Source organism: Nesterenkonia aethiopica (genome assembly GCF_039534665.1).
GTDB lineage: Bacteria > Actinomycetota > Actinomycetes > Actinomycetales > Micrococcaceae > Nesterenkonia > Nesterenkonia aethiopica.
Map to the genome: position 1 here is coordinate 1 of NZ_BAAAVT010000021.1, position 47915 is coordinate 47915.

At 68.9% G+C, this 47915-nt stretch carries 31 protein-coding genes; 19 read left to right on the forward strand and 12 right to left on the reverse strand.

Features of this window, described 5'->3' with window-relative positions; translation table 11 throughout:
• Positions 1 to 278: 278 nt before the first annotated feature.
• Entirely contained in the window at positions 279 to 761 is a 483-nt protein-coding gene (locus tag ABD658_RS13690) for a hypothetical protein (RefSeq protein ID WP_344744806.1), read from the forward strand.
• Between the two features lie 255 nt (positions 762 to 1016).
• Here ABD658_RS13690 and ABD658_RS15360 read toward each other — a convergent pair whose 3' ends face one another.
• A complete protein-coding gene (locus tag ABD658_RS15360; protein WP_425574513.1) occupies positions 1017 to 2588 on the reverse strand; it encodes an asparagine synthase-related protein in 1572 nt (523 codons plus the stop codon).
• 758 nt (positions 2589 to 3346) lie between these two features.
• Between ABD658_RS15360 and ABD658_RS13695 the strand changes: the two genes are divergently transcribed.
• The 4 genes from ABD658_RS13695 (at position 3347) to ABD658_RS13710 (ending at position 7422) form a co-directional block, all read left to right on the forward strand.
• On the forward strand, positions 3347 to 4924 hold the full coding sequence (locus ABD658_RS13695; protein ID WP_344683272.1) for a hypothetical protein: 1578 nt from the start codon (positions 3347 to 3349) through the stop codon (positions 4922 to 4924).
• Positions 4902 to 5417 (forward strand): ATP-binding protein, encoded by a 516-nt coding sequence (locus ABD658_RS13700; protein WP_344683270.1) that lies wholly within the window; start codon positions 4902 to 4904, stop codon positions 5415 to 5417. Before ABD658_RS13695 ends, ABD658_RS13700 begins: the two co-directional genes overlap by 23 nt.
• 18 nt (positions 5418 to 5435) lie before the next feature.
• Entirely contained in the window at positions 5436 to 6386 is a 951-nt protein-coding gene (locus tag ABD658_RS13705) for a hypothetical protein (RefSeq protein ID WP_344683268.1), read from the forward strand.
• Between the two features lie 100 nt (positions 6387 to 6486).
• Entirely contained in the window at positions 6487 to 7422 is a 936-nt protein-coding gene (locus ABD658_RS13710) for an alpha/beta fold hydrolase (protein WP_344683266.1), read from the forward strand.
• On the opposite strand, the gene ABD658_RS13715 is transcribed toward ABD658_RS13710, so the two are convergent.
• From ABD658_RS13715 to ABD658_RS13755, 9 genes are all read right to left on the reverse strand, one after another.
• Entirely contained in the window at positions 7423 to 8478 is a 1056-nt protein-coding gene (locus tag ABD658_RS13715) for a hypothetical protein (RefSeq protein ID WP_344683264.1), read from the reverse strand.
• Positions 8479 to 8542: 64 nt separating this feature from the next.
• Positions 8543 to 11296, reverse strand: coding sequence for a glycosyltransferase (locus ABD658_RS13720; protein WP_344683262.1), 2754 nt, complete (start codon positions 11294 to 11296; stop codon positions 8543 to 8545).
• The gene (locus tag ABD658_RS13725; RefSeq protein WP_344683260.1) at positions 11293 to 13998 is read right to left on the reverse strand and encodes a glycosyltransferase; all 2706 of its coding nucleotides are present in this window, start codon (positions 13996 to 13998) and stop codon (positions 11293 to 11295) included. The genes ABD658_RS13720 and ABD658_RS13725 overlap by 4 nt, the downstream gene beginning before the upstream one ends.
• Before the next feature lie 38 nt (positions 13999 to 14036).
• Positions 14037 to 14660 carry a hypothetical protein gene (locus ABD658_RS13730; protein ID WP_344683258.1) on the reverse strand — a complete coding sequence of 208 codons (624 nt, stop codon included), beginning with the start codon at positions 14658 to 14660 and terminating at the stop codon, positions 14037 to 14039.
• Positions 14661 to 14832: 172 nt separating this feature from the next.
• Positions 14833 to 15933 carry an ATP-grasp domain-containing protein gene (locus tag ABD658_RS13735; RefSeq protein WP_344683256.1) on the reverse strand — a complete coding sequence of 367 codons (1101 nt, stop codon included), beginning with the start codon at positions 15931 to 15933 and terminating at the stop codon, positions 14833 to 14835.
• A complete protein-coding gene (locus tag ABD658_RS13740) occupies positions 15930 to 18716 on the reverse strand; it encodes a glycosyltransferase (RefSeq protein ID WP_344683254.1) in 2787 nt (928 codons plus the stop codon). The genes ABD658_RS13735 and ABD658_RS13740 overlap by 4 nt, the downstream gene beginning before the upstream one ends.
• Complete coding sequence (locus ABD658_RS13745; RefSeq protein WP_344744811.1) at positions 18713 to 21622, reverse strand: glycosyltransferase; 2910 nt, start codon at positions 21620 to 21622, stop codon at positions 18713 to 18715. Before ABD658_RS13745 ends, ABD658_RS13740 begins: the two co-directional genes overlap by 4 nt.
• Entirely contained in the window at positions 21619 to 22098 is a 480-nt protein-coding gene (locus tag ABD658_RS13750; RefSeq protein WP_344683248.1) for a hypothetical protein, read from the reverse strand. Before ABD658_RS13750 ends, ABD658_RS13745 begins: the two co-directional genes overlap by 4 nt.
• A 275-nt stretch (positions 22099 to 22373) precedes the next feature.
• On the reverse strand, positions 22374 to 24830 hold the full coding sequence (locus ABD658_RS13755) for an ATP-binding protein (RefSeq protein ID WP_344683245.1): 2457 nt from the start codon (positions 24828 to 24830) through the stop codon (positions 22374 to 22376).
• Between the two features lie 200 nt (positions 24831 to 25030).
• On the opposite strand from ABD658_RS13755, the gene ABD658_RS13760 reads away from it, so the two are divergent.
• Genes ABD658_RS13760 through ABD658_RS13770 form a run of 3 tightly spaced genes read left to right on the forward strand, consistent with a single transcriptional unit; the run spans position 25031 to position 28298 of the window.
• Complete coding sequence (locus tag ABD658_RS13760; RefSeq protein WP_344683243.1) at positions 25031 to 25486, forward strand: hypothetical protein; 456 nt, start codon at positions 25031 to 25033, stop codon at positions 25484 to 25486.
• 8 nt (positions 25487 to 25494) lie between these two features.
• On the forward strand, positions 25495 to 27129 hold the full coding sequence (locus ABD658_RS13765; protein WP_344744814.1) for a glycosyltransferase: 1635 nt from the start codon (positions 25495 to 25497) through the stop codon (positions 27127 to 27129).
• The gene (locus ABD658_RS13770) at positions 27129 to 28298 is read left to right on the forward strand and encodes a hypothetical protein (protein ID WP_344744816.1); all 1170 of its coding nucleotides are present in this window, start codon (positions 27129 to 27131) and stop codon (positions 28296 to 28298) included. Before ABD658_RS13765 ends, ABD658_RS13770 begins: the two co-directional genes overlap by 1 nt.
• Positions 28299 to 28310: 12 nt before the next feature.
• Here ABD658_RS13770 and ABD658_RS13775 read toward each other — a convergent pair whose 3' ends face one another.
• Entirely contained in the window at positions 28311 to 29573 is a 1263-nt protein-coding gene (locus tag ABD658_RS13775) for a sugar-transfer associated ATP-grasp domain-containing protein (protein ID WP_344683235.1), read from the reverse strand.
• A gap of 111 nt (positions 29574 to 29684) precedes the next feature.
• Between ABD658_RS13775 and ABD658_RS13780 the strand changes: the two genes are divergently transcribed.
• The 7 genes from ABD658_RS13780 (at position 29685) to ABD658_RS13810 (ending at position 41643) form a co-directional block, all read left to right on the forward strand.
• Positions 29685 to 31376, forward strand: a complete 1692-nt coding sequence (locus tag ABD658_RS13780; RefSeq protein ID WP_344744818.1) for an asparagine synthase-related protein — start codon at positions 29685 to 29687, stop codon at positions 31374 to 31376.
• 9 nt (positions 31377 to 31385) lie between these two features.
• A complete protein-coding gene (locus ABD658_RS13785) occupies positions 31386 to 31832 on the forward strand; it encodes a hypothetical protein (protein WP_344683232.1) in 447 nt (148 codons plus the stop codon).
• Between the two features lie 138 nt (positions 31833 to 31970).
• A complete protein-coding gene (locus ABD658_RS13790; protein ID WP_344744821.1) occupies positions 31971 to 35279 on the forward strand; it encodes an acylphosphatase in 3309 nt (1102 codons plus the stop codon).
• Complete coding sequence (locus tag ABD658_RS13795; protein ID WP_344683226.1) at positions 35276 to 36529, forward strand: hypothetical protein; 1254 nt, start codon at positions 35276 to 35278, stop codon at positions 36527 to 36529. Before ABD658_RS13790 ends, ABD658_RS13795 begins: the two co-directional genes overlap by 4 nt.
• Positions 36530 to 36660: 131 nt before the next feature.
• Positions 36661 to 39003, forward strand: coding sequence for a hypothetical protein (locus ABD658_RS13800; protein ID WP_344683225.1), 2343 nt, complete (start codon positions 36661 to 36663; stop codon positions 39001 to 39003).
• Positions 39004 to 39216: 213 nt separating this feature from the next.
• The gene (locus tag ABD658_RS13805) at positions 39217 to 40473 is read left to right on the forward strand and encodes a nucleotide sugar dehydrogenase (protein ID WP_344683276.1); all 1257 of its coding nucleotides are present in this window, start codon (positions 39217 to 39219) and stop codon (positions 40471 to 40473) included.
• A gap of 42 nt (positions 40474 to 40515) precedes the next feature.
• A complete protein-coding gene (locus ABD658_RS13810; RefSeq protein WP_344683224.1) occupies positions 40516 to 41643 on the forward strand; it encodes a hypothetical protein in 1128 nt (375 codons plus the stop codon).
• Positions 41644 to 41762: 119 nt separating this feature from the next.
• On the opposite strand, the gene ABD658_RS13815 is transcribed toward ABD658_RS13810, so the two are convergent.
• A complete protein-coding gene (locus tag ABD658_RS13815; protein WP_344683223.1) occupies positions 41763 to 42407 on the reverse strand; it encodes a VOC family protein in 645 nt (214 codons plus the stop codon).
• A 148-nt stretch (positions 42408 to 42555) separates the two neighbouring features.
• Between ABD658_RS13815 and ABD658_RS13820 the strand changes: the two genes are divergently transcribed.
• The 4 genes from ABD658_RS13820 (at position 42556) to ABD658_RS13835 (ending at position 47836) form a co-directional block, all read left to right on the forward strand.
• Positions 42556 to 43446 (forward strand): SURF1 family protein, encoded by an 891-nt coding sequence (locus ABD658_RS13820; RefSeq protein WP_344683222.1) that lies wholly within the window; start codon positions 42556 to 42558, stop codon positions 43444 to 43446.
• Positions 43446 to 43949 carry a DUF3817 domain-containing protein gene (locus tag ABD658_RS13825; protein WP_311026121.1) on the forward strand — a complete coding sequence of 168 codons (504 nt, stop codon included), beginning with the start codon at positions 43446 to 43448 and terminating at the stop codon, positions 43947 to 43949. The genes ABD658_RS13820 and ABD658_RS13825 overlap by 1 nt, the downstream gene beginning before the upstream one ends.
• A 381-nt stretch (positions 43950 to 44330) precedes the next feature.
• The gene (locus tag ABD658_RS13830) at positions 44331 to 46040 is read left to right on the forward strand and encodes an ABC transporter substrate-binding protein (protein ID WP_344683218.1); all 1710 of its coding nucleotides are present in this window, start codon (positions 44331 to 44333) and stop codon (positions 46038 to 46040) included.
• Between the two features lie 53 nt (positions 46041 to 46093).
• Entirely contained in the window at positions 46094 to 47836 is a 1743-nt protein-coding gene (locus ABD658_RS13835; protein WP_344683216.1) for an ABC transporter substrate-binding protein, read from the forward strand.
• The last annotated feature ends 79 nt before the right edge of the window (positions 47837 to 47915 follow it).

The following is a 47915-nucleotide window of genomic DNA, read 5'->3' on the forward strand; positions in this document are numbered from 1 at the left end:
AACTCAGCGGGATATCCTCTTCGTCCCATGTGGCACTCCAATGCTCGGGACACCAGAATCCACGAAATCCAAACTCCTCGGAACTCAGGACGGACCACCTCCATCAAACCCAGGGCGCTTCAGTTCGGCGATGTCGGTGACCCACGGGTGGTTCGGGCCATTGCGCGTAAAGTCGCGTTCGATGAGGTAGCAGGCGATGTTGTCGGGCTTGATCCGTCTCCATTTTCAGCAGCCATGACCCCCTGCACCTCCGCGCGCTGCATGGGCAGGTGGACCTGGTGAAAACCGACCTTGACCCCGCGGCCCAGTGTGAGCTCGGCGTGGACCCGTTCGATGCCGTAGGTCCCGTTAGACTCGGCGTGGGTCTGGGTGATGAGGTTGGTGAGCACTGCGTGTCGGATCGCACGCTCTGGCTGTGGCCAACGCTGTTGCTTATAGAAGCCGGATTCGGAGCCCCCGAGGAGCCGGCAGGCGCCCTGGACGGGGAGGTTGTCCGAGGTGATCACCTCGACCGCCGCGGGCTTTCTTTTGGGGTGGTCTCCTCCTTCAGAGCATCAGACCGCCCTCTGAGTGACCGCGAGCTCGGTCTCACGGTCGCGGAGCCGCTTCTTCGCCGCAGTCGGCTCGGCGTGCTCGGCGGTGGTCAGCCCGGACTGTTCGCCGTGGTCGGATCAGTTCTGGCGGCGCCAGTTGCAGATCGCCTGGTTGCTGATGTCGAGATCGTGCGCGACGCTGGCCGCGATGGGGTCCGCGGCGAGTAGTTAGAGTGCCTTGCGTCTGAACTCAGCTGGATAGCCCGGTCGTCCCATCGGAGCCTCCTGATGTGGGGGCACCAGAATCCTAAAACTTAGACGCCGTAGAACCCGGGGCAGACCAGAGTCTCCATCAACCCAAGGGAGCTTCACCTAGGCGCGGCGCCGATCGTCGTGTACGGTTGCGCATTCTCGAACCGGGCAGGACGAGCTTCAGCTTCGACTCCCAACGGGTGGGTGGGAGGAATCAGATTGCGCGGTGTATTACAGGGCAGGTCGTTGACCGAGGGCAAATTCGACAAGCAGCGCATGCGAGAGGTCCAAGGTGGCACGGTGGTGCGAGCCCAGCGGACGTTCGGCGCGTGCTACTTGAGTCAAGGCCTCGTCGCAACGAATCGAGGCGTCTGGACCGAGGAACTCGCGAACGTCTGCGTTGGTGGTCGCGCGCCCAGCAGCCTCCAGCCATGCAGCGTAGGGGCTGGATTGTGCATGGTGAGACGTCACCTGGTGACCCGGTGAGGTGCCATAGATCCTCCCCGGAGCGAGATCGGCTACCTCAGCCCGCGTTATGGAGCGCCTTACGTCGTCGTCCGGAGATTTCTCCGGGCTGTCGTACGGCAGGTCCTTGAGTCCTGGACTTAGGGACTCCATGGTGTCGAAGTAGAACTGTCGTGCGCTCACCCCCGTTGGGCCATCTGTCAGCTGGTCGGTCATGCTTGAGTTCAAGGGAGTCAGCATTGCCCGTCGATGGGGGTTGTGGCCAAAATGGAAACGATTCCTGAACTCCCTATAATGCAGCACCATTATTGGAGTCAATGGCCTCCATCTTTGGAGGGTCTCCATGTCGCTTAGAGTGGTGTCAAGCCAGCGCGAATGTTCATCCGAGTCAATGCGTCGCTTGTATCTATTTATTCTATCTTCAATGCTCGAGTCTTTGAAGTGGGGGCGAAAATTTCCTCCCCCAGCGCCGTGTGCCTGAAATTGAAATGCGTTGAAGGTCTGGTTGTTGAGATAGAGTGGTAAATATACTCCCAGAGAATTTCGTTCCCAGTGCCCCATGCTCCCGGCGTCATCACGAGGGGAGCCCGCTGTCGCCTGGTGACCGTTCAGTTCTAGTCCGTAATGGTCCGCAATGGTAGAGGCTGCGCGGAGGTCGTCCTGCTTGTCTCTCGATGAGGCGAGGCGGAATCGTTTGCGTCTCGTGTCGAATTCTCCCGTGGAGAGGAGGAAGGCCAGTACGGTGCGAGAGTCCAAGCCGCCGCTTAGATCAGCAGAGACTGAGACTCGTTCGTCATCAAGGAGCGTCATGACGCGCGATCGCCATGTTGATAGGTAGTGGGACAAAGCTGACTCGTATGACTCAGCTAAGGGCTGTTCTGCGTGATGGAGCTCTGGACCGTCCGCGCTGAGGGAGATCCTGCTGAAGGACGGCACCAGGCGTATGCCTGAGATGTAAGTTTCAGACGTTGTGATCTGGGAAGTAAATGCTCCGCGTTCGCCGAATGGCCTCAATAGTTCCGGGCGAGTGGAGAGGATGACGCCGTGGCTTCTCAAATGCTCCACCAGCTCGGTCAGCGAGGATGACACGGCCCATCTGTTTCCCGCTTCATAGAGGAACAGGCGTGCTAGTCCACGGGAGTCGGTGCCTACCGTCCATCCTCTCGCTCTCCGTTTCACGAGCACGTAACAGCCGTCGTTGTCGAATGTGACTTCCCGCTGTCGGATACGGCGATACTCTTCCGCTCCTTCGGGGCCGACGATCAAGTCTGTCCCTTGCCAGCAGTATCCCTCGAATTCCACACTAGGTTCTGGTTGGAACGATGAGATTAAGAACATCGATTAGTCTCCGAGATTGAGAAGGAATCGAATCTGCGGTCTGTTGGGGTCCGGCGGCACGGGGCTCTGACGGGTGGGTCGATCCTGAGGTCTACCCTACCTTGCAGAATGGTCGCGGGGCCTTCTCCGCTTCTCAGCGTCGTTTACCACAGAAATCGTGCAGCAGACCATGCTGGAGGTGCGCCCAGGCGATCGATCAACGATCAGAAGTGGCGTGCGTCCCTTTGGGACCTGCTACTTAGGTGAGGAAGCCCCGCAACGGATAGGAGCGCTCAGTAGTCTGTGCGGGTACTGCGCGACGTGCTTTCGAGAGGGTTCCTGAATCGCGTTCGGATCGTGTGGTCTACGGTGAACTTCAACGTTGCGGGTACGAGGAGCTGTGCTGCGCCTTCGGCGCGTCAGCGAAAGTCGTAGAAGCTGGAGTCACCCGAACCGGAGAGGGAGGATTGTGGCATCTGGGGCATAGCGTGCACGCGAGAGGAGCTGATGGACTGGAGGGGTGCCGACGTCATCGATGGATCAGAACTTCGCAGTTCAGAAGCGATAGAGTGTGCTAGGTGGACTTTGACCTTGTCTATAGCTCGATCGTGGCTGCAGACGTTCAGGATCGAAAAGTGGTGGCTAGATTGAAGGAATCTGCTGGGGCTCCCGTGGCAGACGTCGAAGTGCAGACTCGGCAGGCGGCTCCGGGACCGACTGTGGGGGACTACAGCCATCTTCGCTTCAGCCGAGGTTACGTCTATAGCGCCGATCGAGTTGTGTTTCCTTGGGCTGCCCATTGGCGGCGTATTGCCTTCGGCGGGGGCATCTTCCATTGGGACCCGCGGTCCGCGCTTGCCGTCGCTCGCCAGGGCGACTCCGAGGTCCTGGTCTGCGGGCATGTGCTCCACACTGGCTGGCGCACGACGGACATCGCCGAGGTGGCTCGACGCCTGCTGGCATCCTTGACGCAGAGCCGACAGAGTTTCTTGGACGACCTCGAGGACATGTTCGGCCAGTATGTGGTGCTGGACCTCCAGGGCAGCACTATGAGAGCCCAGACCGACGGCTCGGGGGCTCGGGCCATGTTCCACGATGATGAGGCTCGTCTGCTCGGATCGCACATCAATTTGGTCGGAATGGTTGCAGCGGCCCCGCCCAGCCGAATCGCGAAGTGGATCGGGGACACCCAGTCCTTCGACATGCCCGGCCGGTCCACCGAATACGAGGGCATCTGGTTCCTCATGCCGAACACGGAGGTCACCGTCGGCACCGGGGAGATCACTCGGATCGGGCCGCGGCCGTATGACCCGCTCACCGTGGACCAGGCGGTGGACGCGATGCTGCCGCACCTGGAGATCCAGCGGGACCTGCTGCTGGCCGAGGACCGGCAGATCCTGCTGTCCATGAGTGCCGGGGTGGACACCCGCACGTCGCTGGCGGCGTTCCACGGGCACTACGACGCACTGAAGACCTTCACCTATTCGAAGGAGAAGCTGAAGGGCGACGCCACCTCCCGCATGCTGTCCCGGGACGGGCAGCTGGCCGCCCGCATCGCTGAGCGGTTCGACCTCGATCACACGGTCTTCCACCTCGACGAGGAGGAGCCCGCCCCGGAAGCGTTCCGCGCCGTCTTGGAGGAGGCCAGCCCCCGGGCGCATATGCGAAAGCTCGCCTGGGTGTACCACCGCAAGCTCCCGCATGACGCCATCCACATCCGCTCCCAGGTCAACGGCATCGGCAAGTGGCACTACGGGCACCTGATGCACCACGCGGAGGACCACAACTTCAGCGCCGAGCGGATGGCGACACTGACCAAGCACGGCCGCGCACTGCGCCGGACCAAGAAGCCCCGATCGGCCTTCCGCCCCGGCATCGAGGCCTTCCAGGAGTACATCGACTCCACCCAGCTGCGCAGCGTGCCCAACGGCTATCTGCTCAGCGACATCTTCCAGTGGGAGCACCGCACCGCCTACTGGGGCCTGGCGCACCTGGTCGAGTCCGACTTCACCTTCGACACCTACTCCATGTACGGCTCCCGCCGGATGATCCAGCTCATGCTGCACGTGCCGGAGGCCGTCCGCGCGCAGAAGGGGCTCTTCCGCGCCATCATCGAACGCAGCGAACCTCGCCTGGCGCGCTACTACGTCAACGGCAAGAAGTGGCGGGCACCGGATCTGAGCATCCCGGTGGCCGAGTTCCAGCGCGGCGAGAAGACCTACAGCCACAAGAAGGAGCTGCAGAAGGAGAACGCCTCCCTTAAGAAGCAGCTGGAGCAGGCCCAGGCCGAGCTCGCCGAGCTGCGGGCGGCGGGCGGAGCCCAGGACGGCGGCGATGACGACGGCACCGCACAGTGACAACGGCCCCCAGGTCCAGACCGACCGGGAAGGAGAGGCCGCCGAGATTCCGCACCCGCGGCACTTCTCCCCGGAAGTGATGCGCGAGGCAGCAGGCTTCAAACTCTCCAGCTATTCGATCGCCCTGGAGGCGTGGCGGCGGGGACTCACCGTGCGTGCCCTGGATGGAAGCCTGAGACGCTTTCGCATCTCCGACGGAGAACGGACCGTGCGGTTCGACAAATCGCGCCCCTCGCTGACCGCGCGTGAGGCGATCCTCATCGAACAGGACAAGTCCCGGACGAACCGGTGCCTCTCCCGCGCGGGCGTCGCCACGCCCGATTCGGTGACTGTGGATCTCACGGTGGAGACGGACGAGGACGTCGTCGCACGTGCCGAGGCCAAAGGCTACCCGGTGGTGGCGAAGCCCAGCCGCGGCAGCATGGGCCGTGGCGTGTTCACCGGAATCGGCGATGCTGACACGCTGCGTCTGTACCTCGCTGTGCTGCGTTAGGAACTACGGGTCGACTCCATGATTCTGGAACGGCACATCCCCGGGGAGGACTACCGTGTGCTGGTGGTGGGCGACCGTGCCGTCGCGGCCTGCTATCGCGTGCCGGCCAATGTCATCGGCGACGGGACACGCACCATCGATGAGCTCATCGACCAGAAGAACCGGCTGCGAGCCGAGAATCCGTACCTCAAGCCCATCATCCGGGATGCGGAGATCGAGGCGCACATCCGCGATGCTGGACACACCCGGACGAGCGTGCTGCCGGAGGGCGACCAGCTCCTGCTGCGCGGCAAGGCCAATGCCAGTGCCGGCGGGGACACCTTCGACGTCACCGACCAGCTGCCGCGCCGTCTGGCGGACCTTGCGGTGCGGGCGGTCCAGGCCGTCCCGGGCCTGGCGCTCGCGGGCGTGGACCTGCGGTGGGCCCCTGGATCGGGTGAGGACGACGGCGATCCCGCCGTCATCGAGCTCAACTCGCGTCCGGAGATCGAGCTCAACATGTACCCCTGGGAGGGCACCGGGCGGGACGTGCCTCGAGAGATCATCGATGCCGTGTTCCCCGACTCCGAGCCTCCGGGGCCGGCGGACGCCCAGCTCCATTGGCCGCTGCGTCCCGTGCTGGACCTGATCGGCGACGGTGTGGCCTCCGAGGTCGAGATCGCGCCGGTGCCTGCCCATCGCTTCGCCCATCGCCGGCGCTTCCGGCTGACCGGCGGGATCACGGTCACCTCCCGGCAGCGGTCCCGGCTGGTCTACGGGGTGAAGAAGCTCGGTGTCGCAGGCTCCCTGACCGCCCGGACCACGGCCGACGGCGAGACGGAGACCGAGATGATCGTCTGCGGTCCGCGCTGGGCGGTGCGGTCCTTCACCGCGCATGCGGGAAAGGCCCTCGGGGTGGACTGGGGGAGCGGGGAGCCATGGAAGGGTCCGGTCACTCCGGGATTCGACCTGCCGTCCCCGACCCCGTGATGAGGCCGAGGGTCTGGTGCCGCCGGTTCAGCAGTGATGTGGGCCACCAACGGCTAAGATCGACAGGAAGCCCTGCGGACGTGCCAGTGAAGGAGCTGAGATGGCGCTCGAAGAGTCCGACTTCCCCTCCCACAACGGCCGGGACCGTATCCACGCGTGGATCTACACCCCCGTCGTCCCACCACGCGGAATCGTCCAGGTGATCCACGGCCTCGGTGAGCACTCCCGCCGCTACCTGCGGCTCATCACGCGCCTCCTCGACGAGGGCTTCATCGTCGCCGCAGACGACCACGCCGGCCATGGCAAGACTGCCATGGAGTCCGGGGTGTGGGCCGACACGGGTCCGGAAGGCGCCGAAGCCGTGGTCGCCGACGAGGCCGCGCTCCGCAGGACCGTCACGGCCCAGTACCCGGACCTGCCCTACTTCGTCTTCGGCCACAGCTGGGGTTCGATCATCGCCCGCGTGCTGACCGCGCGGGACCCTGAGGGGATCTCCGGACTGCTGCTCGGTGGGATCGCCGCCCAGGTGCGTTCGATGGACACCCTGGACCTCGCCGCCGTCGAAGCCGCGATTGCAGACAGCGACGGCTCCCGCCCCGCAGAGGAGTTCCTGCCCGCCCTGTTCGACGGATTCCTCGCACGGTACGAGGACGTCCAGGGCCCCACGGACTGGGTGGCACTGGACCGCGACGTGGTGCGCGATCACGCGCAGGATCCGCTGAACAGATTCGGAGAGCCGCTCTCTCTGCGCTTCCTGCATGACTTCGTCTCGCTGTACCGGGAGTCGAACGACCCCCAGACCCTCTCCAGGATCCCGACCGACCTGCCCGTCCTGATCCTCGCCGGCGACCAGGACCCCGTCACCAACTACGGCGAGGGCGCCTACCATGTGGCCAATGCGCTCGCCGAGTCCGGGAACCGGAAGGTCCGCACCCGCGTCTACAGCGGCTACCGCCACGAGGTGCACAACGAGCCGCCCATCCGTGACGACGTCGCGGGCGAGATCCTCTCGTTCCTGGAGAGCGCCCTCGGGTGATCAGCCTCCGGCCGGTGCCGCTGCGCCGAGACGCTCCATGGCGTCCACGATGCTTGTGGTGACCTCCCGGCCGGTCCCGTAGGCCGGCCACTGGTTCATCGAGAGGTTCGCCCGGGAGTTCAGCTCCGTGATGAACGCGCCCTCGCCGCTGCGCACATCCGGCACCATCAGGTCCAGGCCGACGGCGTGCAGCCCGGGGATCGCCGCGGCCGTCTCCACCGAGAGCCGGGCCAGGTCCTCATGCAGCTCCTCGGTGACGTCCACATTGATGCCGCCGGTCCCCAGGTAGGGTTCCGCGTTCAGCAGCACCACCTGGCTCTCCGCGGGGCTGGCCTCGCGGTCCAGACCCTGGGAGGCCAGCACCGCATCATCGACCACGAGCTTCTTCGACCGCAGATAGGCATGCGAGGAGCGCATGGTGGTCAGCTCCTCGACCAGCCCGGACACGCTGGTGGTCCCATCGCCCACCACATGCGCGGGCACCCGCACGGCGGCGCCGATCAGCTCTCCTTCGACCACGTAGGTGCGCAGGTCGATGCCTTCCACGTGGTCCTCCAGGATCAGCCGGCCGTTGGCGGTCTCCCGCCTCGCCTGGGCCCAGGCGGACCGCAGCTGCTCCTCGGTGGTGATGTTCGTCGTCACCCCGCGCCCGGCGTTTCCATCCGAGGGCTTGAGCACCAGCGGGCGGAAGCCCACGCTCCGCTGATGCTCGAGCGCGGCCGGCAGCTGCCGGACGGTGAGGAACACTCCCTGGGGGATCGGCGCTCCGGCCTGGTCCAGCGCGACCTTGGTCAGTGTCTTCGACAGGCACACGCGCTCTGCCAGGCCGCCGGTCAGCGAGGGGGCGAAACGGTTCAGCCCACCCACCAGCGTGCCGTTCCGAAAGAACATGGCCGTCTTGCCGTGCTCGATGACCTCCATACCGCGGGAGCGCGCGCAGGCCATGATGCCGCCCCGATGTCCCGGCCATTCGGCGAAGGAGTTCATCTCCCGGTATCGGGGGGCGATGTGCCGCTCGATGAAGCGGCGGTGCGGGGCCAGATGAGCGATCGTCAACGGGGTCTCCTCATAGCGGCTCCGGGTGTCCTCTCAGTCCTGGAGCGCGGGTCGAAGGGCGGGGTCAGCCGTTCTCCACGGCGGTGCGCAGGTCGGTCAGGAACTGGTCGATCTCGGGTCTGGTCCAGGGGCCGTCCTCGTAGAGGGCCAGGATCTCGGCGATGTGCTCAGCCGCCTCACGCCACTGCTCGGAGGAGATCAGGCTGAGCTTCTTGAGGTACCAGTTGACCACGTAGCCTTCCAGTCGGGTCTGCCGGTAGTCCTCCAGCAGTCCCTGCTCACGCAGCCAGGCCACGCGGTCCTGCTCCAGAGGCAGGTACTTCGCGAAGTACCGGGGAGAGATGGCATTGACCGCTGACCCGGAGACCTCGCTGTAGTAGGCGTTGACGTCGACGTCCACCGTGCGGATCCGCCGAGCGTGATGGAGCATCTGCTGGGAGAGATAGTTGTCCTGCCCCAGGGCGCCCAGCGGCATCTGCAGGTCCAGCGGCTGCAGCCAGGAGGTGCGGATCACCGCGGCGTGGATGCGCAGGGACCGGAAGCCCCACCGGGCCAGCGAGTCCTCCGGCAGCACCAGGGTCCTGGCGGCGTCGTCATCGGACCCGCCGAACACCTCCCGAAGCTCCTGGTGATGGTCGATGCGCAGCCGTCGGGTGGACCAGCGCAGCACGTTGCCCATCGCCAGGTCCGCCTCCGGGTGGGCGTCGAGCTCCTCCACGAGCCGGGCCAGGCCCCCGCAGACCATCTCGTCGTCGGGATCCAGGTAGGCCACGTACTCGGTGGCCGTCAGCTGGATGCCCAGGTTCCGCGGTCGGGAGGCCGAGCCGGAGCCGCCCGGCGCGAAGTGGTAGGCGGTCACGTTCGGATGCTCTGCGGCCAGCTCGTCCACCGTGGTGACGGTGACCGCATCGGTGGAGCCGTCGTCGATCAGCAGCACCTGCATCTGGGAGAACAGCGCGGACCGTCGCAGGGAGGCGAAGCCCTTGTGCCGCAGGTGGGAGCCGTTGTTGTACACCGGCACGATGACGGTGAGCCGCAGACCCAGCTGCTCGGCACGACGCCGGACCTCGACGGCGACGGCCGACACGTCGTCGTCGCGCTCCCGAGGCTCCGCGCTGCGCGCCAGCACCCCGTCAGCGGGGCCATGCTCGCCGTGGTCGATCGCGTAGACCGCGAATTCCCGGCGGGCGGCGCGCAGCCGCTCCCGGCTAGCCAGCAGGGCAGGCTCCGGACGCCACCAGGCGGTCAGCTCCAGGGCCGCGGAATCGCCGTCGAGGCGCCGATGCGCCCACTGGTCGGCGGACTCCGCCGGGCCGTCGAGCTTGGTGGTCACCGACGCCGACTGATAGGCGAAGGCGGCCAGATGGTCGGCAGCGTACTCTGGGCCGTAGGACCGTCCCGGGGAGACCGGCAGCAGCATGTCCACCGCCCCGGCCCGCGCCGGGGCCTGATCCCAGGCCACCAGCTCCACCGGGCCGATGCTCTGCCGCTGCAGCTGCCGGGCCAGGGCCGGGGTGACCTGCTCTGCGACGGCGAGCACTCGGGGCTCGGCCGGGAGCGCGCTGCGGGCGTCCACCTCGGCGACGCTGGCCAGATCATGAAGACGGTCCACCACGTGGTCCTGAAGGAACGCCGTCCGCAGGCCCGCGGCCTGGATGCGGCGCAGTTCCTCCAGCGGCAGCGTCTCCAGGTGGGAGGCCACATCCTCAGCGGACTGTGCCAGGTGCACATGCGGGTGCTCGGAGTTCAGCCCCTGGTTGTAGGTGGAGAGCACCGCGGTGCCGCAGGCCTGCAGGGTCAGCGCGGTCGGCGAGCACGCCGTCTGGGAGGCCACTGTGGAGTTCAGGGCGATCGCGGCATCTGAGGCCCGCTGCAGTGCGATCAGCTTCTTCGGCCCCACATGGGAGGCCAGGTACGGGGTGAAGCCGCGCGGGTAGGAGAACCGATCGTCGCGGGTGGCCGCCTGCGACCGCGGGTCGAACAGCAGCAGGCGACGGCCGGAACGGATGACCCCTTCCAGTAGCGCGGTGGCATACTCGCGCCGTTGGGGGAAGAGCTTCGCGTGCCAGGTGCCCGCATAGGTGATCAGATCGGCCGATGCCGGCCGGGTGCCGATCGGCGAGTGCAGCAGCGGGTTGACCGCAGGGCGCATCACCTCCACCGTCCTGGCCCGCGGGCAGTCCGCGGCGTAGCGCTCCACCAGCTCCTCGGCGACGGTCAGCACATGGTCGGCCTGTTGGGCGACGTCCACCCAGTCCTCATAGAACCGGGACTCCTGGGTCCCCCAGAACACCACGGGGATGCCGACGCCCCGGAAGGCAGGGATGATGGAGCCGGTGATCCGACGGCGCACATACGTGCCGGGATCGCCCGCGCCCTTCCACGCGTCCCGTCGACCTGCCTGCACCGGGGCCACCACCAGCAGGTCCGGACGCTCCGCCGGAGCGGCGTCGAGCGCGCCCTGCCAGGCGGTGGGCGCCAGGTGGACCAGCTCCGCGGCACCTTCCAGCGTATGGACCAGGTGCCGCTCGGCGATCAGCGCGATGCGCAGGCCCGTTCGCGGCCGGCTGATGCCCTCCTCGCCCTCGGGCAGCGCGGCCAGCACCGGACGCAGCTGCCGCAGCAGCTGGTCCGCGCCCGCCGCCCCATGGGCGAACGGCGTCGACGGGTGCGGCCCGGCCAGGTCGGCGCCGTGGAGGTACTCGGCGGCAGCGAGCCGGCCGGCGTGGACCTGGTCCAGCTGAGAGGAGGCGAGCTCCAGCTGACGCAGCCGGGAGGACAGCTCCGCCGTCGGGGTCGCAGGAACGTCCAGGCTCATCGGGCGATCTCCTTCACATGCTCCTCATCCGACTGCAGGAAGCGGCGGATGTCCGGGTCCTGCCAGTCATGGTCGCCATAGAGCGCGGCCAGCTCACGGACGACGGCGGCCGCCTCCTCGCGCTGGTCCGCCGGGACCTGGTTCAGCTTGCCCAGATACCAGGAACGGAAGAACGGCTCTAGGCGGGTGTCCCGGTAGTCCTGCATCAGGCCGGTCTCCTGCAGCCAGGCGGTCCGGTCCTTCTCCAGGATCAGGTACTTGCGGAAATAGCGCGGCGAGACCACGTTCACGATCGAGGTGTCCACCGCACCGTAGTAGGTGTACACCGCCTTGGGCACCGTCAGGATCGCCGTCGAGTAGTAGAGCATCTGCTGGAAGAAGTAGGTGTCCTGGCCGGTGGCGCCGACCGGCTGCGCCAGGCCCAGTGACTGCAGCCAGGAGGTGCGGGCCACCACGGCCTCGATGGAGACCGGCACGAAGCCCAGCTCTCGCAAGGAGGTTCGGGTGGGCCGCAGCAGCCCGTCACGCTCCTCGATGTGGCGCTCCATGTGGCTCACATAGTGCATGTGCTTGCGGCCGCTGCGCCACCGGATCATGTCCCCGACCGCGAACTCCGCCTCCGGCTGCTCCTCGAGCGCCTCCATGAGCACCGAGTATCCGTCCCGGTACTCCTCGTCATCCGGGTCCAGATAGGTGACGAACTCGGTGAAGCTCAGGGCCAGGCCGGTGTTCCGTGGCCGGGAGGCCGAGCCGGAGCCGCCCGGTGCGTGATGGAACGCGGTGACGTTGGGCCAGGCGGCGGCCAGCTCGTCCACCGTGTCCACCGTGTGCATGTCGGTGGAGCCGTCGTTGACCAGCAGGACGTGCATCGTCTCGAAGCTCCGGCTGCGCCGCAGCGACTGGAACGCCTTGTGCCGCAGATGGTCGGCGTTGTTGTAGATCGGCACCACCACGGCCAGCTTCAGGTCCAGCTCCTCCACCAGGGCCTGGCACTCGGCGGCCTTCTGCTCGAGATCATCGCCCCGGTACAGCGGCGCGTCCCCGGGGGTCGGGGTGGAGACGGTGATCGCGTCCTCGGCGGACCGGTGCCCCAGGTGGTCGATGGCATAGATCTCCGCGGTCTCCGCGTGGCGTCGCAGCGCCTCAGGGGAGGCCAGCTGCTCGGCGGCCGGCCGCCACCAGGAGGACAGCGACAGGTCCGGCAGGTCCGCGGAACCCCGGTGGCGCCGGTGCGCCAGGCGGTCGGTCTGCTCGGCGTCGCCGGCGAGCTTGTGGCTGGCAGCCGTCGCGCTGTAGGCGTAGGAGGCGGCGTGGTCGGCCACATAGGTGGGGGAGTAGCGCCGGTGCGGCGAGACCGGCAGCAGGATGTCGAAGTCCCCTCGCCGCTGCGGCAGCTGGTCCCAGGAAACCAGCTCCACCGCCGAATGCGTCTGATGCTGCAGGTCTCGGGCCAGCTGCGGCGTCGGGTCCTCGGCCACGGCGAGGACCACCTCATGGTCCTGCGGCTCCGGCACTCCGGCCACCCGGCAGATGGCAGCCAGCCGGTTCACGCCGTGATCGTCGCTGAAGACCTTCCGGATGCCGTCTCCCTGGATGCGCCGCAGCTCCTCCAGGGTGAGGGACTCCAGCATCGCGGCCACATCCCGGGTGGAGTTGGCGATGTGGACCTGCGGGTAGTAGGAGTTCACGCCCTGGTTGTAGCTGGAGATCACCATGGTGCCGGTGGCCTGCAGCTCCAGCACCCGGTTGGCGAACATCGTCTGGGAGGCCACCACCGAGTTCAGGTTCACCGCGATGTCCGTGCCGCGCTGCAGCAGCATCAGATCCTCCCGGTCCCGGGCCGGAGCGATGTAGGGGGCGTAGCCGGTGGGGAACGCGTAGCGAGGATCGCCCAGGAACAGGTCCGAGTTACGGTCGAAGATCACCAGCGGCCGGTCTGACAGGGCGATGCCGCTCAGGGCCCACATGCCGTAGCGGCTGCGCTGCGGGTACTTCTCCGGGAGCCAGGACCCGGCGAAGTGGACCAGGTCGCTCACGGCCGGGCGGGATCCGATGGGCGAGTGCACCAGGGGATTCACCGCGAAGGGCAGCACGTCGATGCTCTGCGCCTGTGGGCAGTCCCGCTCATAGTGCGGGATCATCTCCGCGGCCGTGGTGAAGATGTGGTCGGCGGCCTGGGCCAGCCCCACGAAGGAGGAGTAGTTCGGCGGGTCCTCCTTGCCGTAGAACACCACCGGGATCCCCCGCCGACGGTACGCCGGCATGATCTCTTCGACCGTCAGCCGGCGACGGTTCGACTCCGGATTCGACAGGCCCCGCCAGGAGCGTTCGTTGAGCCCGCGCCAGGTGGCCGCGACCAGGAGGATGTCCGGGAGCCGCTCCTGCTGCAGCGGCTCCTCCCAATTCCGGGGAGTGACCGGCACCAGATCAGCCAGGCCCTCGAAGGACTCGAAGAGGAACTTGTCAGAGATGATCGCGATGCGCAGTCCCGTGTGGGGCCGCGAGATGCCCATCTCACCGGCGGGCAGCTGACGCAGCTGCGGCAGCAGAGACTCGAAGAGCTCGCGGGCGTCCCGGACGTCGTGGACGAACGGGGTGGAGACCGGTGCGGTGACCTCCGCTGAGGAGACCGGCTCGAGCAGCGAGGTGCGCGGGCGCAGCCCGGAGCTGACCTCCTCAAACTGCTGGAGACGGCGTCGCACCTGTCCGAGTCGGAACCTGACCGAGTGCGGCGCCCCGCTCACTGGCCCGCATCCGTCCGGGGGCCGGACTGGCGCACGCGCCGCAGCACGGGTTCCGGAGTGACGGTCCGCACCGCCCGCTTCACCGAACGCTGCACCGCCCCCCGGGCCTGCTCGGCGCGGACCAGACGGTCCACCGAGCGGTCCACCTTCTTCAGGGAGGTGCTCAGTGCGGCGAGCGGCTTCTCCAGGGCGGTCAGCCGCTTCTCCAGCGACCCCAGCCGCTGCTCGACGCCGTCGAGACGCCGCTCCAGCTCCTGGAACCGCTTCGGGAAGCCGGACGGGACGCGCTGGGCGTAGTTCCCGGCCCTGCGGATCTCCTTGCGCAACGTGTTCTCCGCCTGGCCCAGCCGCTCGTCGGAGACGGCCGGCGAGCTGGCGATCTTCGAGGCCAGGTTCTTCAGCACCCGCTGGGTCTCGTTCCGGTTGAACGTGTCCAGCTGCTGATACGTCCACTCCAGTTCGCGCAGCAGGGCCCGCTGCTGATCGAGCAGCGCCTCGACCACCTCCGGCATGGGCTCCTCGGCAGGCGCCGACTGGGCGGCGCTCACCTCATCTGCGGTGGTCTCCGTCGTCCCCTCGAGGATCGTCGCCTCATGGTCCGTTGCTGCCCCTGCACTCACGCGTGACTCCTTGTCCGTCCAGTCATCAAAGGTGTGCTGTGTTCTGTGCATGCTGTGCTCAGCGCATGCTCTGCCCCGGAAGCCTCCCCCAGCTTCCGTGCCACTCAGTCTAAACGCCTCCCCAGGCCTCTCCGGGCGGACGGCTGGGGGTTCTCAACTGCTGGAAGGCCGTTCATCGGCCGGTCAGCATCTCCTCCAGCATCGCCGCCGCCACGTCCCGGGGCGGGCCGTAGCCGGGCACCTGATTGATGGAGAAGTTGGCCGAGGTGTTGATCTCGATGACCGTGGCACCCTCCGGAGCGCCCAGATCCGGGACCAGCAGATCCACCCCGGCGGCCCGCAGGTCCGGGAAGGCGTCCACGGCCCGGACCGCCAGATCCAGCAGCTGGGGATGGATCTGATCGGTCACGTCCACGGTGACCCCGCCCTGGGAGACGTTCGCCGTCCCGTTGAGGAAGACCACCTCCCCGGGCGCCGGGACGTCGTCGAGGGCGACGCCGCGACGCCCCAACAGGCCGACGTCCAGGTACGTCGGCCGGGAGGACAGATACCTGTGCACCGTGCGGGCCTGCTCATACTCCTCGGCCAGCGAGGCCACGCTGCGGGTGCCGTCACCGATCACGTGGGCCGGCACCCGCACGGTCGCGGCCACGGCGCGTCGGCCGACCACGAACACCCGGGTGTCGACTCCCTCCACCTGCTGCTCCACGATGATCTGCTTGCGGCTGGACTCCTGTCGGGCCAGCTGCCAGGCGGCCCGCAGCTGCTCCTCGGTACGCACCTCCACGCTGACTCCGCGGCCGGCGTTGCCGTCCACCGGCTTGACGACGACGTCGCCCGCCGACCCTGCCTGCGTCTGGTCGGCCCACCAGGACACCGCGGACTCCAGCCGCTTGGCACCGAAGTGCCGCCCCTGCGGCACCGGCAGACCCGCCCGGGAGAGCAGATCCTTGGTGAGGGCCTTGGACCCGGTGGTGCGCACGGCGGAGTACCCGGCCAGGGTGCTGATCAGCCCCACCGTGCCGCCCACGCAGCGGCCACCGTCGAAGAAGTAGCTGGCCTTGTCCGCGTCCCTGACGGTCAGTCCGCGTCGCACCGCCTCCTGTGTCAGGGCTCGGCGGTGCCCCGGCCAGGAGGGCACCGGGGTGAACTGCAGATGCCGATATGCCAGCTGTGTGCGCACGAAGTCCAGATTCGCATCGCCGGTCCGCTCGGCGGACTCCGGCGGTGCGGGGTGCTCTGGGAGGTCGAGGCTCTCGGCCTGGTCAGTCATCGGTCTCCCCTCCGCGCTGCGCGGGCGGCCGCAAGGTCGTCGAAGAACGCCAGCGCCGCCGGATCGGTCCACTCGTGGTCGCCGTAGAAGGAGAGGATCTCCGCGATCGCCTCCGCAGCCTCCAGCCACTCGTCCTCCGGCACCAGCCGCAGCTTCTTCAGGTACCAGTTGACCGTGTAGCCCTCGAACCGCGTGCGACGGTAGGTCTCCAGCAGGCCGTGCTCCCGGAGCCAGTCCGCCCGAGCCCGGTCCAGCGGCACGTACTTGCGGAAGTACCGCGGAGACACCGAGTTGACCATGGAGCCGGCCACCTCGCTGTAGTAGGCGTTGACCGGCACGTCCACCGTGCGGATCCGGCGGGCGCGGTGCATCATCTGCTGGGCCAGGAAGTTGTCCTGTCCGGCCGCGCCCTGGGGCTGCACCGGCTGCAGCCCCTGCAGCCAGGCGGTGCGCACCACGGCGGAATGGATCCGCAGCGAACGGAAGCCCCACAGCTCGTGGGGGTTCTGAGGCAGCACCACGGTGCCGTGACCGTCGAAATGTTCGGCGAAGATCTCCCGGACCTCCGCATGATGGTCCAGCAGCTGGTGTCGGGTGGACCAGCGGGTGAAGTTCCCCACCACGAAGTCCACCTGCGGATGGGCGTCCAGATCGGCCACGAGCTTCGCCAGCCCGTCGGAGACCATCTCGTCGTCGGGATCCAGGAACGCCAGGTGCTCGGTGGCGGCCAGCCGCACTCCCAGGTCACGGGGCCGCGACGCTGAGCCCGAGCCACCGACGGCGAAACGGTACGCCGTCACGTTCGGATGGCGGCGCGCCAGCTCCTCCACGGTCTCCACCGTGGCGCGTCCCCGGGAGCCGTCGTCGATGAGCAGCACATGCATCTGCTCGAAGATCGAGGAGCGGCGCAGCGAGGCGAACGCCTTGTGCCGCAGGTGCTCGCCGTTGTCGAAGACCGGGATCACCACGGTCAGCCGCAGGCCCAGCCGCTCGGCGGTACGTCGCACCTCGGCGGCGACGGCCTCGACGTCGTCGTCACCGGTTCGGCCCCGGAGGCTGACCCGCTCCTCGGCGGGGCGGTGCCCGAAGCCGTCGCTCGCGTACGCCTGCACGCTGCGGGAGATGTGCTCCAGCCGCTCCGCGGAGAGCAGGCGATCCGGTCCGGGACGCCACCAGGCGCTCAGCGTGAGGTCCTCCACCCCCACCCGGTGACGGTGGGAGCCGGTGTCGGCCCGCAGGATCTCCGCCTCCTCGGCCTCCGAGCCTCCGATCGCCAGCTTGGTGGAGACGCAGTCCCGCTGGTGGGAGAACGTGGCCAGATGGTCGGCTGCATAGGTGGCGCCATAGCGTCGGCGCGGGCTGACCGGCAGCAGCATGTCCACCTCGGAGGAGCCCGCCGCGGCGCGCCGGGAAAGCTCCTCCCAGCTCACCAGCTCGACGGCACCGAGCGTCTGACCGGCCAGATCATCGGCCAGGACGTCGGTCGGCTCCTCTGCGACGGCGAGCACACGACGCACGGAAACCTCGCCCGGCGCCTGCGTCGCGGCTCCGGAGGCCCCTGCGACCGCGGCCAGAGCCCACAGCCGGTCGGCGGCATGATGCTCCAGGAACGCGGTGCGGATGCCGTCCCCCTGGGCGCGCCGCAGCTCGGGAAGCGTCAGCACCTCCAGCGCGGCGGCGACGTCTTCCGGGGACTGGGTGATGTGCACGTGCGGATGGGTGGAGTTCACCCCCTGGCTGTAGGTGGACAGCACCAGCGTGCCGGAGGCCTCCAGCTCCAGGATCCGGTCGCTGAACATCGTCTGCGAGGCGACCGCCGAGTTCAGAGCGATCCCCAGTTCGGCGGCCCGGTGCAGCCGAGCCACCAGGTCGCGGGACCTGGTGGTGGTCAGATACGGGGTGCAGTGCGGCGGCCAGGCCGTCTCCCCGGTGCGGGACGGGTCCTCGGAACGCCGGTCCATCAGGGCCAGCGGACGTCCGGAGTCCAGCACACCGTCCAGCAGCCAGGTGGCGTACTGCCGACGCTGCGGGAACAGCCGCTCGTGCCAGGTCCCGAAGAACGGGATCAGATCGGTGGCCGCCGGTCGGCTGCCGATCGGCGAATGGTGCAGCGGGTTCACGCCGAGGGTCAGCAGCCCCACCGACTCCGCCCGCGGGCAGTCCTCGGCGTATCGGTCCAGATGCTCCGCCGTAGTGGTCAACACATGGTCCGCTTCGGCGGCCACGCGCCGCCACTGCGGATAGAAGCGGGGCACCTGCGTGCCCCAGAAGACCACCGGGACGCCCAGGGCCCGCACATGCGGCAGGATCTGCCCCACCAGCAGCTCCCGCTGGGCGGAGGAGGCGTCCTCCAGCTCGGCCCACCCGCCGTCGGGCCCGGACACCACCGGGGTGATGAGCATCAGATCCGGAACGCCGGACTCCTCCAGCTGGGTGCGCCAGTGGTGCGGCGTCAGCGGGGTCAGCTCGGCCAGCCCGGAGAACGTGCGCAGCAGCGGCTCGTCACAGATGACCGCGACCTGCAGGCCGGTGGGTCCGGCGGCGATGCCGTGCTCGCCGGCCGGCAGCTCCTCCAGCACCGGCGTCAGCTGGTCGATGAGCTCCCCGACGTCCTTGGCGTCCCGGGCGAAGGGGCTCGAAGGGTGCGGAGCTCCTTGACGCAGCAGCGTGCGGCGCAGGGACCGCTGCGAACCGCCGCCGGCGACCAGGGCGTCCACGGCCCGCAGTCCGGCGTCCAGCTCCTCGATCCGGGAGGCGAACTCTCCGGTGGGCGGACGGGTCATCGAACGTTCTCCTCACCGGTCCGCAGTGCGTCGTAGAAGGCCAGGATCTCAGGACGGTCGCCGTCATAGCCCCCGTAGAGGTCCACGATCCAGGCCAGCGTCTGAGCGGCCTCCAGCCACTGATCGGCGGGGACCCCTGCCAGCTTCTTCAGATACCAAGTGACCAGATAGTCCTCCAGGCGGGTCCGCCGATACGCCTCGAGGAGCCCCACGGACCGCAGCCACTCGCACCGGTCCCGTTCCAACGTCACATACCGGTGGAACAGCCGGGCGCTGACCGTGTTGACCGTGGAGTCGCTGACCTCGCTGTAGTAGGTGTGCACTTTGGCGCGCACCGGTCGGATGCGTCGGGCGTAGTGCAGCATCTGCTGCGAGAAGTAGGAGTCCTGGCCCACGCCGCCCACGGGCTGTCGGATGCCCAGGGCCCGCAGCCAGTCGGTGCGGGCGATCATCGCCTGGATGCTGAACGGGATGAACGCGGTGCGGGTCAGCACGTCGTCGTCGCTGAGGAGGTTTCCAAGCTCGTCCTCCTCCATGCCTTTGGCCAGGCTGCTGAGGAACTTCACCGTCTTCACGTTCTTCTGGCGCCGCCGGGTGGGGGTGTTCCGCCACAGCGTCATGTGACCCAGGGCGAAGTCGACCTCCGGGTGATCCACGATCTCCTCGTAGAGCCTGGTGTAGCCGGACTCCACGGCCTCGTTGTCGGGATCCAGGTAGGTGATGAACTCGGTGGCGGCCAGCTGGAGGCCCGTGTTCCGTGGGCGGGAGGCGGAACCCGAGCCGCCCCGGGGGTGGTGGAAGGCGGAGACGTTCGGATAAGTGTGCGCCAGGTCCTCCACCGTGTCCGTGGTGGCGGCATCGGTGGAGCCGTCGTCGATCAGCAGCACATGCATGGTGTCGAAGATCGTGGAGCGGCGCAGGGAGGCGAAGCACTTGTGCCGCAGATGGTCCCCGTTGTTGAACACCGGCACCACCACGGTGAGCGTCAGCCCGTACTGCTGGGCCACGGTGCGGAACTCCCGGCGGGCGCCGTCGAGGTCGTCGCCGAGGACCGGGTCCGGTGCGGGACGGCGCGGGGTCAGGATGCGCCGGGCCAACGGTCCGTGCGCGGAGTGGCCCAGCTGGGCGGGGTCGGCGTTGGAGTACACCAGGTCGTCCTGGATGTCCTTCAGCGCCTGGGCCACGCCCGAGAGCTCCCCGGTGTTCGGCGAGATCGTCACCGCGCGGTTCGCGGGGTGATGGTTCAGGTGGTCCACCGCGTAGACCCTCGCCTCGCGCGCCCGGGAGGCCAGAGCGCCGGGGGAGTCGACGCCGTCGACGCTCGGGCGCCACCAGGCCGTGAGCTCCAGTCGCCGGATCCCGCTGTGGTGGCGGTGGGCGTCGTCGTCGGTCTCAGCCGCGGTGCCCTCCAGCTTGGTGGTGATCCCCGCCGACTGGTAGGCGAAGGCCGCCGCATGGTCGGCGGCGTATCGGGGGGTGTAATGCCGATCCGGGGTGACCGGCAGCAGGATGTCGTAGTCGCCGTCGTGCTGGGCCAGGCGGTCCCAGGTGGTCAGCGGGATCTCGGAGTGCGTCTGCTCGGCCATCTCCCGCGCCAGCGCCTCGGTGGGCCGGTCCGTGACCGCCAGGATGCGCTCGCTGTCCTGCGGCGGCCTGACCCCGGCAGCCCGGGCGATGGCGGCCAGCCGGTTGATGGCGTGGTCGTCCAGGAACACTTTCCGGATGCCGTCACCCTGGACGCGCCGCAGCTCCTCCAGGGTGATGGAGTTCAGCATCGCGGCGACGTCGTCGGCAGAGTTGGCGATGTGCACCTGCGGATAGAAAGAGTTCACACCCTGGTTGTAGGTGGAGATCACCATCGTCCCGGAGGCCTGCAGCTCCAGGACCCGGTTGGCGAACATCGACTGGGAAGCGACCACCGAGTTCAGATTGACCGCCACATCGGTGACCCGCTGCAGCTCCATGAGATCCTCGAGGGGCTGGGCCGGCGCGATGTAGGGGGCGTAGCCGCGGGGGTAGCTGTAGCGACGGTCGTAGGGGCTGGGCTCGAAGGCGGAGTGCCGGTCGATGATCACCAGCGGGTAGCCGGACTGGATGACGCCGTTGAGTGCCCAGGACCCGTAGGTGGTGCGCTGCGGGTACTTCTCCGGCAGCCAGGACCCGGCGAAGTGGATCAGCTCTCCGGCGGCCGGACGGGAGCCGATGGGGGTGTGCACCAGGGGGTTCACCCCGAAGGGCAGCACCCCGATGCTCTGCGCGTCGGGGCAGTCCCGCTCATACTGGGGGACCATCTCCTCCGCGGTGGTGAGGATGTGGTCGGCGGCCTGGGCCAGGGAGAGGAACAGCTCGTAGTTCGGCGGGTCCTCCTTGCCGTAGTAGACCACCGGGACGCCGTGCTCGCGGAAGGTCCGCATGATGACGTCGGTCAGCTGCCGACGTCGCCAGGAGCCGGGCCGGGCGTTGCCGATCCAGGACTTGCCGTCCACGCCCTTCCATGTGGCCGCGACCAGCAGGAGGTCGGGACGGTTCTCCTGCGTGAGGTGGGCCCGCCAGTCCTTCGGCTTCAGCGGCAGCAGGTCCACCAGCCCGTCCATGGACTGGTAGAAGAAGCTGTCACAGACCACGGCGATGCGCAGCCGACTGTGGGGTCGGGAGATGCCCATCTCCCCGGCAGGCAGCGCCTCCATGGCGGGCCGGATGCTCTCCAGGAGCTCCTCCGCGTTGAGCGCGCCGTGGGTGAACGGGGTGGCGCGCAGAGGGGAGAGCTGGCGGAAGCGGGAGTCTTGGAGCAGATCCTCCAAGGGGGCCGCCGCGGCCGCCGGTTCGGAGCTGAGCGTGTCGAAGAGCTCCAGCCCCTGCTCGAGCTGAGCGATGCGGTACTGGAGGGTGTTCGGCTCCGACGTCATCGGCCGGCGCCTCCGGCGAGGCGCTTGAGACGGTCCTTCACGGGGCGGGGCAGGCGGCGGGCCGCGGCACGGGCCGCGCGCTTGGGGTCGGTGGCGGCCACGACGACGGCGCGCCGGGCGCTGCGGGTGATCCGGGAGGACAGCTCCGGGGTGTTCCGGCGCAGATACTTCACGTCCCGGGTGAGCTTCTCCACGTCCTTGGAGAGCCGCTCGACCTTCTTGGTGAGCTGGCGGTCGGCCATCTTCTCATCGATGCTGCGGGACAGGTCCTTCAGCACGCCCTCGACCTCCAGGCGGTGGAAGGTGTCCAGCTGCTTATAGGCCCACTGCAGCTCGCGCAGCAGGGCCCGGTGCTGCTCGAGGAGCTGCACCACCAAGGGGTCCAGCTGGTCGCCCGAAGTCGGAGGGGTCAGCTCCGGCACGGGCTTCAGCTCCTGTGTGCGCTCATTCGGGGGTTCCGTGACCGTTCCCGTCATAGCTGCTGGACTCCTCATGGTCGGCCTCTGCGGCGACGGAGCGCATCCTTGCTGCGTCCCGTCCGGGAAGCGTCCGTCCATCCGCATGCGTGATTCTGCGACCGGGGCCGGCCCCTGAGCCGGCCACAGTCGCTGTCAGTCTACAAACCCGCCCACCGCGCCGGTAGGCGAGGGGCCGGGGCAGGACCGTCGTGATGCCTGCGAGGAGAGTCTAACGCGCGTCGGTGACAGGGCCGGCCCGCCGGAGAGGCCTCACCACCAGGACCGCCCCGCCGTCAGCTCAGCAGCACGGCGTCGGCCCGGGGTCCGCTGCGCGAGGAGAGGAGCAGGCAGGCGAGCAGCGCGAGCTCGGCGGGTCGGCCGGAGACCTCCGCCCGCAACGTGGCCTCCTCGCGGTCGACCTGGGCCGCGTCGCACCGGCAGCCGACGACGGCGGCGCGGTCCTCCAGCCGTTGAGCGGCCTCTTCGGGTGCCGGGACCCCGAGGGCCACCAGCTGCCGGGTCTGCTCGATCTGTCCTGCTTCCGTGCCGGCGTCCCTGTCGACGAGTCCGGCACGGTCCAGCTCCTGGCCGACGAGCGTGCGGGCCAGGGACAGCGCATCGCGGTACCCGCCGGCGCTGAACGTGCTCAGCGGCCGCGGCGGCGCGATGTCCTCGACCACCACGGTCTGCTGTGCCCCCAGTGGAGCCTCCGGGTCGCTGACGGCGAGTCGGACCTGGGCCAGCGACACACCGGGGACCTCGGCGAAGGCCCGCAGCGCCATCCCGCGCAGCCCGGGGGAGAGCCGCTCCACGGGGATGACGGTGCCGCCGTCGGGTCCCGATTCCACCGCGGCCAACACGGCCCTCTCCGTGGTGAGCAGATCCACGCGTCGACCGGGTCGGCAGGAGGAGACGATCACGGAGCGTCGTCCCTCCTCGGCCCTCACGCGTGCGGCGGCGGCCAAGGCGGCCGCATCCTCGGCGACGGCGTCGTCCGCGCTGCCGCGCGCCCCGATCGCCACCGGCCAGCCGAGGGTCTCGGCGAACTCGGTCATCAGCTCGACGGCACCGACGCGGAACCGGCGCCACTGCGGCGTCGGCACCCCGCGGGCCTCCAGCACCGGCCACAGCACTGCACGATCCCGGGTCATCGACCCGCCGCCGAAGGTGGCGCCCACCGACCGCATGTGGGTGAAGGGGACCGAGGGCACATGGGGGCCCGGACGGGTGCCGCGGGGCGACGCGGCCAGAGAGCCCCCGGGCAGCGCTCGGGTGCTCAGCCCGGCCTCCAGCAGGGCGGTGTGGACCAGCCAGGTGTCCTCCTCGTGACCGCGCAGCGCGCCGCGGGCGGCCTCCTCCGGCAGCGGCTCGGCAGTGGAGACCGACGGGGCGCCGTCGGGCAGCACGGCGAAGCCGCTCTCCGCCGGGGTCGGGCAGGGGCGTGACTCGATGGTGCGCACGGTCGAGCGCGCCGACCCCTCATAGGCCAACGACAGGAAGACGCCCACATGCTCGGCCGGGCCCGCGACCACGGCCCGCGCCGTGCGCTCGTCGAGGCGACGATACGTGCCGCGCAGTCCCATCGCACGGGCCTGGTCGGTGAACCACTCGGCGTGCTCGCGTCGCGGCAGCCGTCCGGTGATGGTCATCTCCACGCTGAGGGTGTCGGCCTTCTCGGCTTTCTCGGTCTTTTCGGCCTCGTCGCTCTCCGGCGTGCTCAGCCGCAGGCCCGCCGCCGCGGCGGCCCGCGAGACCATCTGCGCGGCGAGCGGGAGAGGCGGGCCGTAGACGGGATACTCATGGGAGTCGATGGCCGGCACCGAGTTGATCTCGCAGATCGCGGCCCGCTGCTGGTCCACGGGTCGGGAGATGTCTTCGATGAGGAAGTCCACTCCGGCCGACCCGAGGCCCGGGATCTGGGCAACCGCCCGGCAGGCGGCATCGATCAGGGACGGGTGCATGTCCTGGAGGACCTGCTCATGCTCTCCGCCCTGGTGCGTGTTCGAGCCGTAGGAGTACTCCACCCGGACGCCCGGCTCCAGGACCGTGTCGAGGGCGGCGCCCTGCCGGGCCAGCAGCCGCTCCAACGGCTCACCCCGGGGGATGGGTCGCCCGATGAGATGCGGGTTCATCTCGCGCAGGCGCTGGCGGGCGTCGATGAGCTCCTCCACTGTGTGCCCACCGTCGCCGACGACGGCGCCGCGTCGGCTGATCAGCGCGGAGACGGCCACCCCTTCCAGCACGATCACCCGGTAGGCCTCGGCCTCGATGTGCTCCTCCACCAGGACTTCCCGGGCCCCGCGAGCCGCATCAACGGCCGCGCGGAATGCCCAGCGCAGCTCCTCGGCATCGCGGATGCCGGTCACCACGCCCCGGCCTTCAGCCCCCTCGACGGGTTTGCAGACCACCGGCCAGCCGATCTGCTCCGCAAACGCCAACGCGGCCTGCAGTCCGGTCCGGGAGAAGCGTCGGCCCCGCGGGGTCGGCACACCGGCCTGCTCGAGGAGCAGCCGGGTGGACTGCTTGTTCCGCGCCACCGGCGCCGCCGGGTTCGAGTTCAGCACCGAGCCGGTCCGCGAGAACGCCATGCGCCGGCCGGCCGGGTCGGCGGCGGTGAAGGTGAGGGCGCCGCTGCGCAGCGTGGTGAGTCCGTGCCGGAGGCATTCGCGCTCCAGCAGGACGGTGCTCAGCGGCCGCTTCCCGAAGGGGGCCATGTGCGCAGCGATCTCGTAGACATGGGGTTCCGTCACGTCGCCATCATGGGGCCGGATCCTGGGTGGTCGCTGGAGGTCCGCTGACCGTGCGATGCATGCTGCGGCACGACGTGGCCGCCCGTCCTGATCAGTGGCTGTGAGCCGCCTCTCCACGCGGTGCGGCGGCGACGCGGCGGGCCTCGGCTCTGATATGAATGATGCTGTCGATTCCGGACGAACCATGGAGAGTGGGACAGGTGATGATGATCGGTCGGCGACTGCGCCGGATGCGCCTGCTGCTCGCGGTGTTCGCGGCCACGGCGGTGGTGTCCCTCGGGGGCGTCGTCGCGATCCTGCTGGGCCAGGACACGGTGGGGCTGGTCGTGCTGCTGCTGGCCACTCAGGGGCTCATCGCCGGCTGTGCCGCGGTGATCCACCGGGCCGTCCTGCGCACCAGGACCCGTTCTGACGAGGGACGGGTCGGCGAACCGCGTCCGGAGATCTCCCCGGAGGACGTCATCGCCGGCGTGCGGGAGGAGCTCGAGGCCCACGGGGCCAATGAACAGCGCCTGGCGAAGCTGCTGCAGCAGCAGGAGGCCGCCCAGGCCCAGATGCGCCGCCGGCTGTTCGACGAGTCCTTCCCCGGCGGCGCCGGCGGTTCCACCGGAGCGACCGACGTCTCGGCCGCCCCGCGGACTCCCGAGCAGGGCTGAGGGCGGCCATGGCTCCAGTCCCGGCCGGCCCCGCGGACACCCCCGACGTCGACGTCGCGATCCTCTCGGACTTCCGCCTCCCCGGCGGCACCACCAGCAGCATCGCCGAGGAGGTCCGAGCCCAGTCGGAGGCGGGGATCAGCACCGCCCTGATCCACGCGGCGGGCTCGATCACCAATTACCCCAATCCGTGGAGCACCCACATCCAGCGCATCCTGGACCTGCCGGGGGTGCGGATCGCCTCCGCCCGGGCGAGGCTCCACGCCCGGGTGCTGATCATCAGGCACCCCACCGTCATCTACAGCACCCTCTCCGCCTTCGAGGGGCTCACCGCGGATCATGTGATCATCGTGGTCAACCACGCCGCCGTCGACGCCGCCGACACCTGGCACTATCCGGTCGAGGCCACCGACGCCCGGATCCGCCGTCTCTTCGGTGTGGAGCCGGTGTGGGCGCCCATCGGGCCGGTGGTGCGCCAGACCGTGCTCGACCAGACCACCCGGGTCCCGCTGCGCGAGACCGACTGGGTCAACATCTTCCGCACCACCGGGGAGGTGCGCCGGCGCGCCGGATTCATCGGCGATCGGCCGGTGATCGGACGGCACTCCCGCCCCCAGCCCGGCAAGTGGCCGGCCACCGGGAAGGACATCCTGCAGGCCTATCCGGACTCCCCCGACTACCAGGTGGAGATCCTCGGCGGTGCCCAGGTGGCTGAGCACAAGCTCGGCTATGTGCCGTCCCGTTGGCATGTCATCGAGTTCGGCGGCGAGGAGCCCACGCACTTTCTGGAGCGCATCGACTTCTGGGTCTACATGCACCACCCTGACCTCAAGGAGGCCTTCGGGCGGGCCGCGATGGAGGCTCTCGCGGCCGGCTGTGTGGCGATCATGCCCCCGTACCTGGAGGAGCTCTTCGGCGACGCCGCCCTCTATGCCTCCCCTCGGGAGGTCCGTGGCCTGGTGGACGAGTACCGCGCGGACCGGGAGAAGTTCCTCGCCCAGTCCGCCCGCGCTCAGGACTTCGCCCTGGCCTTCAGCCCGGAGATGCACATCCGTCGGCTCGAGGAGCTGGGGGTCCAGGCGCCGGGCGTCGCGGCTCCCGCCGATCCCTACGACCTGCCCGCCCGCCCCGGCCCCGCCCTGCTGATCGCCGCCGATGCGGAGACCGACCTCCTCGACGCCGCCCAGGCCCATCTGCACCAGGGGCGCCCCGTGCTCCGGGTGGAGCTGACCGACACGCCCGGCCGACGTGCGACGCACCCCGCCGGCGCGGCGGGCGGCGGGGGAGCGGGCACGTCGGTGCTGCAGCTCAGCACCGCGGCCGGGCTGCGGACCGATGAGCAGACCTGGCAGCGCCACCTGCAGGACGGGCTGCGCCGCCTGCTGCGCGCGCACCGACCCGGTGAGGTCACCGTGGTGGGGGAGCATGTGCCGGACGCGGTGCTGCGGGCTCTGGCATGGTCCGACATCCCCGGGATCTGGGTGCGGGGCGTGGGCGGCGACGACGTCGCCCCGGATCCGCGCACCGCCAGCTGCTTCCGCCGGGTGCTGGCGCCTGCGGAGGTGGGCATGTCATCGGCCTCCGCCCTTCCAGCAGCCCGTGATTCCCAGCCCATCGTCACCCCCGGACAGGAGACCCGCTGATGCCGACCTCCGGCCCGTCGAACAGTGCCCCCTCAGCCAGCGCCCCGTCGAACAGTGCCGAGCAGGGCGCCCCGCGAGATGAGGAGCTCCGCGGCGTCGTGCCGACCGAGTCCTGGTCCGTGAGCCTGGAGTCCTGGGCCCGGGCCCGCCATGGGGAGAAGGTGCTCACCGTGCCCTCCACCATGGACTTCGCTCCGCTGGGGACTCTGCGCCCGCAGACGTTCTACGAGCTGCCCGTGGTGCTGGCGGTGATGACCCGACGCACGGCGTCGCTGCATGCCGCGCTGACCCGGGCCGTGGAGATCATCCGGGAGGCGACGTATGCCTTCCGCGCCGTCGTCGTCACCGACGTGCCCACTGCCGAACCCATCCGCACAGTGGACTGGACGGTGGAGCACCTGCTGGGAGAGGCCGACTGGGCCGCTCTGCAGGAGCAGAACTGGCTGCCCGCCGCCGTCGACCACCTCGAGTGGGCGCGGCGTCAGTACGGGGCCTCGTTGGTGCTCGCGCCCGAGACTCCCGGCCAGGTGCTGGCCGAGGTGGCCCGGGTGGGCGCCTTCACCCGTGCTCCGGAGAAGATCCTCGACACCGCTGGGGAGCTGGCCCGCGAGTCGCTGGCGCTGCACGGCGCCGGCGAGACCGCGGCCGAGGATGCGGCAGGGGGCGTGGAGCAGTCCCTGCGCGGCTGGTGGGTCGACGCACTGCAGGACGGCATCACCCGTCGGGTGCGCCCGGGAGGAGGCTTCTCCGCGGAGGTCTCCGCGCTCGCCGGGCCCGGCGCCGGTGTGCTGGTGGCCGACGGGGAGACGGCCGGGCAGGCCCTCCAGGGCTGGGCCGCGGAGTCCGGATGGACCGTGGCTCGGCTGACCGGCTCCGGCGGGACGAAGCCTGCCGATGTGCGCCTGCACCAGGCGCTGGTCCGCGCGGCAGGCGAGGGCCTGCTCCAGGCCGTCCAGGCGGCCGGGCCGGTGCTGCTGATCACCGATCAGGCTGACGCGCAGACCACCGGCACGGACGGCGTCGTGGTGCTCCAGCGCCCCGAAGCGGAAGGGACCGGCTGGACCGCCCGGCTGCAGATGTCCTACGGCGCCTCCACTCGGATCCGAGCCGCCGAGCTGCCCTCGGCGCTGGACCGGCTGCGGCGGATCCACCTGGCCACCACGCTCTGATCGGCGGCCGATTCAGTCGCGCCTCTTCGGCACCACGCCGCGCTTCTCGAAGTACCGTCGCACCCGCTCGTCGGCCAGCAGCGGGCCGTGGACCTGCAGCACGTTCATCCCTGAGTTCACATTGGCTTCCAGGATGACCGGGCCGGTGGGGCTGACGATGATGTCCCAGCCGATGTATTCCATGAAGCTCAGCCGCTTGGCGCCGTCGAGCACCAGCGCCTTGGTCTCCTCCCAGAACGGGACGAGGGCGCCCTCGATCTGCGCCCCCGAATCCGGATGCACGCTGTGCCACACCGGAGTGTGGTCGTCGGGCAGCTGACCCGCACGGGACAGCCTCCCGGTCTCCAGGTCGATCTTGGCGCTCAAGCCCCCCTGGGTCCAGTTGTCCACATGATTGGAACGGCCGGTGCCGATCCGTTGGACCGCCACGGCGACGAACGGCTCCTTGCCCCGAGTCAGGTCCGGCATGGTCAGCACCCGCAGCGTGTTGGTGGACTCCGGGTTCAGCCGCGCCTGCTCGGGGGCCTGGGGCACCGCCGCCTCGAACAGCATCGGTTTGGGCCGGGCCTCGATCCAGGAGGCCACCTCTTCGAAGTCGCAGTCTCGGCCGTTCATCCGCCAGCCGTCCTCCGTGCGTCGGATCGCGACGACGAACCGGCCCTCGGCGCCGCGCAGCGGCTTGACGAACACCCGACGATCCACCTCCAGACGGGTCTGCAGGAACTCCCGCAGCGGGACCTGGTCGTCGTGTGGGAAGACGGCGACCTCACCGCGCGAATAGAGGCCCAGCAGGGGCACGACGTCGGAGTCCAAGCCGAGCTGGTTCATCAGCAGGAAGAAGGAGAACTTGTTGTCCAGGATCTCCTGCAGATGCTCATGCACCATGCGCTTGGTGCGGGTGTAGCGCTGGACGTCCGTGACGTAGTCCTGCTGGTCCGCGTTCGGCAGGTCGTAGAGCGTCACGGACCGGGACAGGAACCCCTGCGCCCACCACTGGGGGCGCCGCATCGTCGGGGAGGTCTCCCAGCGGAACTCCTTGCGGAGGAACTTGCGATAGTCCTGCGCCCAGCGCCGGGACTTGCGCAGCTCCTTGCGCCAGTTGCGGCGCTTCTGACCGGCGCGTCGCGCGATCTGCCGGGACTTGCGGACCACCTTGCGCGGAAGGGACGGGGCCGGAGGCGCGGGCGATGTCGCCGGGCGGGCCGCACCCTGGCCGGCTGCGCCGTCGGCGGCGCCCTCCGAGGGGTGGGCAGAGGATTCCCGAGCGGAGTCCATGGGGTGTCGTCGCCTCCAGGTGAAGGGGGTACTCGAGCGTTAGGATCGTACCAACCCGTGGCCCCGGCCTCGGGAGGACGCACCTGAGACGCCGACCTGAGATGAGGCCCTGTGGCAGAGACGACCCGAGTCTGCGGGATGCTCGGCGCCGGAGACTCGGAGCGCGTGCGGCGCATGGCGCGTGCCGCGGGCGGCGGCGAGGTCGTCGTCGAACGCCCCGGCCTGCTGCTCATCGGCAGTCAGGGACTCCGCCCCCGCCCGGCGACGACGGGCGAGGCCTGGGCATTCTCCACCGCCACCCCGGATCCGGCGGCGCTGGGACTGTCCGGGAGCTGGGAGCAGGCCGCCCGCGACGGCGACGTCGCCGGGGTGGCCCGCACGTCCGAGGGCACGACCGTTCTGCACTCCTCGCTCTCCGGGGTGCAGCCGCTCTACGTGGAACAGACCCGAGACGCCGTCTACTTCGCCACCCGACTGGACCTCCTCGTGGACACCGCCTCGGGCCCGCTGACTCCGGACTGGAACGGGTGGGCCCAGATCATCGGCATCGGCGCCCCGCTGGCCGGGCGCACCACCGTCTCCGGCATCCGCCGCCTGGGGCCCATGGAACACCTCGACGTCGCCCCCGGGGGCTCCCCGCGCAGCGGCCGCACCGCCTGGCCCTGGGAACAGATCACGCCGGAGCCCGGACTGACGCCCGAGGAGCTCACCGGTGACGTCGTGGACGCGCTGCGCGACCAGGTCGGCCAGCACGCCGCGGGCGGCCCCCTGCAGCCCATGCTCTCCGGCGGGCGCGACTCCCGCATGCTCACCGGTCTGGCCCGCGAGGCCGCCGTCGCCGCCGGGGCGGCCCCGGCGGCGCTGACCGCCTGGACCACCAGCTCCGACACCGGCACCACCCTGGAGGAGCTCACCGCGGCCCGCATCGCCGCCGACCTGGGCATCCGTCAGCGGATCGTCTCCGGCCGGCACGACGGATTCAGCCAGGACTTCCTGGACTACGCCGAGCTCACCGGCCACCAGGCCTCATTCCACGTGTGGCTGATGCCCGTGGCCCGTGAGCTGGCCGCCCAGGCCGGAACCGTGCTGGACGGACTCGGCGGCGGAGTGTTCCTGGGCGGCGGATTCCCCGACGACCCCCAGGCGCTCGCCGACGGTGCCGGGCCGCAGCGGCTCCTCGAGACCCGGTTCGGCCGCCTGGCGCGCTACCTCCAGGTGGCCGAGGAGCTGCTGGCTCCGGGGGCGGCGGACCGGCTGGCCGCCGCGGGCCGAGAGGACTACACGCGCATCGCCGAGCCGTTGGCGGACCATCCGCAGGGGGCCACGCTCACCGCCTACCTGACCCGCACCCTGCCCGGGATCAGCATGGCGCCTGCCGCGGTGCTCGGCGGCAGCCGGCCGACGGCGGTGCCGATCATGGCGCACCAGGTGGTCTCCCAGGCGCTGCGGCTGACCCACGAGTCCAAGCGGGAGGGCGGCTGGTATCCGGACCTGCTGCGCCGGGTGCGCCCCTCCTTCGGGGAGATCCCCACCGCTGCGGATCTGACCACGGTGCGTCAACATGTGCGCCGTGGAGCGGCTCTGGACGCCGCCGTCTGGTACCGGGAGCTGATCCTGGGCTCCCCGGCCGCCGTCCTGCTGGGGGAGAAGCTGCGCGACGGCGACGCCGAGCTGTGGCGTCGCCAGCTCGCCCGCACTCGGGCTCAGCACCTGATCCGCGGACTCGCCCTGCTGGCCCTGTGGCTGCGCCGGTATGAGGACCGGCTGACCGAGACCGACCCGACCCCGCTGCTGCGCGGCTGAGGAGGAGCCATGACCCCTGAGGCCGATCTGGCGGCACCGCTGATGCTGGACCCGCGCCATCTTGACTCCGAGACGCTCGACCCACACCTCGTCGACGACCTCGTCCGGGCCGAGCAGCAGGGGGCGCCGTCCGTCCTCTGGGTCACCCGGGCGGAGGACCTGTCCGTGCCGGTGGCCGCTGTGGTCACGCACGTCGCCGTGCCGACGTCGACCGAGGCCGCCCTGCAGCAGGAGGTCCGCGAGCGCGTCGGACCGGAGCGGATGCTTCTGGCCCCGACCCTCGAGGCGGCGGGTGAGGCGGTGCGCGCCCAGCGGGAGCAGGAGCGGGCCCGTCGGGAGGCCGAGCGCGCCCGGGCGGCCGCGGATGGGGGCCCGCTGCTCCGGCGTGTGGTCCGGCGTCTCGTCCGCCGGGTGCGTGGTCGGCCGGCGTCAGCATCACCGGGCTCGGGGCGCTGACCAGGCGGTGGATGACCGACCCCGCGCGGTGCCCAGGCCGGGACATCTGCCGGTGGTAGCATCGCTGCGGTCTGATCACTGCCCGCGACGGCCGATCCGACGCGCCGCCGACCCCGGCGGAACAGCACCAGGAGACCGATGGACGAGAGCGCCGCTGAGACGATGACCCACTCTGACGCCGACACGGCGGGACACCCCGCCCCCGACGACGGCACCGCCTGCATCACATTGGCCCGGGCGATGAGCTACCGCGTCCCGCGTCGTCGGTCCTCAGGACGTCCGACCAATATCATCATCGCCCTGGGCGCCGTCACCGCCGACGGCACGGAGGTCCGCGGGCACGGGGAAGGGCAGCCGCGCGGCGGTCGGACCGGCGACGATGCCGGCGACGCCTGGACCTTCGCCCGCGCGGCGGTCGAGTCCCTGCAGGGGACTCATCTGCCGGTGACCACCACCGCTGACTCGGTGGGCTTCGTCCGCCAGACGATGGCCCGGCTGCGAGTGCTGGCCGTCGATCACGGCCGTGCGGGGCACCCGCGGCCCTTCCGCGGCACCCTGCTCGGCCTCGAGGTGGCCCTGCTGGACCTGGCCGCCCGTATCCATGACATGCCCCTGGCGGACCTGCTGGGCCGCCGTCGTGACGCGGCCCCGCTGGCTCCCAGCACCGTCTCGCCGCGGGCCGACCTGCAGCGTGTGGTCGACCGGCTCGACGTGCAGCGCGAGCGGTACGACCACACCCGGGTGACGGTGCCTGCCGACGTCGACGCCGCCCTGTCCTTCCTGGACGTGGTCTCGGCCGCCAACAGACAGCACACGGGACAGGACCTCGAACGGCCCCTGTGGATCACCGTGGCGGGTACGCTGAGCCGCGAGGGCGCCCATCGGTTGGTGGGTCGCATCGCTCGGGAGATGGCCCAGGGACGTCTGCCCGGCCAGGTGGTGCTCGGCCAGCCGGTGCCCGGTGATCAGGGCGATGAGCTGGCGTCTCTGCAGCGGCGGGCGGACCGGATCACCCGCCGCGCCCGCGGGGGGCAGGTGGACCTGCGCATCATGGGGGACTCCTCCGTGTGGGACGCCGGCGACGTCGTCGACGCCGACCGCCGGGGCGGGCTCCGTGCGGTCACCATCCGTCCCGCCCAGGCCGGAGGTCTGCTGGAGAGCATGGATCTGGCCGACGCGGCCCTGCGCGTCCACCCGGAGGCGACCATCGCACTGACCCGCATGGTCGGCGCGAGCCGACTGACCACCTCCGCGCTGCGCCACCTGGCGCTGGCGCTGCCGCGCGTCGACGCGGCGCGCCTGGCCGCCGTAGTGGAGAGACAGGTGGAGATCACCACGCGCGTGCTCGATCCTGAGGAGGCCGCCCGTCTCGCCGCCGAGGAGGCCGCGGCAGACGCCGCGGACACTCCCGCAGCCGAGGCTGCGGCGGAGGACGCCCTGGGACGGCCTGGTCGGCCGGACGGTCCGGTCGAGCAGGAGGCGGACTTCGGCTGGGAGGGCGCCGAGGAGCCCACCGATGACGACGCCCTTGCGGAGGGCGCCGACGGCGACGGGCTCGAGGCCGGCCTCGACCTCATGAGGACCGTTGAGGACGCTGAGGACGTTGAGGACGCTGAGCCAGACGATGGCGACGCTGACGATGCTCAGGGCGATTCCGCCAGTGACGATGCCGACGGCGATGCTGACGACGAAACCGAGGCGGATGACCCTGACGCTGTCTTCCAGGCGGCCCGCCGAGCGGCCCGTGTCGGCGACGACGAGGACGAGGCCGAGGAGGAGGGCGTCCTCGACGCCGACGATGAGGATGACGAGGCCGAGCACGAGGCCGAGTACGACTCCGACGAGGTCCTGCACCAGGTGGTGGTCTCCGAGGTGCCCGGACTGGGCATCGACCTCTGCTACGAGAACCTGGTGGGCGCCGTCGTCCAGTACGCCACCTACCCCACGCCGCCCGCCCCCACTCTGGAGGGGCGTCCCGCCCGCACCTACGACGACGTGGACTACATCCGGCCCATGGGCTCCTACGCCGTACACGGGCACATCGTGGAGCGCGAGGCCCTGGCCTACGGACTCAACACCCGGCGGTTCAACAAGTCCACCTTCCAGGCCGACGACGGCGTCCGCCCGCCGCTGTCCTTCCGCACCGCTCGGTGGCCCCTGTCCAGCGTCGTGGCGGCCTCCATCGTCCGGCACAAGGAGTCCACGCGGATCCTGCTGGACCGCAGCGGATGCCCGGTGCCGCGTGGGCGCACCTTCAGCAACGGGGACGCCGGCAGTGCTCTGCAGTTCGCCGAGCGGATCGGCTACCCCGTGGTGCTCAAGCCTGCGGCCGGCTCCATGGGTGTGGGTGTGACCGCGAACATCGAAGGACCCGAGGAGCTGCGCTCCGCGCTGGAGCGGATGCGGCAGTCGGTGATGGGCTCCGGTGACTTCATCGTGGAGAAGCATGTCCACGGACGCGACTACCGGATCATGGTGCTCGGGGACGAGGTCGTGGCCGCCGTCGAGCGGGTCCCCGCCTCCGTGGTGGGGGACGGCACCTCCACGTTGATCGAGCTGATCCTGGCCAAGAACGCCGCCCGGAAGCAGAACTCGCACCTGGCCACCCTGAAGCTGAAGTGGAACGCGACCACCCGCCACGAGATCGCCAAGGCCGGCTATGACGCCTCCAGCGTGATCCCGGCCGGCGAACGGGTCTTCCTGAACAGCGCCAACAACCTCACCCAGGGCGGGGACTCCATCGAGATCCTCGACGACCTGCACCCCAGCATCATCGAGGCGTCCATCAAGGCTGTGAAGGCCGTGCCGGGACTGGCCTATTGCGGTGTGGACTTCCTGCTGGAGGACCACACGCGTCCCCTGCACGAGCAGGAGGGCGCGATCTGTGAGCTCAACGCGGTGGCGGCCCTGCCGGTGGCGGAGTACCCGATGTTCGGCACGCCGCGGCGCGTCTCGAGCCAGTTCCTGAGCCGCGCCGCCGGCGAGTTCGGACTGGAGACCCTCCCAGAGCGCGCCGAACGGCTCAGTGTGCGCATCCGCGCCCGTGGACGCGTGGTCGGCGTCGGCTACCGCGGCTGGTTCGCCCGCCGCGCCACCGAGTATGGCTGCACCGGGTGGATCCGCCATCATTCCGACCGTTCGGTCGAGGCGGTCGTGTCCGGGCCGACGGACGCCGTCGCGGCCCTGGCCACCGCCGCGGTGCTGGGCCCGCGCCGCGCCCGGCCGACCTCCGTGACCACCGTCCACGTGCCGGACCCCGGCGTGGAGGGGTTCGAGGTGCGGCAGCGCCACGGCCGGGGACGGTCGACGCCCCGCAGCCTGCGCACCCGGGCGCTGCGTGCGCTGCGCCATCCGAGGCGTGCGGCTCGCGTGCTGCGCGATCCCGCCCGCATCGCCTCCGCCGTGAAGCGACGCAGCGCCCGCCTGATCCGGAAGGGGAGCCGATGACCACCTCACCTCACGACCCGGCAGCCGCCGATCGGCCCGCCATGCCGTCGGCCGCTGACTGCCCGGCCGAGCTGATCGACGGGTGGCTCGTCCACACCGCCGCCCTGCAGGCCGGACGCGGGACGCTGCTCTTCCCGGGCCAGGCCCTGCTGCTCACCCACGAGGGCGGGGCACTGGACGGGGGCTCCTTCGCCCACGGCGTGCCGCAGCAGACGCAGCTCTCCACGGCCACGCTGGTCCAGGACCGACGTGTCCGCCGTGCCATGCTGGAGCAGCACCGGATCCGGGTTCCGGAGGGTGCGACGTTCACGATCGGAGGCGGCACTCGCGCAGCGTTGGGCTTCGCGGAGCGTCGAGGCTTTCCCGTGGTGCTCAAGCCGATGGTCGGAGACAACACGATCGAGACCCGGACCGGCATCGCCGGCACCGAGGAGCTGCTGGAAGGCATCCGGGATCTCCGGGTCGCTCCGCAGCTGAGACCGGGCTACACGACTGCCTCCTATGCGTTCACCGCGATCCACACCCCGCGCGAGGACGACCAGACCAGGACCCGCAAGAACTATCGGTACCTGGTGGAGGAGCACGTGCGGGGAGAGTTCCTGCGCTTCCTGCTCATCGGCGGGGCGGTGGTCTCCGCCTTCAGCTCACCCGATGGGGCGTGGGGCCTCGACGGCGGCCGGGAGCTGTTCGAGGAGGTCCACCCCAGTCTGGTGGCGCATGCGCGGGAGGTCGCGGAGGTCTTCCCGGGCCTGGCCGTCATCGCTGTGGACGTGGTGCTCAGCCGGGGTGCCGAGGTGGCGCGAGAGGATCAGGACGTCACCGTCGTGGACGTCTCCGAGCGGCCGTGGCTGGCCATGCAGGCCTCCCGGGACCCCGAGGAGGCGCTGCTGCTGGCTCGCCGCCTCCTGGAGAGCACCGTGGCCCGGACGGAGGAGGGGACGCTGCCGCAGCCCCAGGCCGAGGTCGCTCTCGACGTGCGGTGGGAGGGCGTCTCCGTCATGGACGCCTTCCTTGAGCATGTCCACGAGGCCGCGAGCGCTGCGGGACTGCGCGGCCACGCCGTCGCGGAGGACGTCGTCGGCGGCATCGCCGCGGGGCACCTGGAGGGCCCGGCCGCCGCCGTCGCCCTGTTCAACGAGCTCGCCGTGGCCGGTAACCTCACCGGTGAGCACCTCATGGCTGTGGACTCCCGGCGCGCGGGCGTTACTGGGGCGGAGGGCTTCTCGCTGGGCGCGACGCCGGTCGGCTAGCTGTCACCGCACGTGGGGCTGGGGCCCACGTGTGCTGGGTGACGTGGCAGGCGCGCTACTTTCGACGCCGGTCTCCGGAGCGACACGCGTCGCGCAGTCAGGGGATACTCAGAAAACTCGTGAGAGTCTGAATGTTGACCCTGTTTTTCCTGAGCGACGGCCTGGAGCGCGTTGTTCCATTCACCGGAGGAGAAGCTGTGACGTGCACTTGCGAATCGTCGCGGATCGTCGTCGCGGCCCCAGGCGTTCACGTGGTCGGGGCCGGATGCGATATGGCGATCGGGATCGCGCGCGGTGATGTCCTCGGCCTCACCCGGGCAGCCGGGCGGGACGTGGTGTCGATTCCTTCCGCGCAACGCTGGCCGGACGTGCGAGTGACGCTGGAGACCGGGTCGGCGACGGGGACGCCGTCGACTGCGACTCTCCACCTCTGTGGGACAGGAGAGGCTGAGGCGGCAGAGCGCTTGAGCGAGGCCTACGCAGAGGGGCTGCTGGAAGCGGAGTCACAGACCGACTTGATCGCCCGCGTTCAGCTCATTTCGGACCCTATCGGTGGAGTGGCACTCCAGTGGGACATCGACGATCAGGGTGGTGTTGCCGAGTTGCCAGCGCGGCCCGACTTCGTCGCGCCTGGTTGGGTCGAGCGAGCCGCCCCTGATTTCGCGGTGCGCTCGACGTTGCGCGATGTCACGCAGATCCTCGAATACGAAGCCCGTCGGAGAGGCCTCCAAGTCTCGGTTCTGGACAACAACCTCGTCCTCACCGAATCTCAAGAGGGCCGCCACGCCTACCTGTATTCCAGCAGCGACACCGCACCGTATACGGCACACAAAGGGGCCGGCAATAAGCACCTTGCACGGTTGCTCCTGCAACGGCGTGACGTCTCAGTCGCCCCAGGGGTGGCTTGTCGCCGTGAGGAGGACTTCTCACTTGCTCAGTCTCTTCTCCGGAAACACTCTCGACTGGTGGTCAAGCCCTCCAACGGCTCCAAAGGGCGTGGGGTGACGGTGGGGGTCGTCGATGAGGCCGGACTGCGGCGAGCGTGGGACCTGGCTCGGGAGACTGCGGGCGAGAAGGGTTCTGTCCTTGTCGAACAGCAGTTCACCGGCTCTGAAGCTCGGTTCAGCGTCGTGGGAGGCGCAGTCCGCGGCGTAGTGCGCCGAATTCCTCCGACACTCGTAGGAGACGGCACCAGCACCATCCAGCAGCTTCTACGCCGCCGGAATCTGGAACGGCGGGCGAGCCCGCACCTCTGGTCGCGGCTCGTTCGCATGGACCCTCACCGAATCGACAGGTTGGCGCAGGCCGGGCTCACCCTCAGTACGGTCCTCGGTATCGGGGAGAGGTACGTGATCGACCACAAGGCAGGTTTGTCGTCCGGTGCAGCCAGCCATGAGGCGTTGGATGAAACGCACCCTAGTTACGGGGATGTGGCCGTGCAGGCTGTGCGCGCAATCCCAGGCCTGCAGGTGGCGGGGGTTGACATCATGGCGCATGATTTCAGTCAGCCGGCTGCGCCGGACAACTACATCGTGGTGGAGCTGAATCACCAGCCGGGTGTGGGCGGTCACCATTTCCCTGCCTCTGGGCGGCCACGTAATGTCGTCGGCGCGATTCTCGATCTTCACGAGCTGCCATCGCGGCACAGGTCGGTTGGCTCGCCGTCACCACATAGCGTTCGTCCGCCCACCGGACATTCGCAGGGCATCGTCTCAGCCAAGAGGCACCCAACGACGATGACGTGGGCCGAGGCTCTCGAGTCAGCCGGCTTCTCCGTGGAGTGGCTAGCTCCCGACTACATCCAGGCGGTGCGAGGTGATCTCGTGACCGTGGTGTGGCGCGGGTTCACCATGCTTACGGGGAAGGCGGGTGTCTCCCTGGCACAATCCCGCAAGGCTATGAGGCATGTGATGGCTGAAGCCGGCGTCGAGTACGAAGCCGAAGCGAAGACTTTCCGGCGTCGGCCGAAGGACATTGAAGCAGTCGCCGAGCGTAGCCGGCGTCGCCTGCTAGACGCGCCGGCCGTCACGATGCAGGTCGACGCGCAGCGACCACGATTCGTCGACCCGAACGACCGAGAGGCGTTCCACCGTACGTGGCGATTGCTGTGCGAGGAAGGCACGTCAGGGCTCCTGGTCAGGCGGCACAAGTCATCCAACCTGTGGCGCGTGCTAGTCAGCCACGGGGAGTCGGTGGCGATCATCCCGCCTTCGGGCCTCACGCACGCTGATACGGGACGTGAGTGGGTGGAAGCCGCAGAACGCGCGGTCGGTGCCATCCCAGGTCTTGATGTGGCAGAGGCCCACATTCTGGCTGATGGTCGGGCGCAGCGCTCGGGCGATGAAACCGCATATGAACTCCTCGCGATCCATGTGAACCCTCCAGTGCATGAGTTTGTCAGTCACGGGTGGGGTGAGCATGGGGCCGTCGTGGAGGCGTTGGTCGCTCACCATGTGCGTGCTCTACAGTCGTAGCCGGAGGATTCTGCACCGATCCCACCGAGCAGGGCGGTGCATATCCATATCCTGCGTGACCCGAAGGATAGAGTGGGGTGTCCATATGACGCCTCTGCTGGGAATCGCCAGGGGCCGCTATGAGACCGAAGGACTGACGTGACAGACGCATCGAACACTCCCGCCGGGGCTTCTTCCGCGGAGCAGAACGAACCCTTCCCGGACAGACCGGCTGTGATCGTCGGGCAGGGGTATGTGGGTCTTCCCTTGGCTCAGGCCGCAGTGGCCGCGGGGATCCGCACGGTGGGTTTCGATGTCTCCGAGTCGTTGGTGGCCCAGTTGAACGCGGGCGTCTCTCATGTCGATGACCTCAGTGACGAGGATGTGGCGGTGATGCTCTCGCAGGGGTTCTGGGCCTCTGCTGATCCGCAGGTGTTGGGGTCGGCGTCGGTGGTGGTGATCTGTGTGCCGACTCCGCTCAGTGAGGAGGGTGGTCCGGATCTGCGGGCGGTGGAGGCGTCGGCGGGCACGATTGCGGAGCATCTGAGTCCGGGGACCACGGTGATTCTGGAGTCGACGACGTATCCGGGCACCACCGATGGTGTGGTGCTGCCGATTCTTGAGTCTTCGGGTCTGGTGCATGGTCGGGACTTTCTGCTGGCTTATTCCCCGGAGCGGGTGGATCCTGGGTCGACGCGGTTTGGGATCACCAATACGCCGAAGTTGGTGGGTGGGTTGACTGCTGAGGCGACTCAGGCGGCGGTGGCGTTCTATTCGCGGTTTGTGGCTGAGGTGGTGCCGATGTCGGGTACCAAGGAGGCGGAGACGGCGAAGTTGTTGGAGAACACGTATCGGCATGTGAATATCGCTCTGGTCAATGAGATGGCGCGGTTCTGTCATGATCTGGGGATTGATATCTGGGAGGTGATCCGGGGGGCGGCGACGAAGCCGTTCGGGTTCCAGAAGTTCACTCCGGGTCCTGGTGTGGGGGGTCATTGCATTCCGATCGATCCGAATTATCTGAGTTTTCAGGTGCGGAAGACTCTGGGGTATCAGTTCCGGTTTGTGGAGTTGGCTCAGGAGATCAATAATTCGATGCCGCAGTATGTGGTGTCGCGGGTGGGGGATGCGCTCAATGAGGTGGGTAAGCCGCTGAATGGTTCCACGGTCCTGTTGTTGGGGGTGACCTATAAGCCTGACATTGCTGATCAGCGGGAGTCTCCGGCGGTGCCGGTGGCGAAGGTGCTTGCTGAGAAGAAGGCTGAGGTGCGGTTCCATGATCCGTATGTGGAGTCTTGGCATGTCGATGGTGGGGTGTTGCAGCGGGTTCCTGATCTGGAGGAGGCGCTTGGGGGAGCGGATGTCGTGGTGATTCTGCAGCCGCATGGTGTCTATGATCTGGAGGCGATCGGGCAGGTTGTCAGGCGGGCTGGGGGGTTGATCTTCGATACTCGTGGGGCGACGATCTCTGATGACATCGAGCGACTCTGAGGAGGACTCGGTGACTGACCGGCCGAGACGAAGGGACAGACCATGACGCATCCGCGCCGCCGCGTGCTGCTGCTCAGCGACGACGACGTCGTCACCGGGACCCTGCGCCGACTCACCCGTATCGGGGAGCACCTGACGGCGGAGGCCGACGTCGTCATGGCCACACTCGCCGGGCAGGTGGCCGCAGGCCCGCAGGAGCCGCGCTTCCCGCTGCAGCGGATCGCCTCCCACCACAGCCTCAACGCCGACCCCGAGATCTGGGAACGGGACTACCTGATGCCTCGCCTAGACCGGCTGATGAGCGGATTCACCCCGGATGTGCTGGTGGTCGACGGTGACCTCCCCTCCCGGCTCCTGGAGCGACTGGACAGGGCCCATCCGACGGTCCACGTGCGCCTGACCTCCGCCGCCGAGGTACCGATCGGCGGAAAGCTGACGGCCCGCAGCACGCCGACCCCGGTGATTCTCGGCGAGATCACTGAGGACGGTGCGCAATCGGCGGCGACGACGGCTCCACTGCTCGACGCCGCCGTCCGGGGCGCCACCGGTGGTGGCCTCACTGCCGGCTCGGAGCCCGGCGAGACCAGAGCTCCGACGGTTGTCCTGGACCTGCCCGGGCTGAGCCCCGACACCACCGCGGCTGTGGAGGACGCAGCCCTGGAGTTCTTCGCGTCCCGCCGCCCCGAGTGGAGGGTCGCCCTGCTGGACTCTGCCGTAGCCCGTCGAACCGCCCCCGGCGTCGAGAGGATCTCCGGAGGTGCCACCGCGGAGCTGGTCTCCCGCACGGTAGGCGCCCTCGCCGTGCCGGGACACCGAGCCATGCACACTTGGACGCCCGCCAGGATCCCGACCCTCTGGCTGACCGAGGGGCCCGGGAGTGAGAGGCCCATCCGCGGGGCGGCAGAGCGGCCCCGCCGTCGTCTCCGGCCCGACCAGCAGGAGGCGCTGCGACGCCGCGCGGCCCGGTGCGCCGAGGCGGGGTGGGGGCATCACGCGGAGCTGGACGGCCCGCAGGACATGGACGCCCTGCGCTCCCGACTCACCGAGGCGCTGGAGCTCATGGACGGGCGCGGCTGGGTTCCATCCGGCCTGGCGCGGATGCCGGAGGACGGTGCCGAGCAGGCAGCCCAGGCGATCCTGAGGGTGGTCTCCGCCCCGGCCCCGGCCTGACGCATCGCCGGGGAGACGGCACAGACGACAGTGGGCGGGGCTCCCAGACCGGGAGCCCCGCCCACTGTGCGATATGCGATGTGTATGTGCTGTGTCAGACGGGTGCGGAGCCGGCCGCCTCAGATGGTGACGTCGCCCGCGGGGGTCCGGAAGGTGGCGGACATGATGCCCGGTGTGCCGGAAGGTGCCACCCAGTCGACCTCGACGTCCTCGAACGGGTCAGCCTTGGGGCAGGCGAGCCAGTCGGCCACGCGGTCCGGGGACCCGGCGATGGCCAGGCGGATGAGCTCAGCCTCGGGCGGGTAGGCCTGCGAGGGATGCAGGTCCTCGGTGCCCTCGTCCCAGCGGAGCAGGTAGGGCACCTGGGGGTCTGCGATGAGCCCCTTGATGCCGATCTGCTGCCAGGTGAGCTCCTGGCCGTCCGGGAACTTCCGATTGCCGGGTACGGACTTGCGCCCCAGCCGGTCCTCGAAGGGGGAGAGGTCGTCGACGGTGACGCACCATCCCATCCAGCCGCCTCCCACCTGGGAGCGGTTCCGCACGGCCTGGCCGAACGGTGCCTTGTCGGCGGAGGGGTGGTCGAGGACCTCGACGATCTCCAGGTACTGGCGGTTCTTCAGAGGAATGATCGAGCTGCGTGTGCCGAAGCGCGGATGGATACCGCCCTTGACGCGTTCCACGCCCAGCTGACCGACAATCCTCGCGACCGTGGCATCCATGCCATCCGGGCCGACCGCATACGAGACGTGATCCAAGCGCATCATGGGTCCATACTGACACCAGCGTGGGCTTCGTCACCAATCGAGAGCGGTTCCGTGACGAGGAGGCGCCTGATCCCCATTCTTCTACCAGGCGTAGAAACATTCTCGGACGCGGTGATCCGAGCCCTGCTGTCCCGCGTATCCTGGTGGGGTGCTCAAGACCGCGCTGCAGCCCAAATGGATCGCGATGCTCGCCCTGGCCCTGATCCTGGCCACGGTGTTCGTCGTGGCCAGTGCCTGGCAGTTCGGCCAGTCGCGGACCGAGGAGACACCCTCCCGGGAGGTCACCGAGGAGCCCGCGCCGCTGACCGAGGTGTACGCGCCGCAGCGTGCGATGACCGCCCTGGACGCGGATCGGATCGTCACCTTCTCCGGCGAGTTCGTCGAGGACTCGCAGGTGCTGATCTCCGAGCGGCTGCAGGACGGTGAGCCCGGATGGTGGACCGTCGCCGCCTTCGCAGTGGACGGCGCCCCCGACGGTGAGGTCATCCCCGTGGTCCGCGGCTGGACCGACGACGTCGACGCCGTGGACGCGCCCCCTGCGGGGCAGCAGCTCGAGCTGCGCGGGCGCCTGCTGCCGCCTGAAGCTCCCGTGGCCGGGGAGCGCGAGGCCGCCCACGTGTTCGCCAGCCTGTCCCCGGCGGAGCTGATCAACGTGTGGGATCTGCCTTCCTACTCCGGATTCGTGGTCGCCTTCGACGTCGTCGACGCGTCCGGCCACGAGATCGGGGCCGAGGCCGAAACCGTCCCTCTGGAGCCGGTCTGGGTCGGACCACAGCCGGAGGGATCCTCCGTGAACTGGCTGAACCTCTTCTACGCCGTGGAGTGGGTCGTATTCGCCGGTTTCGCCTTCTTCCTGTGGTGGCGACTGGTCAAGGACGCCCATGAGAAGTCACAGGAGGCCGCGGTGCTCGACACGGAGTGGGAGCAGCAGTGGAAGCAGGAGTACCTGGCCGCCGTCGCCGCGGGGCAGAGCCCTCGGGAGGCGGAGGAGACCGCCACCGCGGAGGCGGTACGCAAGCTCGATGAGAAGGACACGTGATGCCTGAGAACACTGGAGACGCCCCGCAGGTGACCGAGGTGCCTGCCGCGCCGAAGCGGCCCCAGAAGCGGCGCTTCCAAGGCACCATGCAGCAGATCAGCGGCTCGCTGACCTTCTACAAGGTCTTCGCCTTCACCACCGGCATCATGCTGCTGATCCTGGTGGCCAAGATGATCATGGACTACGGCTTCGGCTATGAGCTCTACGCCGGCGGCACCACCGCCGAGGGTACGGCCAACACGCTCGGCTTCCATCCGAAGGAGTCGGTCAGCGGAGGCACCGGCATCTCCTATTGGACGGCGGTGATCCACGGCTGGATCTACGTGGTCTACGTGATCGCCGGGTTCCGTCTGTGGTTCCTGATGAACTGGCGGTTCTCCCGCCTGGTGACCATCGTGCTGGGCGGAGTGGTGCCGTTCCTGAGCTTCATCGTGGAGCGTCGGATCGCGGCCGAGGTGCGCCGGGACATCGAGGCCAACCCGGAAGCCGTGCGGCGATACTGAACCGCCTGTGACTCGCTGACGATCGGACGCCGATCGGCCCGCCAGCCTCTCCTGGCGGCCCGTGCTCCGGCTGCCATGCAGCGCCCTCACCGACGTGGTGGGGGCGCCGTCGTCGTACCGCCGTGCTCTCTCGGACCGATGGCGGCTCCTTCCGTGCTGACAGACAGGAAACCCCTGGTCAGAAGCTGAATCAGGCATACCGGGGCGCTCCATCGACGTCTCGCTTCATCGATGGAATCCCTCGCTGTGACCTCTTGCACAACGGCGTCCCGGACATTATTGTGCCTCATGTCACAACAAATTCCCAAGACCGTGGCGCTGCTCTTTTCCCTGCATCTGTGTCACCGCACCTGATTCACCGCACCTGAGAGGAACCGCACCATGAGGCATACCGTGCGCACCCGTCCCTGGAGGACCCTTCCATGGAGGACCGCTGCCCTGAGCATCACGGGAGCCCTGCTGCTCACTGCCTGCGGGGGAGCCGGCACCGCCGAGGAGGATGGCGTCGAGCTCGATGAAGACCAGGTGGGCCAGGGTGCCATGGAGGACTTCGGCGTCGACGACACGTTCGTGGCCACCGAACCCGTCGAATTCTCCCTGCTCTACCGCAACAACCCCGACCACGGCCTCGACCAGGACTGGATGTTCTTCGAGCAGCTGGAGGAGGAGCACAATGTCTCCCTGAGCCTGCGCGACGCTCCGCTGAGCGACTTCGAGGAGCAACGTTCCCTGCTCATCGGCGCCGGGGGGATGCCGGACTTCGTCCCGGTCACGTACCCGGGTCAGGAGGTGCCCTACCTCAGCGGGGGCGCGGTCCTGCCGGTCAGCGACTATCTGGACTACATGCCGAACTTCACCGACAAGCTGGACCGGTGGGAACTCTGGGACGAGTTCGACGCCCTGCGTCAGGAGGACGGCAAGGCCTATATGCTCCCGGGCCTCCGGGAGGACCCGTTCTACGTCTTCAGTCTCGTGGTCCGTGGGGACATCTGGGATGAGCTGGGACTTGAGGACCCCGCGACCTGGGACGAACTGGCGGACCAGCTGCGGGAGGTCAAGGAGGCCTATCCGGACATCACGCCGATGTCCGACCGCTGGGAGCTGCAGAGCACCCTGAACATCGCCTCGGCCAACTTCGACACGGTCGCCGGCTGGGGCTATGGGCAGGGCCTGTACTTCGACCACGACGCTGACGAGTTCATCTACGCCGGGGCCTCCGACGAGTACCGCGAGCTGCTGGAGTTCTTCGCGGGCCTCGTGGAGGAGGGCCTCATGGACGCCGAGACCATGACGCAGGACGACCAGATGGCGGAGCAGAAGTTCTCAGCCGGGGAGTCCTTCGTGATCGGCGGCAACGACGAGTCCACGACCATCTACCACCGAGGGTTCGAGGAACTCGGCACCGAGGGGGCGGAGGCCCGCCTGATCCCCATCCCCGGCGGACGCGACGGCGACTTCGTGCACAGCGGAGCCCGCTTCGACTCCGGCCTGATGATCTCTGGCTCCGTCGCCGATGAGGACACGTTCCTGGCCCTGCTGCAGTTCATCGACTGGCTCTACTACTCGGACAACGGCCTCGAGTTCGCCACCTGGGGCATCGAAGGCGAGACCTACGAGCGGGACGCCGACGGTGAGATCGCACTGGACGAGAACATCGACATCAACAGCCTCCGCCCGGACGCGGAGGAGCACCTGCTGCGTGATTACGGCTTCCACAACCAGCCGTTCATGCACGCCGCCGGTTCGCTGACCGAGTTCGTGCACTCCGGCCTGCGTCCCCACGTCATCGAGTGGCAGGAGAGCATGCAGCACAAGGAGGAGCGCCCGGTGACGCCGGCGCACCCGTTCACGGACCTGGAGCTGGAACAGCTGGGCCTGTGGTCCACCACGCTGACCGACCACGTCCAGACCGCCACCGCCCAGTTCATCCTCGGGCAGCGCAGCTTCGACGACTGGGACTCCTACGTCTCGGAACTGGAGAGCCTGAACATGCAGTCCCTGGTGGACATGGCGAATGAGGCCTATGAGCGGGCCCAGGAGCAGATCGACGAGCAGATCGACGAGGACGCCGAGGGGGACACCGAGGAGTAGATCGAAGACACGGCAGAGGTTCAGACGTTCGAGCAGGACGAGAGGGGCAGGACATGACACAGGACTCGCACTGGAAGAGGACAGCCGCCGCAGTGGGGGTGACCTCCCTGCTGCTGGCCGGCTGCGGCTCCGGGGGCGCCGCCGATGACGAGGCCCCAGAGGTCGATGAGGAGGCCCAGGGGGTCGGCGCGATGGAGGATTTCAGCGCCGGAGACACCTTCGTGGCTGACGAACCCATCACGGTCTCGCTCCTCTATCGGGACCATCCCAACTACTCGTTGCAGGACGACTGGCTGATCCTTGAGCACCTGGAGGAGGAGCACGGAGTCACCCTGGACCCTGTGGTCACCCCGTTGAGCGATTTCGAGGATCGGCGGTCTGTGCTGATCGGCGCGGGGGAGATCCCCGACTACGTGCCGGTGATGTGGCCTGGACACGAGACGGCCTACATCTCCGGAGGGGCGCTTCTGGCGGTGAGCGACTACCTGGACTACATGCCGAACTTCACCGACAAGCTGGAAAGGTGGGATCTGCAGGAGGAGTTCGACAACCTCCGGCAGGACGACGGCAAGGCCTACATCCTGCCCGGGCTGCGCGAGGACCCGTTCCACAACTGGACGTTGGCCGTCCGGGACGACATCTGGCAGGACCTGGGTCTGGAGGACCCGGAGACCTGGGACGAACTTCAGGATCAGCTCGCTCAGGTGGCCGAGGCCCACCCGGACATGATCCCGTGGTCCGACCGATGGGAGATGAACGCGACCCTCAACCTCGCCGGGCCCAATTTCGACACCGCCGGCGGGTGGGGGCTGGGCAACAGCCTCTACTACGACGCCGATGCCGACGAATTCGTCTTCACCGGCGCCACGGATGAGTACCGCGTGATGCTGGAGTACTTCTCTGGGCTCATGGAGGAGGGCCTGCTCGACACGGAGTCGCTGACCCAGGACGACGACTCCGCGGTGCAGAAGTTCGCCTCCGGGCAGTCGGCGATGATCTCCACCAATGAGGAGGAGCTCAGTGCTCTGCGCACTGCCTTCGAAGAGATCGGCGAGGACGACGCCGAGGTGCGGATGATTCGGGTGCCTGCCGGTCCTGAAGGGGACAATGTCGCCGCCGGGGGACGGTTCGACGTCGGCATGGTGCTCGCCTCACACCTGGCGGACCGGGATGACTTCATCGCGGTGCTGCAGTTCCTGGACTGGCTCTACTACTCGGACGAGGGCCTGGTCTTCGGCGCCTGGGGCGTGGAGGGGGAGACGTATGAGATCAACGAGGACGGAGAGAGGGAGCTCGCCGAGAACGTCGGGATCAAGGACTTCAATCCGGATGCTGAAGAGCACCTATCGGTGGACTATGGCTTCTACAACGGGGTCTTCACCCACAACTTCGGCTCAGACACAGAGATCTTCCTGTCCCTGATGAGCGACGAAGCAGTCCATCTGCAGGAGGAGATGTCCGACAAGGTGGAGCTGCCTATGCAGCCGAACATTCCCTTCTCCGAGCTGGAGATCGAGCAGGCCTCCCTCTGGCAGAACTCGCTGACCGACCAGGTCAACGAGGCCACGGCTCAGTTCATCCTGGGACAGCGTGACCTGGAGGACTGGGACTCCTATGTGGCCGAGCTTGAGGCGCGGAACATGGCTGACTACGTCGAGCTGGCCAATGAGGCCTATCAGCGGGGACAGGAGATGCTCGACGAGCTCGAGGAGGAGGGCGACCTGCTCGACTCTGATGCTGAGGACTCTGATGCTGAGGACTCTGATGCTGAGGACTCTGAGACGGAGGGTGACTGATGACGTCTGCGCAGTTCAGTCCGGGGACTCAGCCAGGTCGTGGTGCTGCTGCGGCTGTGGTGGTCGAGGATCAGGTTGC

Coding starts and splice junctions, on each gene's coding strand:
- ABD658_RS15360 (WP_425574513.1), bottom strand. CDS start 2,588: ATGTTCTTAATCTCATCGTTCCAACCAGAACCTAGTGTGGAATTCGAG.
- ABD658_RS13700 (WP_344683270.1), top strand. CDS start 4,902: ATGACGACGGCACCGCACAGTGACAACGGCCCCCAGGTCCAGACCGAC.
- ABD658_RS13705 (WP_344683268.1), top strand. CDS start 5,436: ATGATTCTGGAACGGCACATCCCCGGGGAGGACTACCGTGTGCTGGTG.
- ABD658_RS13710 (WP_344683266.1), top strand. CDS start 6,487: ATGGCGCTCGAAGAGTCCGACTTCCCCTCCCACAACGGCCGGGACCGT.
- ABD658_RS13720 (WP_344683262.1), bottom strand. CDS start 11,296: ATGAGCCTGGACGTTCCTGCGACCCCGACGGCGGAGCTGTCCTCCCGG.
- ABD658_RS13735 (WP_344683256.1), bottom strand. CDS start 15,933: ATGACTGACCAGGCCGAGAGCCTCGACCTCCCAGAGCACCCCGCACCG.
- ABD658_RS13740 (WP_344683254.1), bottom strand. CDS start 18,716: ATGACCCGTCCGCCCACCGGAGAGTTCGCCTCCCGGATCGAGGAGCTG.
- ABD658_RS13745 (WP_344744811.1), bottom strand. CDS start 21,622: ATGACGTCGGAGCCGAACACCCTCCAGTACCGCATCGCTCAGCTCGAG.
- ABD658_RS13750 (WP_344683248.1), bottom strand. CDS start 22,098: ATGACGGGAACGGTCACGGAACCCCCGAATGAGCGCACACAGGAGCTG.
- ABD658_RS13765 (WP_344744814.1), top strand. CDS start 25,495: ATGGCTCCAGTCCCGGCCGGCCCCGCGGACACCCCCGACGTCGACGTC.
- ABD658_RS13770 (WP_344744816.1), top strand. CDS start 27,129: ATGCCGACCTCCGGCCCGTCGAACAGTGCCCCCTCAGCCAGCGCCCCG.
- ABD658_RS13775 (WP_344683235.1), bottom strand. CDS start 29,573: ATGGACTCCGCTCGGGAATCCTCTGCCCACCCCTCGGAGGGCGCCGCC.
- ABD658_RS13785 (WP_344683232.1), top strand. CDS start 31,386: ATGACCCCTGAGGCCGATCTGGCGGCACCGCTGATGCTGGACCCGCGC.
- ABD658_RS13790 (WP_344744821.1), top strand. CDS start 31,971: ATGGACGAGAGCGCCGCTGAGACGATGACCCACTCTGACGCCGACACG.
- ABD658_RS13795 (WP_344683226.1), top strand. CDS start 35,276: ATGACCACCTCACCTCACGACCCGGCAGCCGCCGATCGGCCCGCCATG.
- ABD658_RS13800 (WP_344683225.1), top strand. CDS start 36,661: ATGTTGACCCTGTTTTTCCTGAGCGACGGCCTGGAGCGCGTTGTTCCA.
- ABD658_RS13810 (WP_344683224.1), top strand. CDS start 40,516: ATGACGCATCCGCGCCGCCGCGTGCTGCTGCTCAGCGACGACGACGTC.
- ABD658_RS13815 (WP_344683223.1), bottom strand. CDS start 42,407: ATGATGCGCTTGGATCACGTCTCGTATGCGGTCGGCCCGGATGGCATG.
- ABD658_RS13825 (WP_311026121.1), top strand. CDS start 43,446: ATGCCTGAGAACACTGGAGACGCCCCGCAGGTGACCGAGGTGCCTGCC.
- ABD658_RS13830 (WP_344683218.1), top strand. CDS start 44,331: ATGAGGCATACCGTGCGCACCCGTCCCTGGAGGACCCTTCCATGGAGG.
- ABD658_RS13835 (WP_344683216.1), top strand. CDS start 46,094: ATGACACAGGACTCGCACTGGAAGAGGACAGCCGCCGCAGTGGGGGTG.